The following is a 57671-nucleotide window of genomic DNA, read 5'->3' as shown; positions in this document are numbered from 1 at the left end:
CGGACATTTTCGAAAACAACGGAAGAAACAACCCAATCATCCATTGTCGGGATTGGTTCAGAGCGCCAGCCCATTTCCCGGTCGACCAAGAAGCAGGTGACCCCGCCACGCCCTCCTTTGTCCTTGTCAGTGACAGCAAAAACCATGGCGAAGTCCGCTTTATGGGCCCGGGTGATAAAGATTTTCTCGCCGTTCAAGACATATTCGCTGCCATCCTTTACGGCACTCAGCTGGATTCTTCTTGCGTCAGACCCGGCTCCGGGTTCTGTTAAAGCAAAGCAAGCCGTTTTTTCCCCGCTGATAACCGGGTATAAATATTTCTTTTTTTGTTCCTCATTGCAGTGGTATAGAATATTGTCTGCATCCCCTCCGAATGTAAACGGAATGAAGGTTTTTCCCAGTTCAATGTGAATCAGGGTCGTCATTAATGGCCCAAGGTTCACCCCCCCATATTCTTCAGGCGTATTTATTCCCCAGAATCCCATGTTTCTTGCTTTGATCTGCAGTTCTCTCAGCTGCTCATCGGTAACGCCAACTCGTCCAGCCCGTTCATTGCGGATGACTTCCTGCTCCAACGGAATAAGTTCCTTTTGGACGAATTGCCGCACCGTCCTTTGCAGCATCTCTTCTTCTTCGGTTAATAAAAAATCCATCCTGTACACCACCTCTGGCTTTTATTAAGTATTTATTATTTATAAAGAGGTATGCCTGATTTCCTTAAGCGCATACCTCTTGGTTCGGTTTCTATGAATCTATGTTACAATCAACGCGTCGAGGGCTAGAACTCCTTGTCCCTTCGGATATACCATCAATGGGTTGATATCAATTTCTAGAATTCCCGGGTTGCTGACCATCAATTTACCCACTTTGGCCACCACCTTTGTCAATGCCTCCACATCCGCTGGCTGTGCACCGCGGGCTCCTCTTAATAAATCGGCTGATTTAAGGGCCAGAATTTCTTGCTCAATAAATGGTTCTGCAAGGTGCGGAGACAGGAATCGGACATCCTTTAAAACTTCTATCCATATACCGCCCAAACCTACCATAACAATTGGACCCCAATCTTGGTCCCTTCGTGCGCCAACTACCATTTCAATTCCGCGTCCGCCCATTTTTTCTACCAGCACACCATCCAAGCGAAGGTCAGGACGGGCTAACTTGATATTTTGCTCCAAGTCTGACCAAGCTTCGACCAATTCTTCCTCGGATTTAATATTGACCAGCACCCCGCCAATATCGCTTTTATGAGCCAGCAGGCTTGATTGCGCTTTCAAAGCAATTGGAAATCCGATCTGCCTTGCCGCTTGTTTGGCCTCCTCAATCGTTTTGGCCAAGATTCCCGGAGGAACAGGAATACCTACTTTTGAAAAATACTCTTTCCCCACATATTCTGGCAGCACTCCAGACATTGGAAGCGGTTGCGGCTGCTGGGCCGTGTCAACGTTTTCCTGCCCCACCCTTGTCAAGCATTTTCCATACTTCGTGACGACTGCTAGAGCTCGCATTGCCCGTTCCGGTGAGCGAAAGAAAGGAATGCCGCTTTCCTTCATCTCTGTGATTAAATCATCCGATAGCTCTGAACCTTCCCCCATGACCACATAGGCAATCGGTTTTTCCGAAGTTTTGATTAGGGGCAGAAACGCCCTCGCCTTGGCCAACGAAATGGAGGGAGACCCTGGAAGTACCACAATGATTAAGCTTCCAATCCTAGGATCATCCATTAATGGCTTAGCCGTTTGAGGATATAGTGATAAATTGCTTAATACCTGCGCAGTCACATCCAATGGATTATCAGGAGTGGAAAACTCCGGCAGGACTTTTTCTAATGATAACTTAGCAGCTTCAGATAGTTTGGGTATTTCCAGACCGACTGTATCGCAATAATCCAAGGCAAACCCCTTTAAGGCACCTGAATCCGTCAAAATGGCTGTGCCGTTTACAGGCGGTTGGTCAAAATGTGTCAAAAACCAAGCGACATCGACCAGCTCTTCCATTGTTTCCACCATAATCACTGCTTCATGTTCCAAATGTGTTTTAATGACGGTAAAATCTCCGACCAGCGAACCAGTATGGCTTTGGGCAGCTTCACGTGAGGCTTCACTTCTTCCCGGATGAAGAAGCACAATGGCTTTCCCTCTTTGGCGGGCTTGTGCCGCCAGCCTTAAGAAAAGCTTAGGACGACGGACTTGTTCCATGTACATGGCGATTATTTTTGTTTGGTTATCATCAACTAAAAAGGAAAGATAATCCTCCACCCCAACCATGGCTTCATTCCCAGTGGAGATGGCATAGGATAAAGAGATTCCACGGGCTTGGGCCGTTTCTCTAAGGTTGGACATCATTCCGCCGCTTTGCGTAAGGACACATAACGAATGATCGGTTTTCACTTCCGTTTTCTTTAATCCTGGAGCAAAAGTTAACGGAACATTTTCAACAAAGTTTGTCAGCCCCATACAATTTGGACCTGCAATCAACATGCCGTGTTCAAGGCCAATTTCGGTAATTTCCTTTTGTGCCCTCTTTCCTTCTTCTCCGGCTTCTGCGAATCCGGCCGCAAAAATCATCACCGATCTTGCTTTTCTCCGGGCGCAGGCCTTTACTGATTCGACTGCAGCTGTATAAGGAACACAAAGGACAACACAGTCAATTCCTTCAGGAAGTTCATCGATACTGGCTAGGCAAGGCCTGCCTTCGATTTCAGTTCGATTTTTATTAACTAAGTAGATGTCACCCGTATATTCGAAGTTTTCTAGATTTTTAATAATGGTATTGCCGGCAGCGCCCGGTTTTGCTGATGCCCCGACGATGGCTATCGAGCGTGGGGATAATAACTTTTCTATTGATGCTGGCTGGAGTTCCAGCTCAACCGTGTTCTGATTAGGACTCACGGTTATAGCCTCCTAAGCCGGGGCGGTAGGTTTTATCATCCAAAAACTGTTTTAAGCCCTTCTGGCGTCCACGTTCAGGATCCTGGGAGATGTTTTGCGCCTGCTTTGCAAATAAGTATTCTTCAGCGGTATCCCAATCCATTTCAAATGAATATTTGTAAGCAATTTTAGCTTGGTTCACAACATGAAGGTTTTTGCTTAAAAGAATCTGAGCTAATTCCCTTGTTCTCTCACGTAGTTGATCTTTAGGTACTGCCTCATTGACCAAGCCCATTTCGGCGGCTTTTTTACCGTTAAACGTTTCACCCGTCATGATGTAATACAAGGCATCCCTGCGGTTTAACGTGTCTGCAATCGCTTTCGTAACATTGCCGGCCGGGATAATGCCCCAGTTTACCTCTGATAAACCGAACACGGCTTCTTCTGAAGCAATCGCCAAATCACAAGAAATCATAGGAGTAAATGCGCCGCCAAAACACCATCCATTGACCATGGCAATCGTTGGCTTAGGGTAATAGTTAAGCTTTCTCCATTGCCACGCAGTAGCATTGCGGCGAATTTTCATTACTCTGGCAGGATGATCATCATCAATATCACGGAAATATTCTTTTAGGTCCATTCCGGCGCTGAAAGAGTCTCCTGCACCAGTCAGAACAACTACACCGCAGCGGTCTTCAAGTTCAAGCGCATCTAACACTTCGTGCATCTCACTGTTTAAATCCGGGCTCATGGCATTCCGCTTATTTGGACGATTGAATGATACCCATGCGATTCCATTGTCAAACTCAACTAAAACGTTTTTTCCACCGGGTATGTTTTCTCCGGTTGCAGTTTCTTTTGTTTCATTATTTACTGCCACTGTTCATCCCTCAATTCTAGTTATTTTATAAAATGAGTTGTTCAACTCATTTTCTTAAAATTAGATTATCAAATATTCTGTAAATTGTCAATTATCGAATTTTTATTTTCTTAATAAAAACATAGGTTTATATAACTATATTTAAATAGTGAGTTGTAAAACTCATAATAGTGTATTACACTAGGTTTAAAACTAGCATTAATAAAATTCAGATTATTCTGAAGGAGGAACTTATGAGAGATATTAACATGACTTCGATTCGAACCATTGACCGGGCCATTGATGTGCTGCAAGCCTTTACTCTTGAAACTCCCGCATTAACCATTGAAGAAATTTCCGAAAAAGTGGACATCCCTAAAAACACCGTTTATCGCATCTTGTATACACTAGAAAGACGCGGTCTGGTAAAATTCGATCAAGATACGCTTAAATATCAGCCTGGTCTCAGATTAATAGAATTCGGCTATTTGCAGCAGGCTGTTTTAGATGTTAGCCGCGAGGCCGAAGACCTGCTCAACGAACTTCATGAAAAAACAAAGCAGACGGTATTAATGGCGCTTAAAGAGGATGATGATCAACTATTTTATATTTTTAAACGGGAAAGCAGTGAGGGCCTAAAAGTATCCACGATCGTCGGCTTGCGCCGCAATATCTTCTTTGGCGTTTTGGGAATTTCTATCCTCGCTTTTTTACCTGCCCAAAAAATCGAACATTTATTGGAGAACATTAAACCACACTCCCCCCACTCCGTGACAGACAAAAACATCATTCGCCAACGCATAGAAAAAATTCAGCAGGAATATGTTTACTCGCAGGCAGACGAAACAACCCTTGGAGTAAGAGGGATTTCCACCCCTATTTTTAACATGAATGGCGATCCCATTGCTGCAATTGGCGTAATTGGACCTTCCATCCATTTTGATGAGGATCAAGTACAGAAAGTGAAATTGCTTGTAAGAGATTGTGGTGAGCAAATCTCTCGTAGAATGGGTTACAAGCATAAGTACGGCAATTGAAAGGAATAGAAAGAAAAAATCTCCCCCGTCAACGTCAATGGGGGAGATTTTTTCTTCTACTATCCTATTTTACATCCCAATCCTGGACATTTAACAACATGCCGATATCCTTTGGTTCTCCAACCACCACCCGTTTGTTAACCGCACGGAGGCGTTTATCCAAGTAAAGAGTGATCTGTGGGAGTTCTTCGGCAAATATCTCCTGGAACTCATAATAATATTTTTTCCTCTCTTTAGGGTCCGTTGTTGCCAAGCCATTTGCCAAAGCCTTATCCGCATCCGGATTGCTAAACTTGGTAAGGTTAATGGAAGCACCCGTGCCAAAGAGCTGTGTGACATCCGGGTCGAGCTTAAAGCGATTGTTCCAAATACAAATATCATAATCACCAGATCGAAGCTTCTGGACAGCGGAAGCCGTATCTAGTTTTTGAATCTCTGCCTTCACGCCAATTTCACCAAGGTTTTCTGTTATGATATTCGCTGCTTGTTCCATTAAGGCGTCTCCTGTCGGAACAATAAAGTTTAACACTTTATTCTTATCCCAGCCTGCATCCTTTAATAATTCTTTTGCTTTAGCGGCATCATACGGATATTTATTTTCCAAAGCTTTGTTATAATACGGATGCACGGGTGCATAAGGGACATTTCCTACTTGCCCGGCACCTTTTAACAAATTATCGACCATCAATTTACGGTTAATTCCATAGGCAAAGGCCTGCCTTACCCGTGTATCAGAGACTTTACTATTATTAATGGCGATAAATTTATCATTTAACGGAATCCCTTCTTTGGTTGTCACGTTTTTCAGGGATTTAACCTTCTCAAAATCTTGGACCGCAATGGCACCAATTTCCGGGTAATTCATATCAATTTCCCCGCTTTGCAATTGAGCCACAAGATTGGCTGCTGGCATAATCTTGAAGAAGAGCTGATCCAGTTTGGGTGTGCCCCTAAAGTAATCCTTGTTTGCTGCTAACTCTACATACTGATTTTTTTGATAGCTGACGAATTTAAACGCACCATAGGATACAGTTGGATTTTGCATAAACTCATTTTGTTGCAATTTCTCCGGGTCGACATCTTTTAGAATATGCTTCGGCATGGCTTTCAGATTAAAGGAGATTTTTTCGTGAAAAGCCATCATATCCACAGGGTTTTTTGTCTTAAAAACAATCGTATGGTCATCGACTGCCTTGGCTCCTGGGAGATCCGCAAAACTGCCGGATTCAAGCTTACCGGTATTGCTTAAGCCTTGAAGGATAGAAAAATTGGAAGCAAATAACGAACTTACCTTTGGATGAGAAATCATCTCGAGAGTAAACATGACATCTTCACTGGTAACAGGGTTTCCATCCGTCCATTTGGCCTTTGGATTAAGCTTAACGGTAAAGGTTTGATTGTCGGTTGTTTCAATGCTTTCTGCAAGCAGCGGCACATAGTTAAAATTTTCATCTAAATCCATCAATGGATTGAATAGCAAGTTGGTAATATTTAATGTGGCAAAATCATTGCGGTCAATTGGATTAAATGATCCCGGAGCAACCGTAATTCCAATGCTGACGGACTTTTTTTCTCCCTTTGAACTGGTTTCATTGTTGGAATTACTCTTGGAGGTAGTGGTGGAAGAAGAATCCTGACAGGCTGCCATAAATAAGACGATACAAAAACTTAATAGTGACAAAAACAACCTCTTAGTTTTAACCATCCTCTTTTCTCCTTACCTTGTTAGATTTTAATAAAATGGGCGTGCTAAATGTAATCCCCCCAGATAATGGGGGGATTTCCTATTGAACTATTAAACTGGGGGTACAATATTTATTTAACATCCCATTCATGAACATTAATCAACATGCCTATATCCTTTGGCCCGCCAACGGTGACACGCTTGTTGACAGCACGAAGTCGATAGTCCGCATAAAGGCCGATTTCTGGAACTTCTTCAATATGCAGCTCTTGGAATTTATCATAAATTTCTTTTCGAACCTTCGTATCTGTCTCACGGACCCCTTTTGTCAACAGCGCATCCACTTCAGGATTGCTCCAGTGATGGAAATTGTTGCTGGCTCCCGTTTGATATACGAAAGAAACATCAGGGTCGAGCACGAAGGACATGGTGATGGAATACATATCAAAGTCATCTTTCTTAAGTCTTTGAATCATTCCTGGAATATCAGACTTTTCTACCTTCACATTCAGCCCAATCTCTTTTAAGTTGGCTGCTACAAGGTCTCCTGCCTTCTCAAGCTCCTGATTACCGATGGGCACAATGTACGTTAGCGACTTACTTGAATCCCATCCAGCCTCTTTCAATAATTGTTTGGCTTTATTCGGGTCATACGGGTAGCTGTCCTTAATTTTGTCATTATAATATGGATGGACGGGTGCATATGGTCCCTTTTGAACTTCCCCATTGCCTTTTAGCAGGTCTTTGACAATCCCATCCCGATTGATTCCATAGGCAATGGCCTGTCTTACTTTTTGATCCAGCTTTTTGGTGTTAAATCCAATTAATTTGTAGTTTACAGGCTTTCCTTCCACCGTTTTGATTTGGTCGATTTTTTTAACAGTTTCATAGTCTTGCAGTGAAAGTGAGCCGATTTCAGGAAAATTCATGTCAATATCGCCACTTTGCAACTGGGCAACAAGGTTGGCTACAGGCATAATCTTAAAAAACAGTTTGTCAATTTTAGGTGAACCTTTAAAATAGTCTTTATTCGCTTCCATGGCTACAAATTGATTATTTTGATAGTCAACAAATTTGAAAGCACCATAAGTTACGGTAGGTTTTTGCATAAATGGATTTTGCGCTAGACTTTCAGGACTGACATTTCCCAGAATATGCTTTGGCAGAGCTTTTAGATTAGCGGCAATCTTTTCATTAAATACATTTGGATCAACCGGTGTCTGGGTTTTAAAAGTAACCGTATGGTCATCGACCTTTTTTGCACCAGGAAAATCTGCAAAATTCCCGCCATCATATTTCCCGCCAGGCTTAAGCCCGTCTAGGATTTGAAACTGAGACGAAAGCAAAGAACTAAATTTTGGGTTAGTTATCATCTCAAGACTGAAAAGCACATCATCCGCTGTTACCGGTTTCCCGTCTGTCCATTTGGCTTTAGGGTTTAAATGGGCCGTAAACGTTTGGTTATCTGACGTTTCAATACTGTCTGCCAGTCTCGGAACGAAGTGGAAATTTTCATCCAGTTCCATTAATGGATTAAACATCACACTGGAAATATAAAATTGCGCCCAGTCTGCCCGATCGAGAGGATTAAACGAAACCGGTGATCGGGTGATTCCAATACTAATCGATTTGCTTTCCTTGCTTGCTGCCTCTTCTTTTTTTCCATTGGAACTCGTTTCAGACGAGGAACAGCCTGCGATAATCATCATGACCGCCAGACAGACTGCAAACAAGGAGAACTTCCCCCGCAAAACCTTCATACAAATTTCCCCCATTTTTTTTTATTAATAGCTTGATAATCACTTACTTGATACTTTTAGGGTCTAAGGCATCCCGCAGTCCGTCCCCAATAAAGTTGACTGACAATACGGTAATCATGATTAACAATCCTGGAGGGACCCAAACCCATGGTTGTGAGGAAAGCACTGTTAAAGATTGGGCATCTGTCAGCATGTTTCCCCAGCTTGCAATAGGTGGCTGAACGCCCAAGCCTAAAAAGCTTAACGATGCTTCTATGATAATCGCTGCTGCAATACCAAATGTGCCATTTACCAAAATGGGCGCCATCACATTTGGCAATATATGTTGAAAAAGAATTCTAGGGGTTTTTAAGCCAAGGACGACACTGGCTTTCACGTAATCAAGCTGTTTTACCTGCAAAACACTTCCCCTGACTAACCGTGCTACGCCAGTCCAATAAAGGATCCCAATGACGATAATAATGTTTATCAGGCTTGGACCCACCACACTAACAACCACTAGAATGAGCATTAAATGCGGAAAGGACATAAACACATCGGTAAGCCTCATTATCACCATATCCACCTTACCGCCGTAATAGCCGGCAAGAAGACCCAAAACAGTTCCGACTGACACACTAATAGCAACGGCACCAACTCCCACCATTAGTGATACACGAGCTGCATATATTAAACGACTTAAAATATCCCGGCCCACTTGGTCCGTTCCAAGCCAATGTGCAGATGAAGGTGGTGCCGAAAAAACGTCATTTACCTTATAAGGACTATAAGGAGCTATTAGCGGAGCAAAAATAGCCATGAGTGCGAGCACGACCATGACAACAAGGCCAATTACCGCCAGCTTGTGCTTTTTAAATCGCCTGACAACCATTTGCAAATAGCTTTCTTCCGCCATTGCCGATTCCTGTTCTACAACGTAGGGTGCATTTGAAACTTCTGATTGTGATTGCTGTTTAAGGTTTGCGAGTGACATATTCCCCCTCCCTTCACTATTCGTATTTGATTCTTGGATCGACGATTGAATAAACAATATCCGTCAGTAAATTGGCTGCCACAACAATCACAGCTGCAAGTAGATTCAATCCCATTAAAGTGGGATAATCCCGAGACATGATTGAGGAAATCGTCAGCTGGCCAATCCCCGGCCAAGAAAAAATTTGTTCAATTACAACGGCACCGCCGAGAAGCAGTGGTATTTCCAATCCAACTACTGTAATAATTGGAATTAATGCATTCCGAAGTCCATGTTTATTGACAACAACAAATTCCCTCAGCCCCTTCGCTCTCGCTGTGCGCAAATAATCTTGGCCCAATGTCTCGAGGATGCTTGAACGGACATACCGAATTTTTTTTCCTGCAATCCCTATTCCTAAAACAACCGCTGGCAGAATCAGATGCAGGAGCCTGTCTCCGATGCCATTATCGCCTCCCAGGGTGATCATGCCGCCGGTTGGAACTAAGTTAAGCTTGAGAGAAAAAATATAAATCAATCCTAATCCTAAAAAGAAATTGGGGATGGAAATTCCTAAAAAAGCGCCGCCAGTAAAAAAATAATCCAGTTTGGAATATTGCTTTGTTGCACTTATAATACCGAGAGGAATAGCAATGATGAGTCCTATTAACAGGGCAGTTCCCATTAATAGAATAGTAGGTCCTAAACGTTCCGAGATGATATGGGTGACTGGCTCGAATGTGGACATCGAGTAGCCCAGGTCCCCTTTTAGGAGGTTCATAAGCCAGTGAAAATATTGGATATAAAGAGGGTCGTTCAATCCAAGGGCCTCTTTGCGCGCATCAATGGCTGCCTGGGACTGGTTAGGATCAATCATCATCTCTACCGGATTTCCAGGGGCCATATTAATGATAAGAAAATTGATAATGGTTACTCCAAAAATAATGGGGATGGTTATCAGGAGCCGCCGAATAAGATAGGAAAACACGAAAACACCTCCTCACTTCATCCTTGGGCCGCAAAACATGCAGCCGCATGATCATTTCCGGTTAATGGTGGAACCTCTTTTCGGCATATATCCATGGCAATGGGGCACCTTGTATGGAAACGGCAGCCGGATGGAGGGTTTGCAGGGCTTGGCACATCCCCTTGCAAGACAATTCGTTCCTTATCCCGAAGATTAGGATTCGGTACAGGATAGGCATTCAATAAAGCTTTTGTATACGGATGCTTTGGGTTTCGGAAGATTTCTTCTGTTTTCGCAATCTCCACTACCCTGCCGAGATACATGACCGCAATCCGGTTACTGATATATTTGACAGCGCCTAGTCCATGAGCAATAAACAGATAGGTAAGGTTTAATTCCTTTTGTAAATCTGACAATAAATTTAATACTTGTGCTTGGATGGAAACATCCAATGCCGAGACAGGCTCATCACAAACAATAAGTTTTGGATTCAATGACAAAGCCCTTGCAATACCGATACGCTGCCGCTGGCCACCTGAAAATTCATGGGGATAGCGGTTTTTATAGTGCTTTGGCAAGCCAACCATCTCCAGCAAATCGTCAACTCTCTTTTGGACTTGTGCCGGTTCAACCATATTGTGAACCTTTAAAGGCTCTGCAATAATATCCTTGACCCGTTTACGGGGATTCAAGGAAGAAAACGGATCCTGAAAAATGATCTGCAAATCCGATCGATAATCGCTTAACTGTTTATTTGAAAATTGAGAAATATTATTCCCCTTAAAAATGATTTCTCCTTCAGTAGGTGTTTCCAAACGGACAATCGAACGGCCAATCGTCGATTTTCCACATCCGGACTCTCCGACTAATCCAAGAGTCTCCCCTTCATAAATAGAAAAGCTAACTCCGTCTACCGCCTTTACATGACCAACCGTCCTTGATAGGATACCTTTTTTTATAGGATAATAAGTCTTTAGCTCATTCACCTGAATCAAAGGTTCGCGTGTCTCCAATACGGCTTTATTCATACGCCACCTCCAAAGGTCGACTTGCATCGATAGCCAGCCAGCAACGTGCCAGGTGCCCTTCCCCAGAAGGAGTTAGTGGAGGTGCATCTGTCACACAGCGTTCTTCTGCATAGGGGCATCTTGTATGAAAACGGCATCCCCTAGGCATGTGCTCCAGCGATGGGACTGTTCCAGGGATTGATTCCAGTCTCTCTTGACTGTCTTCATCAATATGAGGTATGGAATTAATTAAACCTATCGTATAAGGATGCTTCGGATTATTAAATAAAGTATAGACATCTGTTTCTTCCACAACCTGCCCAGCATACATGACAATCACACGGTCCGCCATTTCGGCGATGACACCTAAGTCATGGGTGATCAGCATAATCGATGTCTTATATTCTTGACGTAATCCTTTCATCAGTTCCAAAATCTGTGCTTGTATGGTTACATCCAATGCTGTGGTCGGTTCGTCGGCAATTAATAGCTTTGGTTCACAGGAAAGAGCCATCGCAATCATAACCCTTTGCCGCATTCCACCTGATAGGGCATGGGGATATTCATTCATTATTTCTTCCGCTCTTGGGATTCCCACTTTTTTTAACATTTCAACCGCCATTTTCCATGCTGCCTTTTTCTTTAGCTTTCGATGCAATTTAATTCCTTCCATTAACTGATGACCAATCGTAAAAACGGGATTGAGCGAGGTCATGGGTTCTTGAAAGATCATCGAAATATCATTTCCGCGGATTTTCCTCATGTCAAACTCACTGCATTTAACAAGGTCTTGACCGTCAAATTGGATGCTGCCCTTGCTGACTCTGCCTTTTTCACCAAGTAATCTCATGATTGAGAGGGAGGTGACACTTTTTCCGCATCCTGATTCCCCTACTATTCCAATTGTTTCTCCTTGCTTCACATCAAAACTGACATCTTCGATTGAGACAACCTCTCCGTGGTCAGTTTTAAAAGTCACTTGTAACTGTTGTATGTCCAACAGCGGCTTTCCCAACCATCTCACCCCTTTTTCTGTTCCCTGCTCCGGCTTGACGGAGCAGGGAAAATTCCTAACATAAGGTGTAATTGTTTATTTAACAGGTTCGGATTTTTTCTCTTCCCACATTTTCCCAGTAACTGGGTGTGGATAGTGGAACGGTCTTACTGCCGTATCCGGCCATAAAACTGGCTTTGGATCGGTTACTAATTCATCAGGACCAATCGGATCTTCAGGGAATAACACAGATGAGAATGGATATTTATTTGGCGGAGTGTGAGCCCAGCCTGTTTCAAAATCGGCATGCCATAAACCGCGATAATCCAATTTACTGAATTTCCAAATACCGTCCTCTTTTACATATTCATTTTCATAGATTCCGCCTTCCCACCACTGTCTTGTGTCCCCACCAGCACTTTCATGCAGGCCGGCTTGCATCATGCTGCGGAATCTGCCTTTTGCTGTCTTTCCATCCGGGGAAACAGTCACAATATCTTGAATTTGTGGATGGTCAAGCAAGAAACCATAAATAGGGCCATTATGTCCTTTAGTAAATTTTTGGCGGAATCTATCAATATATAAGCGGGCCACACCTGCTTTTCCTTTATATTTGCCGCCCATGAACCATACTTCTCCTTCCTCGGAAAAAAGGTCCACCACTTCCTCATACAAACATTGGTCCAGATAATAGCCGTACTTGTGCTGCAACTTTCTGATTTCCTGAGTATCTTCCAAGATGCCTACTTTTGCCGTTAATTGTTCCAACTTTTCTTCTAAACTGCGGATGTAGTTTTCCATTAATTGATAACCTCCATTTTTTAATAGATTTATATATTAATGCTTAGCACCCATTAGCTGCGCTTCCGTTACCCAGCTGCCATGCAATCCTTGACGCAAGCGGATTGGCAGCTTAACACGGGCGACAGGCCCATCATTTAAGTGCTGAGCATCTAATACCACCAAATCTGAACGCATTTCATCATATCGATTTACTAGCGCAACTAAATATCCCTCTCCTTCTGCCGCATTGTCTGATTTAGGGATAAATGTTGGTTCCTGCAAGGTGGACTCCGGTCCGCAGAAATAGATCTGTTCTTTTCCTGTTGCTAGATCCACGTGACCTAAACAATTTATGAACATTCCTGTTATGCTTCCCATTACTTGTGTATTTCTTGGCCGGGAAAAATCAGTGACACATAAGAAGCCGTGACGGTAATGCTCCATTGCATAGCGCTCATCAATTCTTGGGAACTCCCCAACCGTATCAGAAAGCTGCCGGTGAGTGAATGTACTCGTTGCGGATTCCATATCCATAATCCAACGTGTCAAGTGGGAGGCTGCTTTTTCGCGGCTAAATTCCGCTCCATGAATGTCCGGGAAAAACGGGAACATATTGCCTTCTGCAACTGGCATATCCAGATAAATTTTCGTGCCTTCATTAAATGCATTCATAACATGAGAAGCAAATTGCGTAGGTCCTCTAAACCAGCGGACATCGCGTGCTTCGCCTTTTCTAGGTAGAACACCAAGGAATACTTCCTTCGTTCCATCCCAACCAAAGGTTGGCTTTCCTTCCCTTGCCCGGTCTATGCTGCTTGTCATCGGAATGACCGGGAATATTACATAATCTCGTGTCACGGCAAAGTCATGGATCATAGCTGGATAGGGGGATAGAAATTCTACTTCACGGGTGATTTCTCCTGATGGGCTGATAGCATAGTAGGTAATATCTGGGGTGCCGATTCCTTTCGTTCCATAACCAAAAGCAATCATTTCTCCTGTTTGCGGGTCAATTTTTGGATGTGCGGTAAATGTTTGGCTGGTCAGTTTTCCATGATAATCCCAATAGCCCTTTGTTTCGAGTGTGAGAGGATCCATTGCTACTGGGGGGCTATCCTCTTTAAGTGCAAATAATTCTCCATTATGAAAGATGACATGGGTGTTGGCAGTTCCGCGAATTTCCCCTTTTACACTAGGGTCATCGAAAAACGGGTTGCGGTAAGCACCAAATAGTGCACGTCCAGCCTGTCGTTCAAGGTTGAATTTGTCCGTTTTAACATAGCGGCACTTAAAATCCACATGGCCATTTTTAAAGTGGAACATACTGACCATTCCATCACCATTAAAGTAAATATCTTCTCCAAGTAATGGCGGGTATTGGGGATCCGGGCCAACTCGATAGTATGCACCATTAATTTCCGTTGGCAAATTCCCTTCGACTTCAACATCGTGTATATCTACTTCAGCCCGAAATGGCATGTTGAAGCCGGTATAAATCGGTGAATCAGGAAACTTAGTCACTCTACCTCTTCCTTTCTCCTTTTTTTATCTGGACTGCTGGGTCCGAAAATTTTATTTATGATAATTTATGGCATGGTATTCAATGAACTCGGATAAGCCGATGGTCGAATTTTCCCTGCCGATGCCGCTCTGCTTCACACCGCCAAATGGCATTACTTCATAGCCTAAATGGGATTGGCCAGCTCCATTAATAAACGTCATTCCCGCTTCTATCTGGCGTGCAATTCGCAGCCCTCTATCAAAGTTTGAAGTCCATACGGATGAGCCCAGGCCATATTCAGTATCGTTCGCCATTTTGACCACTTCTTCTTCTGTCCGGTACGATACTAGTGGGATGATCGGACCAAATTGCTCACATGTGACGATTTCTTGGTTAGGGTCTAAGTCCCGTACCACCGCTGGCTGGATGTAGTAGCCATTGTTCCAGTTTTCTGGCTCTAGTATTTCTCCCAGCTGGACGAGCTTTGCATCGCTTTGTTTAATCCTTTCGATCAATTGATTTACTTGATCGTATTGATTTTTATTATTCACTGGAGCAAATGTCGCTCTTTCATCAAGCCCGTGGCCGATTTTATATTGTTCAACAAACTCACACACTTTGTCATAGAAGCTATCATAGCGGTGTTCAGGGACATATACCCTCTTAATTGCAAAACATACTTGACCGGATCTTCTAAAAGCGCTCCCTACAATTTTAGGGATAATGTCATCGAAATCAGCATCATCAAGTACGATGGCAGGATCGTTTCCACCTAATTCAAAGTGGATATTTTTTAAAGAATCTGCTGCGTCCTTCATGATATATTTGGCAATTTGACCGCCGCCAGTAAAAGATATTTTGCGAACCAAGCGATGTTTATTAAGTGCGGCACCTACTTGTGCATCGCCATGAATGACATTAATGACACCTGGCGGTAAAAGAGAGGCAATCTTCTTCAAAATAATACTTACACCCATTGGCGAGTTAGGCGATGGCTTCATCACCAGGGTGTTACCGGTTACAATGGCGGGGGCTACCTTTTGAATCGTAAGCACTAATGGCGCATTCCAAGGAACAATCCCTGCAATCACCCCGATTGGCCTTTTCTCGATACTTACCCAGCTGTCCCCATCTTCCTGGATTTGCGGTTCAAAGAAATTCTTGGCATTTTTCATTGTTGCCTGCACGGCCCACACAGCCAAATTAACTTCACCTAGAGAAGTCGAGTAAAGAACCCCATTTTCTCTAGAGAGGATTTCAGCTATTTCAGTTGCTTCCTCAAGCAGCAATTTTTCAATTTTGGCAAGTACATCCATTCGTTCCTCTATGGATGAATGACGCCAAGTTAAAAATGCTTTATGCGCTGCTTCTACAGCCTGATCCACATGGTCGACAGTGGCTTGTGCGATTTTGCCAACAACCTCTGTAAGCCTTCCCGGATCTCTAACCTCTGCATAGGTGTTAGTGGGGACTTCTTGGTTGTTAATCAGCAATTGAATATCCCTCACCTGTGTCTTTTGTCTACTCATTTTCCCATCCCTTTCTCAATCTCCCGTAAAGTAAACGGTTACATTTAAACGCTACTTTACTGAAAACTACTTGATTCGCAACTAGTGAAATCTCATTACGAATCAACTTACCTTACTAGGATTCTAGAAGATTTGTATCTCATAGTGCGAGTTAGAAAACTCATTATTTCTAATCTGATAGTATTGGTAATCGAGATAGTTGTCAATATATTATGAATATTTTTTAAATTATTTTTTCCGCATGTTTCGACAACATCTTTAGAAAAATACGCCAACTAAACCACTATATACTTCTATCTGACATTTTTTATTGCATGACAGCTGGCGGTTCTCCAATCCCCTGTTCCCTTACACTGGCAATCATGGCTGAACCGAGAAGCCACTTTTTGGCCCGCACAGGGTCGCTCGCGAGTTGCCCCATTTCTTTTTGGAGTTGGATGCGATATTCTTCATTCTTTTCTTTCACGACACGTGTATTCTTTTCGCTAATTTCCTTCACATGTTCAATAGCCACTTTTCTCCGCACTTCACTATATTTTTCTAACTCCGCCACCGCATTGGCTCCATCCAAAATGCGCATTATCCTTTTGCTTAAATCCGTCGCATCATGGATGCCGCTGTTTAATCCTAATCCACCCATTGGACTGTTCAGATGGGCTGCATCACCTGCTAATATGACACGTCCCTTGTAGAATTTTTCCGCTACGCGCTGATGAATACGGTAGATTGTATTTTCAACAATAGGGAAACGATCGCTGGTTTTCAAAGCTTTTTGCATTGTTCTCTGGATACGTTCGGGATCCAATGCCACTTCATCCGGAGTATCTGGTGAAACTGGATACAAAAATCTCCAAGCCTCAGGCACCCGCAGAATGAATAAAAACTCATCAGGGTCTGATATATAATTTACATACGCTAAATCCGGGAGATAGCGGTCAAATGGGACAGGCGTGCCTACTAACAGCCAGCGCTCTTCATGGGTATAACCATCAAAAGCGACTCCCAGTTTCTTGCGGACCGTACTTCTTCCGCCATCCGTCCCTATCAAATACGGGGTACGGATTCTCTCTATGCCGTCCGTTGTTTGAACTATGACCGTCACACCGTTTTCATCCTGTTCATAATCAAGGACCTCAGATTGAAAGCGGACTTCCACTTCTGGCCGGGCTTTAATTCGTTCATAAACCACCTGGACATAGGCAGCCTGGGATAACTGAAGACGATAAGGGTATTTTGTTTCATCTTTCAACATGGTAAAATCAAATTCCGCATAAAGCCCCGTCTTCCGGTCCCGATATTGCACTTTTTCTGCTTTCAACCCCCGGGCAACGAGCTCCTCTGTGATGCCCGTCTCTTCTAGCAGCTCCAATGTGCCCGCGTGAAAGGTTGAAGCTCTCCATTCTTTATTTGGCGCCGCTCCTTTTTCTAAAACGATCACAGGGACACCATGAAAGCTTAATTTATCAGCTAATGTAATCCCTACGGGTCCAGCCCCTGCAATAACAATTGGGTGATTCGTCATTGTTAACTCCCTCCTTATGGCAATAATGGCTGAAATACTTCAGTCACAGTTTGATGGCCATTATTCTTCTGGTACTCTTCCACTCTTTCAAAATTAAACGCTTCCATAATTGGCAAATCATTTGTCGAGAATAGGTAGGCGTCATTTTCATCTGATAGATTGACATGTTCATGCCAAGTCCAGGCAGGAACGACAAAGAAATCTCCTTTTGACCAATCATATCGTACGCCATTCATAATGGTATAACCTTCACCGCGAAATACATGGTAGACATTGCTATGCACATGGCGGTGTGCCTTGCCATGGAAATTAGGCGGCAGCTTCTGCATTCTTGCTCCAATCCGGTCATTAGCATCCTTCCCATTGGTAGGATTGATGTACTCAACGGCGTAGCCATCTACCGGATCCGGGTCATACTGGCTCAACCCATCAAGGCCTTGCTTGGTTAAATGCCACTGATACCGGCCGAGAGGAGCGAGCTCTTCATTCCGATTGGCAATAGGTCGGGTCAGGCCGCCTTGGAAGCGATTTGTATTGTAATCATTGGGCACAATTAATTCTTGCTGCTTATTCGGTAAGAATTCTGTAAAACAAACGTTCAGGTATTTCGTGAATGGAGAATCCAGGCAGTCCATCCAAAGGACTTCCTCATCCCCTTCGTTCGCATGGTCATGCCAGGACATGGTTGGGGTGATTAAGTAGTCTCCCTCTTGGAAATCCAATTTTTCCCCGTTTACCGTACCCTTCCCGCCTTTTCCGCTAAGAACAAACCTCACGGCAGTGGTAGTATGGCGGTGCGCAGGGGCAATTTCCCCCGGCTTGACAGCTTGGACTGCTGCATATAATGTTTGCGTGGCTCCGCCCCAGCCATATGGGCCGATATCTTTCATTCCAGGATTAATCAGGAAAACGGCTCTTCGGTCGGCTCCATCCCCAACCGTTAAAATCTCTTGGGCTTTTTTCAAGTTACTTTCTATCAACTCACGTTTCCACAAGTAAGGAATGGGTTTTGCTTGTGGCTCAATTGTATTTAATTCATGGATGGCCGCCCACAATGGACCAAGGTTTTCTCTTTCTAGTTTCTCATGCAGTTCTTCAAGTTCAGGTTTAACCTTTTGTGTACTCATCAAAGTTCCCCCCTATTTATCATCCACATTTACTGAGAATTCACCAATACGGTCGATTTGAATCCGCACCTTGTCACCCTTCGTAATACTTCCTACCCCTTCTGGTGTACCCGTCGTCAAAATATCACCAGGCTCCAGCGTCATGGTTGCCGATGCAACTTCAAAGAATTTATAGCAATCATAGATTAAATCTTTCGTATTCGCCGATTGGCGCAATTCATTATTAACCCACAGACGGAAACCGAGTTCGTTCGGGTTTTCGATTTCATCTGCTGTCACCAGCCAAGGCCCAATTGGCGTAAAAGTGTCAAAGGATTTTCTCCATGGACGGTCTTCCTTTCCTCTGACCGTTATGTCCATTAAGGCAAAATAAGCGAAAATATAGTTATGCGCTTCAGATGCTGGAACATCTTTTGCCCTTTTTCCTACAACAAAGGCCAATTCGGCTTCATGGTCCGTTCTCCTGTCTTTAAACGGGAGCTTAACTGTATCATTGGGACCGATGATCGAGGATGGCGCTTTTAAGAAAAAGCCTAAATTCTCAATCGTGTATTCTGCGTTATTAAACTGCTGGTTCATTTCATCCTGGTGAAGGTAGTAATTAACTGGTGCTGCAACAATTTTTCCCGGTTTCGGCACTGGAGGACAAAGACTAACGTCTGATAAAGGATAGACTTCACATTTTGACAGTTCAGCTTCCACCTTCTCGCGGATTTCAGGGAAGTTCTTCATCAACTGTTCCAACGATTCTTGGGGCTTTTCTTCATTCCAGTCCGTTACGGAAGTAATATCATAGATATTTTCCTCCTTTACCAAGCCTAATTTACATTTATTAAACAAAGCTAGTTTCAATAAGTACCACCCTTTCATCTCATATAGTGAGTTGTTCAACTCATTTATTCTAAAAATAGATTAACAGAAAGGGTGCGTAATCGTCAATATTTTTTGAAAATTCAATTTTAAAAAAATACAGATGAATTGGAAGAATATTTTTACTATTTATTCCTGAATGACATAAATACTGGTATTATCAACTCATACTAGTTTTGATATATGGAGGAAAGACATGAGAGACGTGAATATGCCTTCGATCCGTTCGATTGAGCGGTCGATTGATGTAATGGAATCATTTTCGCTAAAAAATCAGCCTTTGACCATTGAGGAAATTGCAGCCATTACAAAGTTACCCAAATCAACTGTTTACCGGATCCTTTGCACCTTAGAAAAAAGAGAGTTAATATTATTTAACGAAAAAACATTGCAGTACCAGCCCGGCGTCAGACTGTTGGAGCTCGGGCTTCGGTATGGGTCATTTTTTGATGTGAAACGACAAGGGGAAGATATTTTAAGTGAATTATATTTAAAGACGAAACAAACTGTTTTAATGGCTGTACATGCCGGGGAGAGAATTTCTTATATCTATCGGCGGGAAAATGAGGAAGGTCTTAAGGTTTCGTCTGGCGTGGGGGAGCGCCATTACTTATATGGCGTTCTTGGTCCGATTCTGCTCGCGTATCTTCCTGAAAGGCAAATCGACCAAATACTCAGCCAGCCAATCCCAAAGCGCACCCCCTTCACTCTATTAGATCCTGAAAATATAAAAGCAAGACTTGAAACCATCCGCAAGGACGCATTTTTCTTTGAAAAAGATGAAACCCACGTTGGTGCCACTGGTTTCGGGGTGCCAATCTTTAACTCTGTAGGTGAAGTGATTGCCGCAGCCGGAATCATCATGCCAACCTTTCACTTTACGGAAGAAAAATTAGTCCAATACAGGGAATTACTATTAGAGGCTTCAAAGCAAATATCTGAACGAATGGGTTATAAGCCAAAATTGTAGGTCCCATGCTATTCTGCTTGCAGGGGCCGCTTTTGGCCCCTCTTGCCATGTTGATTTGATAGAATGCAAAAAATATCTTTGATGTTTCATATACAGCAACAACACGCTATACGATAAAAAAACGAGTTGATATACTCATCTTAATCTGAAATGGGATGGTATGTATGAAAAAAGTCCCAGGTGTATTTGCCTGATTGAAAGCGTTGCCATTATGAATTTTTAGGAGGAGATGAAGTATGCAATCGATTCTCGTATTAAACAAAAACTATATTAATGGGGAATGGACAGAAGGAAAAAGCGACCGGACTTATGACATTTTAAATCCATATGACCGGTCTGTGGTGGCATCCGTTCGTTTAGCAACGAAAGAACAGCTTGAAGAAACCTTTCTCATCGCAAAAAAAGCCCAAAAGGAATGGGCAAAATCAACAGTCGAAGAAAGAAGGGCCGTTTTACAAAAGGCTGCAGAATACTTAACTGCTAACCGTGAAGAGATTGTCGATACCATTGTCCGCGAAACTGGCGGGACGATTTTAAAAGGAAATGTCGAACACCATTTGGCTATGGAGTTTTTAGAGGAAGCCATTAAATATGCAGACGAAATTTATAAACTTCGGGAAATCCCAGGCTCCCCGGATAAATTAAATCATGTGTACCGCCTGCCATTGGGAGTTATTTCATCCATCTCGCCGTTCAATTTCCCTTTGAATCTATCAATGCGGACGATCGCACCGGCGATTGCATTAGGGAATAGTGTTGTTCATAAGCCAGATGTTCAGGTTGGTCTATCGGGCGGTTCGATCATTGCCAAGGCCTTCGAATATGCAGGTCTGCCAAAAGGAGTCCTGAATGTCATCCTGACAGATATTCAAGAAATTGGTGATGGCATGTTGACCAACCCTAACTTAGAACTTATCAGTTTTACAGGTTCCTCTGCGGTTGGCAGGCATATCGGGGGAATTGCTGGACAAAACTTAAAGCGCGTCGCCCTTGAACTGGGAGGAAACAGCCCATTTGTTGTGCTTTCCGATGCTGATGTGGACCAGGCTGTAAATGCCGCTATTTTCGGTAAGTTTATCCACCAAGGACAAATTTGTATGATTATTAACCGAATTATCGTCCATCAAGACAAATACGATGAATTCGTTGAAAAGTTCGTTGCCAGGGCAAAAAACCTTCCATATGGTGACCCTAGCGATCCAAAAACTGTGATAGGACCGCTGGTAAACGATCGTCAATTGGAAAAAGCACTCCAATATATTGAAGATGCAAAACGTGACGGCGCTACCGTGGCACTAGAAGGAAAACGTGTCGGCAACATTCTTACTCCGTATGTGTTCACGGACGTTGACAATTCCAGCAAATTGGCACAAACGGAATTATTTGCGCCGATTGCCACCATCATTAAAGCTCAAACGGACAGCGAAGCGATTGAACTCGCGAACGGGACGGATTACGGTTTAAGTTCTTCCATTTTTACCGGCGACCTAGCACGGGGAGAAGAATTGGCTCTGCAATTAGAGGCCGGAATGACGCATCTAAATGACCAAACTGTAAACGATGCGCCAAACATCCCCTTCGGCGGCAATAAATCAAGCGGCCTTGGCCGATTTGGAAATCCATGGGTGGTAGAAGAATTCACCATTACTAAATGGATCTCTGTTCAAACAACCAACAGGCAGTTTCCTTTTTAATAGAAGAAACACGTTAACAAAAGAAACAAGGCAGTGGATTCACTGCCTTGTTTCTTTTGGGTTTTCAACCGAAAAACTATCGCCGGTATTATTCTGGGTTTTTCAATTCTTTTATCGTTTTATCCCAGCGCCTTATTACTTCCTCAGGTTCCTTTAATTTGAACTTAATACCTGTGGTTATGACAGCATATTTAGCGATATCCTCTTTGACAGACATAACCGCCGCTGCGTATTTTTCACGACTAGTATCATGACTCTCGAGCTTTGAAAACATCATCTTCAAATAATAGGCTTTACCTTCCAAAATAACGACCAAAGTAGCCTTTCCAGTCCGGAGAAGATTCTCCGCGGTTCTTGTCCCCTTCCACAACGACAAGCGAAGCAGCTGTTCGTTAATGGCTGCGATTTCCCCCACACTAATCATGGCTGCATGGGGCCACCCCTCTTCGCTGACTGTGATAAGGAGCATTGCATCATTCTGTTTTTGCTCCAAGTCCATTCCATTTAATAGATTAACAATCTTTACGGGCAGTACCACCGTCTCCACCATTACTTCACCTTCATTTTTTCTTCCTGCCATCTTTTCGTAAAAGAGTTATCGATATCAAATTGATCCAATGTCCGTGCCACAATATGGTTGACAATATCATCAATTGTCACTGGATTGATGTAAAAAGCCGGGACCGGCGGGACAATCACGGCTCCCATTCTCGACAATGCTAACATGTTTTCCAAGTGGATATCGTTCAAAGGCGTCTCCCTTGTTAATAAAACCAGTTTTTTTCTTTCTTTTAACACCACATCTGCAGCTCTCCCCATTAGTCCATCCGCGATGCCGGTGCGAATGGTTGCGAGTGTTTTCATACTGCAAGGGGCAATAATCATCCCATCCACCCGAAAAGACCCGCTTGAAATCGCGGCAGCTTGGTTTTTGGAGTCATGGACAAAGGAAGCTAACTCCTTCACTTGGCTGATGGTATAGTTTGTTTCTAATCGGATCGTTGTCTCGGCCCATTTTGAAATGATTAAATGCGTTTCGACACCGCAATACCTCAAAGATTCAAGCATTTTAATCCCAAAGATGGCACCAGATGCTCCCGATATGCCGACAATAATTCTCATGGAACCACACACTCCGTTCGTTTCAGCCCTACAGGCTACTTATTGGCTTGTTCTTTCTCGGCTCCATCCTTGGCTGAAAATTCACTTGTGCAGAATGGACAGATCAAGTTAACGTCCATATGGAGAAGGTCGTGCTCACAATAAAACCGGCCTGAACAAGAAACACAACTGACCCATAAAATTTGATCTCCTAAATTACCGCCTTTTCCCATATTCGGTTCCCCCCTTACCCTTTTTGCAGTACAGGCTTATGACTTGTTACATAGTTTTCCAGTTTAATGGAATTCATAACATCTGGCGGAACCCTGAAACGTGCCGGTGATGGGACTACTGTTTGCCTAGTTGCATCAATCATGACCTTCCATCCGGCCCCTTCATTGTAAAAGTGGTTGCGGGCCCGAATTCTTTGAATATCTTTTTCAGGATTCACGTAACTAACAGCCGCAAAACGGACATCCAACTCATTAAACGGGTCGATATCTTCGTCCACAACGGTAATCCATTGTAACTGGGAATCAAAACCAAATGCCGCCATGGCAACATTAAACGGCTCCCCCTCAGTCCGTTTTTTAATGGAGATATGACATTCCAAGCGGCAACAGCCGGAATATGGCATCTTTACAGCCCGGATATTACCGAACTGCTTTTGCAGCATATTGTAGAGACCTCCCTCTTTTGCTATGCCGCCAAGCAGCCAATGCTCGGGGTGTCCCGAAAAGATATCTTGTAATATTGCCTTTTTTCTTCTGGTAATCGCCTTAATATTGGCTAACTGACGCAGGCATTGCGGCTGATAATCACGAGTCACTTCGCCAAATGGGTCGACAATCGTCCGGGCTCCCGGCTGGATTTCTCCTTCAATTAGGATTTCGGCATCAGCAGGCACAAGAAAATCGGAGCCCCATGTTTCACTGGGAACAAGCCGAACCGATTCCTGCAAAAACGCACCAATGGTTGCATAGTCATCATTGCCAAAGGGGACACGTGCAGCTGCTCCTAGAGTAAATGCAGGATGATGGCCAATAATGCTGACAATCGGGGCTGCTTGCCCTCTTTCCTCATACTTTGTAAGGATCCGTTCCAAATGCGGGGAATGGATAGAGACACCCGCTAGATCGGCTCCTTTTGGAAAAACCTTTGTAAACGACACGTCATAAAATCCTTCATCCGGATCCTTCATTACAAGCATCATGGTTAATACTTGACTCAGATCCATTTCATAATGCCTGACAATCGGCAGCTGTAATAAGTCAATTTCCGCGCCCTTTTGAATAACTTCTTTCACAGGCGCTTCATACGGTGAAAGAATGACGGGCTGTATCTGTTCCTTTTCCCGCTTGGCGTAGGCCATGCTAACCGCCATGCCTCCTTTTGCCGCCTCAGCATCCCCTATTTGGGCACCGATTCTCTCTCTTGTGCCAAAAAGGTTGGAAACAACTGACATAGCTGTTTTTTCTCCATGATTGTCTACCACTTGGTTGAACCAAGGAATTCTCGTATCACCTTGTTGATCCATTTTTTCCAAAATAGCTGTAACCTCAAAGTTATGAGGAATGACCATCTTTTCAATCTCAACAAGCTCTGGTGAGCCTTTTATTTTTAATTCCTCCAAATAGCTTCCTAGACTTTTTGCCATTAGGCACCTCTCCTTCTATATCTTCTTATGATGATCTGTTATATACTTACTGAATATTCCGGCTAATACAATTATGGCATATCCGCTATATACTCACAAATTCATTATTTTAATTGAGGTTATAGAGAAAATTAATAGGTAAAAAAAAAGCCCGAAAACTGGGCTTATTTATTATATAATTTCCATGTTATATCGGTCATTCTTGCTTTTATTTTCTCTTGTAAATCAGAGCGAAAGATCAATACGATACTGGTCATGGGCGGTGCTGCTTCCAATGGCACTTCTACTAAACTTCCGGTCTCTATTTCCTTTTTAACCATGATTTGCTGAAGAAAGGACACTCCAAATCCCTTTTCCACCAGCCTTTTAATCCAAGCCAAATGATTGATCTCTTCCTTTCGGTATGTCGGGAGGTGATGTTTTTTAAAAAAATCATCAATCATTCTGCTGGATAATAAATGTCTGTCATAGATGTATATTCGCTCGTTCCGTAAAGAACTAATCGAAACATTGTTCCTTTTTGCAAGTGGGTGGTCAGGGCTTGCCACCAAAACGTTTCGTTGATCTGAAATATGTACAGTATTAAAATCCTTGAATTGTTCCACCTTTTCAGGGGCCATATACATAAAACCAATATCCACCTCATGGTTTCGAATTCCACTAATGATATTATGAAACATGTTATTCATGTGAATATTAATAGAAAAATCAATACCAGGAAAGTCCGTATAAAGGGCACTCAATATTTCAGGCATGATTTCAGCCCCCATGTGATTCGGACAGGATATAATGACTCTCTTTCTTTCCAATTCCTCATCTTGTATGGTTTCACACCCTTTTTCAATCAAGCTATACGCTTCTTCAAGATAAGGCAATAGCTTCTCCCCATAAGGTGTTAATTTTACCTTTTTTCCCTCTATTCGGTTAAATAATGGCCGATTTAATTCCTTTTCAAGTTGCTGGATTCTCACACTGATGGTAGGTTGGGAAATATAAAGCTTTTCAGATGCGGAGGAAAAACTGCCGGTTTCGACGATTTTTAAAAATGCCTCAATATATTTTAACTCCATAATTGGACTTCTCCTACTCTCCTTTTCTACTATTTTGCCTTTTTCTTTAAGAAAAATAAACTAATTGTTTTATTACAGAAATAATATTTTAGGCATTTTTAAAAAGCCTATCCATAATCACAAAGTTTTTTGGTAGATAAATAAAGCCCATAAATGTCCCCCCTCACTCCTCTAAGGCATATACTAACATACCGAAATTACCTAAAGGAGTGATGTGAGATATGGGATTATATATCAATAACAGCAAAAATATTAAAATCTATAAAAATAACCGTCCGATCCAGGAGCCGAATCAGGCATATGCCAGACGGGATTTTATGACGGAGCTAATAAACGAACAGTTAAATGCCAATGAGACACTCAGGCAATCCTTGAACGAACTGCAGGTACGGACGGCCGATCAGGAAAACTCCCAAAGAACAAGATGGAGCCAAATCGATACCCATCTCAGTGACCTGCGCCAAAATGACCAAATCCAAAAGGATGTTGACCAACAAATCATTCAATCATTACAATCCATTCAAGTAAAAAATGAGAATTTCCAAACAAAGTTAGAGTCCGAAGAACAGTTGAACAGAGATTTGCTCGACAAGGTTAACAGTCTATCGCAAACGATAGAAGCATTGTCGACAAGGCTTGCCAACTATGAAGAAAGCACCCAATATTTATCCCAGCAGATGAACGAACAGCTGGTTTTACAAAAGGAAGTCTCAGAGAAAATTACTGAACAAGAGGGATTCCAAGGTGAGGTATTAACCCGGCTTGATGCCCAGGAGGCCTTGGTCGATAAAATCACCCACCAGCTAAATCATATCCGATCGATTATTTTTGAACGGACGAATTATCTTGCAGCTAGAATCGAGGAAGGCTATAAAGTGACCTCTTCTTACGTTTACAAATTAATGACTGGTTCAGACAAACCATTAACCTTTTTCTTATTAAATCAGAAAAAGGAAGAGAATCACAGCCAATCTAACCAAGAAAACTAAAAAACCGTTCATGTCTCTCATTAGGCATGAACGGTTTTTTGCTTATACGCCCTTGTTAAAGGTATCAGTTAACACAGGAACGATTTGTTTTTTACGGGATACTACACCTTTTAGGGTAGCCGTATTGTTTTCAAGCGTTACATTATAGGCCTTTTCAACGGCATTTGCTTTGCTTCCCAGGGCCAATCCAACAGAGTCGTTGGTTAAAATGTCAGTTACCACAAACAAGAATAAATCGAGGTTCTGCTCAGAAATTTTTGCAGAAATTGCATTCTCTATCTCATCTTGGCGGGCAAGAACGTCATTGACATCGACCACGTTTACTTGGGCAATGGTTACTTTACTTCCGCCCATTTCAAAGCCTTTGGCATCAAGGCTAAGCAATTCTTCAATGGATTTATCACGGACATCCGCTCCGGCCTTCAACATTTCAAGACCATATTGGTCAGCATCCACGCCGGCAATGGCAGCCAGTTCCCGTGCAGCCGCCACATCTTGGTCTGTGCACGTCGGCGATTTGAACAATAAAGAATCAGAAATAATCGCTGACAACATCAGCCCTGCAATTTCCGGTTTGATTTCTTTGCCGTTTTCTTTATACATTTTATTTAAAATTGTGGCAGTACAGCCCACCGGCTCACAACGGTAATACAACGGATCACTGGTTTCAAAGTTGGCGATACGGTGGTGGTCAATGACTTCCAATACGCGGACATCAGCAATATCATCGGCGCTTTGCTGGCGCTCATTATGGTCCACCAAAATAACGGCGTTTACTTCATTGGCCACAGTTTCCACCAAACGTGGTGCCTCTGCTTTAAATTGATTTAATGCATATTGGGTTTCTCCGTTTACTTGACCTAGGCGGACTGGCTCCACATCAAAACCAAGCTGTTTTTTCAAATCCGCATAAGCAATTGCAGAACAAATCGTATCTGTGTCTGGGTTTTTATGCCCAAAAATAAGGACTTTTTCCATTTACTACTTCTCCTAACCATTTATATTATGTAGTATTGCTTATTCTTAAAAAGAATAGCCCTAAAGCAAATTATATATGAATCCAAGTAAGGATTCAAAAAAAAATTAATAGTTTATTTCCGAATCCAACTAAAAGCTGCCTACTTTGATTTCATTAAGTATCAAGAACAATCAACTTGTTTTCCTTATACACCAAAAAGGTACAACACACCCTTTGGGCAGTTGTACCTTTTTTTATACAAATCTTTCAATTTTCTATTGATTATTGCGGGATATGCGGCATATCTAAGAATTTTGGTATGTTTATCACATGTGTTTCAACATAGGCTAAAATACCTTCTTCACCATATTCACGGCCGATACCTGACTGTTTAACTCCGCCGAATGGGAATCTTACATCAAGTCCCATAATCGCTGCCGTATTAATCATCGTCGTACCGGCTTCGATACGGCGGGCAACCTGGATGGCATGTTCCGTTTCTCCCCAGACGGAGCTGGTTAGTCCATAAATGCTATCGTTAACGAAAGAGAGGACTTGTTCTTCATCATCGTAAGGAAGGATTGGCACCGCTGGTCCAAATTGTTCTTCCGCTACGATTCGGTCCTGATGATCCACATTTAAAACTAATGCAGGTTGAATAAAGTAACCCTTCTCAAAAACTTCCGGTTCGAGTATCTGTCCGAGTGATATCACCTCGCCACCATGGCTCTTGGCATCCTCTAGTAATCCTTTCACGAAGTTAAGCTGTGCCAGATTATTTACCGGGCCCATTGTCGTCTCTTCGTTTAACGGGTTACCGATTCGAATCCACTTATTTGCCGCCTCAATATATTTTTCCACAAACTGATCATAGATTGACCGATGGACATATACCCTCTTTGCGATCATACAAATTTGGCCGTTATTGAGAAAGTTAGCAATAACCATTCTGCGCATGGCTTGTTCATCGTTCACATCAAATTCGGGAAGTACAATGGCCGCATCGTTGCCGCCCAGTTCTAGAGTAATATTTTTCAGCGTATCGGCCGCTGATCTCATAATGTGCTTTCCTGTTTCAGTACCGCCAGTGAACGCAATTTTGGCCACTTTTGGATTAGATGTCATTTCCATTCCCACATCTGTTTCACCATGTACCAGATTAATCACCCCTGGCGGAAACTCTTCAGCCATTAACTCAATTGCCTTACTGACAGCGAGGGGAGCAAACGGGCTGGGCTTTAACACCACCGTATTTCCGGTAAGTAATGCCGGGGCAATTTTAATAGTCGATAGAGAAATCGGATAATTCCAAGGGAATATCGCGGAAACAACCCCCATCGGGTCATACGTGGTGATTGTTTTTCCTTGTTCATGTTCTTGCACTTTTTCCTGTAGAACCTGCTTAACGGTACTGCAAGCATATTCCATCCACAAGTTCGAAACGAATATTTCGCCATGAGCGTCATAAAGTGGTTTACCATGTTCACGCGAGAGAAGCTCAGAAAGTTCTACTTCAGCGTCCTTTAGCTTCTGGATCGCCCGCTGCATAAGAACAATCCGTTCATCTAGCGGGGTTTTCGACCAGGATTGGAATGCTCCAGAGGCAGCTTCTATGGCAGCTTTCGCATCTTCCCGTGTATTGATGGGGCCATAACCGACTATCTCTGCAGGGTTCGTGGGATTTTCACGAGAATATTGTTTTTCGGTTTTTACTTTTTCTCCGTTAATAATCGAGTGAACAACAAGTGGCTGATTTTCCATAGAATCTTTCCTCTCCATCATTTTATGGATCTCAATAAACTATTAAACGCTTTCATTTTAAGCGAAACTGCGACCAGTTGGACGTGTGACCACAAACTGCCCACAATCCCAATTCGGTGCTGTGGAATCTGTAACAGTAAATGTCTTCCTGATGACGGTATTTTAGCAGACAAAATTGATTAACAATTTTGTCTATTTAAATTATAAGCCCTCTCTGTTTACCGGTCAATAATATATTGGAAAATTTTGAATTTTGCAACCCCCATTTTTACTATAAAACGCTCAAATTTATAGGTGTTTGGTTGTATTCACTAACTTGATTGAAATAGTACCGACAGTTTTACGTTTTTCCATTTTGACGTCTTGAGTTCTTTAATCCAAAGTATGCTCTGCTGCTTCAACAAATGGCCAAGCTGGCAGCATACTAGAGAGCGGCTTGTCCTGACGGTAGCCAAGGACATATTCACCTTGCATGACAGTATGGATTTCCCGGGTTCCTTCATAAATAACCGGCGCTTTGGCATTCCGTAAATAACGCTCAACAGGGTATTCATTAGAGAATCCGTAAGCTCCATGAATCTGAACAGCATCGTTAGCTGCTTCAAGGGCATAATCACATGCTTGCCATTTGGCTAATGATGTTTCGCGGGTATTGCGTTTACCTTGGTTCTTCAGCCATCCCGACCGATACACTAATAACCTGGATTGCTGCAACCCTGCCTCCATTTTGGCAATCATCTGCTGGACAAGCTGATGTTTGCCGATTTCTTTACCGAACGTGGCCCGTTCATGGCAGTATTTGACGCTCGCCTCCAAGCAGGCCATGATTGTGCCGCATGCTCCTGCTGCAACGGTAAACCGCCCATTATCCAGGGCGGACATGGCAATCTTAAAGCCCTCACCTTCCTCACCAAGCAGGTTCTCCTTTGGTACTTTTACGTTTTCAAAAAATAATTCCCCTGTGTTGCCGGCGCGAATGCCCAATTTGCCTTTAATTGCCTTGGAAGAGAAGCCTTCCCATTGTCTTTCCACGATGAACGCGGAAATTCCGTGATGCTTTATGGATTTTTCCGTATAGGCAAACACTAAAAAGTGGTCTGCCACATCACAAAGTGAAATCCAGGTTTTGGAGCCATTGAGTATGTAATAGTCACCTTGTCTAACTGCGGTCGTTTGCATGGCCGCGACATCGGACCCGGCATTCGGTTCGGTCAGCCCGAAAGCGCCGACCTTATCACCTTTTGCTTGAGGAACAAGATATTTTTGTTTTTGCTGCTCGTTGCCCCATTGCAGTAAGGTCATACTGTTCAGGCCGGTATGAACGGAAACCGCCGTGCGGAAAGCTGTGTCGCCTCGCTCTAACTCTTCACAGACAATTGCCAGTGAGTTGTAATCCATCCCGCTGCCACCGTAGCTTTCCGGAATGCAAACCCCCATCAGGCCTATTTCCGCAAGACGTTTTAGTATGCTTTTCTCAAAATGCTGCTGCTCATCCCATTCTTTTATGTACGGCATGATTTCTTTATCGACAAACTGGCGTACCGTTTTTCGCAGTAATTCTTGTTCTTCTGAAAAAGAAAAGTCTATCATAAGTAGGTCCTCCCCCAAGTATACTAGCAAGCAAGTATCGATTACTTCTTGATAAGTAGAAATTGTTTCACTTATTGCGGCCATGTGTTCTGATTTTTCACTTTAACATAGTCTTTAACTGGTTCAAATCACTTTTATTTGCGAATGATCTCAGTTTATTTGCGATTTTTGCCTTCATATTTTCGAATCGTTAAAAACGCCATCTTCAATCGCTGAGACGAACATTATTTATAATAGAACCGCCCAGCCAGTACCATGAAGTACCGACTGGGCAACTAAAAAACTATTTAACTGTCAAAGGCACCACTTTTTGTCCAATCGCCGCAATCAATTCCGCCGGCATTGGGTAACTTACGGAAGCCGGGTCCTTCATGACAGCCGGAATCGTTTGCTGAAGCTGTTCTTCACTGATAGTAAACTCCTTAAAGTCTTCAGGCAGACCCACTTTGCGCTGTAGCAAGCGTATTTTTTCAATGACCTTTGCAAGTGCGGTTTCAGCCGTATCATCCTTCGCATCGACATTCAACGCTTCTGCCAATTCAGATGCTCTCGGCAAGTAAAGCTGGGGAACAAGCTCCATGACAACCGGCAGGAAGACCGCATTGGCCAAACCATGAGGAATCCGGAATAACGCTCCATAGGCGTGTGCCATATTATGCACCGGAATCGCATTAAGGGCAAAGCTGAACGCAGTGATTCCCATCAAGCTAGCCTGCAGTAAATCCATCCGGGCATCCAGATTGCCTCCAGCGGCAACCGCCACAGGCAGCTGCTTCTCAATCAGCCGAATGGCATGCAAGGCATACGCATCTGTCAGTCCGGTCGCTGTTGGCGAAGCAAGTGCCTCAATCGCATGTGTTAGTGCGTCAAACCCGGTGAAGGCGGTAATCCGCGGCGGCAGGCCAACCGTCAAGTCTGGATCCAAAATGGCCATATCCGCATTAATAAATGGATTGATAATATTTGTCTTCATCTGAATTTCTTCATTAAAAATAACAGCGATTGGAGAAACCTCGGACCCTGTTCCGGCAGTTGTCGGAATCGCAATATGAGGAATCGGCATAAAGTTTGCCTGCGGGAATTGCTCATATAAAAGCCCGCCTGGAATTGCCTCCTTGATATCTGACAGACCCTTGTGAAGAGCATATTTAACCCCTTTTACAGTGTCGAGCACGCTTCCGCCTCCAACCGCCAGCAAGCTGTCCGCGCCGACCTCGCGAGCGTACCTGACCGCATCATTGATACAATGGCTTTCTGCATCTTGAGCAATGTCAAGATAGGTCCCTGCTAATTGAGGGCCACTTCCATGACCCGTCAATTCAAAAATAGAAGCCACTTTCTCGACTACTCCTGCCTGCTCCAAGCCCCTGTCACTCAATAACAATACCCGCTTGGCTCCGAGGCCCGCAAATAGGCTTGGCACCATGGCCCGGGAATTGGAACCGCTATAAATTCCTGTACGTAACATGAACTGCGATAAGGTTGTTTTCATTCTTTTCATCCCTTCCTGATTAGTTTTGGCCAAATAAAATTCCGTACCAGTTCCTTCTCTCAAGCTCCGGAGTCATGGAGGTATGAACATGCTTCACCTGGGTGTAAGCATCAAGTGAATGGACACCCATTTCACGGCCGATGCCGCTTTGCTTATAGCCGCCGAACGGGGCATCACTGCGGAGCATATGCCAGTCATTAATCCAAACGACGCCAGCTTGAAGCTTGCGTGCCACATCATAGGCTTTATTGACATCGCGTGTCCAAACGCCCGCAGCCAAACCGTAAATCGTATCATTGGCCATCCGGATCGCTTCGTCGACATCAGAATAACGGATCACCGACAAGACTGGTCCAAAAATTTCCTCTTGGGCAATTTTCATATCATTCGTTACATTGGTAAAAATTGTTGGCTCAACGAAATGTCCTCCTTCACAGCCAGGAACAGTCACTGCATTGCCGCCGCAAACCAAGGTGGCCCCTTCCGCTTTTCCTGCTTCAATATAGGAGAGGATGGTTTCTTTTTGTTTTTTCGAAATAATCGGACCCACATCAGTGGCTGGGTCAAGCGGATTTCCGAGCTTAATTTTGCTGGCAAGTGCCTTAAGGCCTTCCACTACCCGATCATGCAGATGGTCAGGGACAAACAAGCGAGTGCCGGATTCACACAGCTGGCCGGAGTGCAAGAACACACCGAACAAGCTGCCTGGCAGGGCAATTTCCAGGTCGGCATCCTCTAACAGGATGTTCGGTGACTTGCCGCCAAGCTCCAATGTTGTCTTTTTAATCGTGCCTGCTGCAAGCTCCATAATTCTGCGTCCCACATCCGTAGAACCGGTAAACGCCACTTTATCCACCATCGGATGAGTAACGAGGGCTTCGCCCACTTCCGCACCTGGACCAGCCACCACGTTTATCACACCCGGTGGAACAACGGCAGAAATCAGTTCTGCCAATTTTAAAGTGGACAACGGGGTATAGCTGGCCGGTTTGATGACCATCGTGTTCCCCATCGCCAATGCCGGGGCAATTTTCCAAGTGGCAATCAACATTGGCAGGTTCCATGGTGTCACCGCTGCACAGACTCCGATTGGCTCGCGCCAAATAAAGTTGTGGGCCGGTCCCGGGAACGGCGGAACGGGCAATGTTTCTGAGTATGGATAGTCAAGAACAAATTTGGCCATCGTTTGGAACAAATCGACCATTTGCAGAATATCGCTGGCACCAATCCGCCGGACCGTACCTCCCGAGCTTATCGCCTCCAAGTATGCAAGCTCTTGGGCATTGGCTGCAATCTGGTGGGCAATCCTATTCAGGACATTGGCCCGGTCCTTTGGCTTCATGGTTTTCCAATCCCCTTGATCAAAGGCGCCCCGCGCTGCCTTCACGGCACGGTCAACGTCCTCAGCCGTCCCTTTTGCTACCTTTGCGACAAGCTCACCTGTGGCCGGGTTCACGACATCAAAGGTTGCCCCGCTTGCTGCCGGTTCCCACTTTCCATTGATAAAATGGGGAAATGTTTGTACCTCTACATTTACTGCCATGTCTAATTCCTCCTTCAAAGTAATGATGATTGCTGCATTCAAAATTACAATAAACAACGATTTTTTATAGAACCCCAATCTCGCTATCTGTTACTTTATAAATCTCCTCGATTTTCTTGCCTCTCGCACGGCCTAGTATTTCCATTCGAACCGCCAGCTGCTTCATGGTAAAATTCATGACTTCATCCGGGTCGCCGCCAAAGGAAGTGACGTCTTTCCCATCAAGCCCCTCCTGATTGATTTGAAGCGCAAGAGGTGCCAATTCGCCCATTTTCGCCGTCACAAGGTCATAGATAGAAGGATGTTCACAGATTAACCGCTGCAAAAGGAATGTGCCGTAACCGATGTGGCGGGACTCATCCCGTTTTAAATTTCCAATTCCCTCTAACAGTCCTGGCATAATCCCGGCTTTCTCTAGTGAATTATAGAAGGAGAAATATCCGGTCTCTGCCATAACCCCTTCGACAAACATGTTATAAACAACGGATGCTTCCGCAATTGCCTCTGGAGACTGGTCTGTTACCAATCTTTCCATTGTTTCCGGCAGAATCTCGTAAAATATCTTTTTATAAGTATCGGAGTGGAAATGAGATAAATCGCCTTTTTCTCCGATCGCATTCAATACCAATCGGAAGAATTCGGTATGCTTGGCTTCCTCAAATAAGAAGGTTGTAAGAAACATTTCTTCTTCAAGGCGTCCTTCCTTGGCAATCGCCATAATCAGCGGCAACAGGTCTAATGTCACCGCTTCTTCTCCAGCTTGAAACATGGCGATTAGCTTTAAAATGTCTTCCTTCTGTTCTGTATTCAATGTCTGCCAATCTTTTTGATCCTGTGAAAAGTCAATGTAAGCAGGATTCCAGGTTCCTACCCGCTTGGCTTTTTGATAGAGGCGGTACGGAAACGAATCTTCCAGCAATCCACGGGTGCTTGTAGTTAAAATCGTCCTTTTCTCCATTCATCATTCCCCTTTCTTTTTTTTAAATTATTTTATAGAGAGATCGGCTGCTGTTTGGCGGAGATGGGTTTTTAAAATTTTGCCGACCCCGTTTCTAGGTAGTGCCTCAAGAAATACGATCCTTCTTGGCGTTTTATTTTTCGCCAAATGCTCCTGGCAATAGCGGATTAATTCTTCTTCCGTGATGGTGGTCTCCGGTTTTTTCACGACACAGGCAATCACTTCCTCACCCATTCGCGCATCCGGTATTCCCACTACCGCCGCTTCTAAAACGTCCTCATGGCCGTTTAACAGTTCTTCCACATCCCGCGGATAAATATTAAAGCCACCCCGGATAATTAAGTCTTTTTTCCGGTCCACGATATAGAGATAGCCTTCGTCATCCAACCGGGCCATGTCGCCTGTATATAACCAGCCGTCTTTAAGGACTCGCTTGGTTTCCTCCACGTTTTGATAATAGCCAGGTGTGATATTGTCACCTCGGACAATCAATTCGCCTACTTCACCGACAGGAACTTCTTTGCCGGAATCATCCACGATTTTTACCTCGACACCTGGAATCGGTATTCCCACAGAGCCCGGCTTAATCTCTATTCCTTTTCGGTGGGCCGTTACGATCGGAGCCGCTTCAGACAGCCCATAGCCTTCATACACTTGTGCACCAAACTTCTTCTCAAATGCATGCAAAAGTGCAACGGGCAGCGGGGCTGAACCCGAACCAATCGATTCCAGACTGGAGGTATTAAAACGATCGGCATTTGGGTAAGAAACAAGAGCATAAATCATCGCTGGTACAGCTGAAAAGGATCGAACTTGATAGTTTTCAATGGCGCTCAATACTTCTTCCACATCAAATTTGGAAAAAACAACGATTGAACTGCCGGTTAAAAATAATACATTGGAAACAGTTAGCCCATATACATGGGCGAGCGGAAGCACACCGATGGTCGTTACCCGCTCAGAATCATTATCCTTGGCAGAATTATCTGCATTGGAGAATAAATTTTTGTGGGTTAACATAACGCCTTTGGGATTGCCCGTTGTTCCGGATGTATAAAGAACCACGGCGGTGTCGTCTGCCTTTACATCGTCAGTCCCCCCGTTGTCTTGTGCCTCCAACACATCATAAAAGTTAGTAACTTTATCATTTGTTGGCTGGTCGGTGACAATGACCAGCGGGCGCGCAGGCAGCCCTTCTAAGGCGGTTTCTACATTTTGCAGCACAAAAGAGGAGGTAATGACCGCTTTGGCACCGGAATTTAAAGCGATAAAGTGAAGCTCTTTGGGATGAAGCAAAAACATGACCGGCACAATGATTGCACCAGCTCTTGTAATTCCTTGGTAAGCGAACAGGACTTCTGGACAATTGGGCATGCAGACCATGACCCGGTCGCCTTTTTTGATCCCAAGCTTCCGCAGGCCATTCGCCAATTGTTCGGCATGCTGCTTCGTTTCCACATTGGTGTAGGTTTTGTCCTTAAAATACAATAAAGGATATTCACCAAATTCCCTGATATTGGTTTCTAGCAGGTCTTTTAGCTTCACCAAATCCACTCCTTTTCAAATGGCTCTTTTCTAAAGGATTGTTGCTTTTTCTACATTAAAAGACTGCCGGGAAGACGTAATAGCGATAAAGAACCGTTTGCTTGGAAAAATGACCGGTCCGGTCGTTAATAGCCTTTATTAGCGACTGTCCGCTCGAAAAAATCACCAGATCGGTCGTTAATAGCCCTTATTAACGACCGGTCTCTCAGAAAAAGCTCCTGAACGGTCGCTTATACCTCTTAAAGAATCCCAATTATTAATAGGTACGCTTTATCTTTCAATGCGAATTATTCTTGGATAAACATGAGTAGGAAAACAACAATATCTACGAAAACAGCTTTTCAAATTCAAAAATATTCGAGGAGGTCTTGTTTAAATGGCGTAATAATACACAATCGGTCCTTGTTTTTCAAAACGTACTTGGTGTCTTTGTTCTAATAAATCCAAGTGGCCCTGAATTTGCGATAATCCCAAAAACACGGCTCTATCATGTAAATGGGGATACATTTGCCTGCTGATTTCGAAAACGGTTTTTGCACCACCTGCCAGGATATGTAATATTGCGTTGCACCGTTTTTCCTGTTCCTGCAATCGTTTGTCAACCAAGGCAACGTGATTGGAAAAAACCTCTCCATGCCCAGGGTAGATGGTGGTGAGCGGCAATTGTCTAACCTTTTTAAGGGAGTCCCGATATTGCAGCAGTGGTTTTGGCCGATGCTCTTCCCCTGGATCGGGCGGCTCGATGAATGCATTAACCGAAAAGGCTTTTATCAGATGGTCGCCAGCAAAGGCAATGCCTGATTCCCGATTCCACAGTAAAATGTCTGTTTGACTGTGACCCGGAACATGAACGGTTTCAAATTCAGCCCCGCCAAGCCGGACTGTATCCCCTTCTGTCAGATAGACAACGTTGTTCCAATGTTCCTTACGATAACGGCGCCGGACAATATGCTCGTTGAAATCAGCACCGCATCCGGCAATAAACTCATGAAAAAATTGCTGTGCCTTCTCAAAATCGTCCCTACCTGCATTTAATGGGCCTTGTGCCCACTCATGTACATAAATGGGTACATCGATTTCTTGCTGAATATAGGGAATTCCCCCCGCATGATCAACGTGAATATGTGTCAACACAATCTGATCAATATCACTTAATTGGACTCCATGCTCCTGGAGCTTGTTCTTGAACTGTTCGTAGGATTCCTTCCCGGGGTTACCGGTGTCCACAAGGCTAATGGTATCACCCATAACTAAAAAGGCATTGACCGTTCCTTCGGCAAAAGTGGTTTCCAATTCAATGGGAACAACGTTGACCAATTCTTGTCCCTCCCTCTCTATTATTCTTGAACCTGTATACTGTTTTGGAGGCACACGGTCTGTTATATGATTCAATTGACTAATCCAATAGTCTTATCTACTTGGTCTTGGACGGTAACAAAACTATCCTATTAGCGATTGACCAATATAATGAAGACTTTTCCAAAATTTATTTTTACTCAGGGAGAGGCCGGCCAAAACGGGTTAGCCCCTCGGTGGATTGCTTACTGTACTCCTGTCTTTTTCTTTTCTTCGTCTTGGAGTGTCCGCCAGAGGATTTTTCCGCTGGAGGTCATTGGAAACTCTTTTCTGAACTCTATCATTCTAGGATATTTATAAGCGGCCATATGCTGTTTTGACCACTCGATAATTTCTTCCTCCGTTACTTTTCCTTCATAATCTTGGTTGAGAATTACAAACGCCTTAACGGTTTCGCCCCGTCTTGGATCTGGAACGCCAACAACACAGGCCTGCTGGATGGCCGGATGCTTGTAAAGGTATGATTCCACCTCTGTTGGCCAAACCTTGAAACCGGAAGCATTGATCATCCGTTTCACTCGGTCGACGATAAAGAAGTAACCTTCTTCGTCATAACGGCCAATATCCCCTGTACGGAAGAACCTTTTCCCGTCGATGTCAATAAACGCATTCCGGTTTTCATCATCACGATTATAATAACCGACCATTACCTGCGGCCCGTTTACAATAATTTCGCCAACCTCTTCAATCCCCAGTTCTCTTCCTGTTGACGGCTCAATTATTCTAGCGTCCACATCAAAAGATGGAATCCCCAAGCATTGCATTTTGGGACGATCAGGCGGATTGAAGTGGGTCTGGGCAATCGTTTCAGACAGCCCGTAGCCTTCCACAAATCGTAAACCTGTCAGCTTAAACAGTTTTTCCCCAACGGCTTCCGGCAGTGCCGCACCTCCTCCGGAAATAGAAACCAGGGATGCAATATCCTCGGCCTTCAGATTGGGATTGGCAAGGAAATCGACAATCATTGTGGCAATCGCTACCCAATGCGTGCAGCCTAAATTTTTTATAAGCTGTACCGCGGCCTCGCGATTCCATCTCGTCATGATCACCATCGTCCCGCCGCTAAAGATTGGCATATGCATGCTGTGAACCATGCCCGTTACATGGAAAAGCGGTAGCGTCATCAGGTGCATAGCATTTGGTGTAGATGAAGACCAGTGATTGGCGCCGACCGTATTGGCATTAATCGTTCGGTTCGTGTGCATACAGCCTTTTGGCAATCCAGTCGTGCCTGAGGTATACGGCATACAGGCTAGGTCGTCTCCTTTTGAAGTATGCTCTGTTGGCGTCATGTTCGCGGAAATGGCCCCACTCCAGAGGTAATAGTTCGGTTCGAAAAAGACTGCCCTTTCCGCCTCGACCTCTTTTGGCAGCAGTGCTTCAAACCCTTCTCCTTTATAATCGGAATAGGCCGCAATCATCAAATTTTCGAGAGTTGTTTTTCCCACAAGTGGATGAACACGATCGTATAATTCCTGTCCCAGTAAGGCCGTCTTGATTTCACAATCCCGTACATAGAATTCCAATTCATCGGCCACCAGCATCGGATTAATGGGAACCACTACGGCATTGGCCCTTAATATCGCATAGTAACCAATCACAAACTGCGGTGAATTTTGCATAAATAACAAGACTTTTTCTCCGGTTTGGACTCCGAGTTTATGCTGCAAATAACCTGCCAGGGCATTCACTTCGTCATCTAATTGCTGGTAGGTTAGCGTGTTCCCATAGTAAAAGATAGCCGTCTGGTCCGGATACCGTCTGGCACTGACCTTAAGGTTGTCGTATAACGATGTGGCAGGAACTTTAAGTGATTTTGAGATTTTTGGCCAATGTTCAAAATGAAGAGTTAACATATTCCTTCTCTCCTCTACTAGTTTGTTAGTTTTTTATGGAAACGCTGTCATTTTTCGTAATACCTTTTAGAATAAGCTCCAAAAAGATGTCTACGACTTTTTCTTCCGGAACTTCCCCGTACGGGTTATACCAGTAATAACTCCAATTGGTAATTCCCAAAATGCCCATGGTCAAGATGTCCGCTCGCATCCCTGTTTTAATCTCACCATGTTCAATTCCCTGTTCAATTAATTTTTGGATATGTTTCCGGAATTCATTCCGTTTTTCCTTCAGTTCCTTAATGTTTGCTTCACTTAAGTGCCTCATTTCCCTTGTAAAAATCCGTGCACTTGGTCTCTTTGTTTTAATATTGCAGATTAGCATAAAAATAATTTCATAAAGCTTCTGAGCAAAATCATAGGATGGTTCTTTTAGGATTTCATCCTGCTGCTGAATCAAGCCTTCAATATACTGCAAGTGGATTTCCTTTAGCAGTTCTTCTTTACTGTTAAAATAGTAATAAAATGTCCCCTTCGTTACCCCCAGCTCTTGGACGATATCCTGAATAGAAGTAGACTTAAATCCATTTTGGTCGAACAACAGGATTCCTGTTTCCATAATTTTATCCTTCATAGGATGATTTCCTTTCGGCTGCAAGCTGCAGTGGCAGGCATCATAACCAGTTTTTTCTTTATTTTTGTCTCTGTTAAATCGGCTGTTGATTTCCGCTCCAGTCGCTAAGCAAACCCGCGGGCATACCTGGGAGCCTCCTCGGCCCCGTACTCCCGCAGGGGGCGGGCTTTTCCGCTCCAATCATCATAGCATTTAAAAAAATCTACAATATCGTATAACAGAACCTTATTTTTAAAATGAAGGCTTTTGATGCCTGACATCTCCCTACCCTATTTCTATTTTAATAGAATGAATTAGCCGGTATTTTAACCATGAGTAACAACTCTAAATTGTATTAAAATTCTCGTTCAATGATAGTGGCAATTCCTTGACCGCCGCCAATACAAGCGGTGATCAGGGCATATCGGCCCCCTGTCCGTTTCAATTCATAGCAGGCTTTGGTTGCTAAAATGGCTCCTGTTGCCCCAAGCGGGTGCCCATGGGCGATGGCTCCGCCATTGACGTTGACTTTTTCCATATCCATTTTCAGTTCACGGTTACAAGCAAGTACTTGGGCGGAAAAAGCTTCATTGATTTCAATGAGGTCAAAATCCTCTAAAGATAACCCTGATTTTTCTAGTACCTTGCGCACTGCCGGAACCGGGCCGATTCCCATGATATTGGGATCCACACCTGCGACCGCATACTCACGGATGACAGCTAACGGGGTTAATTGTAATTCCTCCGCTTTTTCGCGGGACATGATGACTAAGGCCGAGGCCGCATCATTTAATCCCGAACTGTTGCCGGCAGTGACCGTTCCGCCCTGAAGGAAGGCTGCGGGCAGTTTTGCCAGAGTTTCAAGGGTAGTTTGCGGCCTTGGGTGTTCATCGGTTTTGAAAACAATCGGCTCGCCTTTTCTGACCGGAATCATAATCGGAACAATCTGCTCATCAAAGCGGCCCTCTTCCATGGCAGTCGCCATTCGCTGCTGGCTCCTTAAGGCAAATGCATCTTGTTCCTCACGGGAAATCTGGTATTTCTTTACGAGATTTTCAGCCGTAATGCCCATTGGCGGGTCCCCGATTTCTTTAGTTGAAAGCTGGGCCTTTTTAAAGCTTGGCGGAGCGGAGTTAAAAGCTTTTTCTGGCCGCTCCATTAAGTACGGCGCCCTCGACATGCTCTCCGTGCCGCCGGCTACAAATATATCGCCGTCACCAGCACGGATGGCCTGTGCCGCCAGATTGATGGCATTAATTCCGGAGCCGCATTGGCGGTCCACTGTTAAACCTGGTATATCAATGGAAAGACCCGTCTGCAAAGCTGTTAATCTAGCAATATTCCCACCGCCGGATAACACATTGCCAAAAATCACATCATCTATCAGATCAGGCGCAATGTTCGCTCGCTTAACCGCCTCTTTAATCACTTCAGCACCCAGCACATGCGCAGGGACTGTTGCCAAAGCACTCCCCTGCCTGCCGATTGCCGTCCTGACCGCCGAAACAATGACTGCATCCCGTTTCATCCAAAACTCCCCCTTGTTTTTTTATTTCAAGGTAATTCAATGGAGCCAGACCCCCACTACATTCATTTGTTGCTTTGCTGGGGGACTGGGCCCCTCCCCTTCTACGTTACACTTATTCCACTTTATCTTGGTTTTCGGTCACGTAGAGCCTTTCTACGTTACCCTCAGTCCTCTTTTTCTTCGGTTTCGGTCGCGTAGAGCCCTTCTACGTTACCCTCATTCTATTTTTTCTTTGTCTTCGGTCGCATAGAGCCTAATTTACTTTACGTGGGCACCACCGTCGACGACGAGAATGTCGCCGGTGACGAAATCTGATGCAGGGGCTGCGAGGAATAGGGCGACTCCTTTTAGGTCGGAGTCGGATCCGAATTTCCGTAATGGGGTTCCTTGTAGGATGGCGTCCCCACCCCGTTCTAGCAGTATTTTTGACATTTTGGTCGGGAAAAATCCAGGTGCGATGGCATTGACATAGATGCCATGCGGTCCCCATTTGACGGCTAAATCCTTTGTGAAGGAAACGACTGCCCCTTTGCTGGAGTTATAGCCGATGGCATCCATAATTCTTGGGTCGCCTCCCTTTAGTGCAGCAGTCGAAGCGATGTTAATAATTTTTCCGGATTTTTGCTTCAGCATCACTTTTCCGACTTCTTGGGACATCAGGAAAGTTCCGGTTGCGTTGACATTCATGACTTTTTGCCAAGCCTCTAGGGGCATTTCCTCTACGGGTGCCCCCCAGGAAGCTCCACTGTTATTGACCAATATATCAATTCGCCCAAAATTCTCCATCGTTTTGGCGACCACATTTTTTACATCCTCAGGGTCCGAAACATCACATTTCAACGCTAGGCTCTCAACCCCAAGCGTCTTCAATTCTTCGCTTACTTCCTGACAGGCCTCGAGCTTTCGTGAGCACACCACCACATGGGCACCAGCTTCAGCATAACCCTCGGCGATTTGCTGGCCCAGGCCTCGTCCGCCGCCCGTTACAATGGCAACCTTCCCTGTTAAATCAAATAACTCTTTTACATGCACCTTGGTCTCCCCCTCTGACGATGTCATCGGTATTTTTTTAATTCGTATCTGGCAATTGCCCGCTTGTGAACCTCATCCGGACCATCCGCCAACCTGAGCGTGCGGATATTGGCCCAGCTGGCAGCAAGTGGCGTATCTTCACTGACGCCTGCGGCTCCAAAGGCTTGGATGGCTCGGTCGATGATTTTTAAAGCCATATTAGGGGCAATCACTTTAATCATCGCAATTTCAGCTTTTGCTTCCTTATTGCCTGCGGTATCCATCATATAAGCAGCTTTAAGGGTCAGTAACCGTGCCTGTTCAATGTCAATTCGAGCTTCGGCAATCCAGTCTTGGATGACGCCTTGGTCGGAAAGCCTCTTGCCGAAGGCGACTCGGCTTTGAACGCGCTTGCACATTTCTTCAAGTGCCCGCTCTGCTGCACCGATAGTCCGCATGCAATGATGAATCCGGCCTGGCCCCAACCGTCCCTGTGCGATTGCGAAACCTTTTCCTTCACCCCATAACATATTGGAGGCTGGCACACGCACATTGTTATACTCAATTTCTGCATGGCCATGCGGTGCATGATCATAGCCGAACACAGGGAGCAGCCGCTTAATTTTAACCCCAGGGGCATCGAGCGGCACCAAAATCATCGATTGCTGCTCATGCGTCGGGGCATTTGGATCGTTTTTCCCCATGACAATCGCGATTTGACAGCGTGGGTCCCCGGCACCAGAAGACCACCATTTCGTTCCATTAATGACGTACTCATCTCCATCGCGGATAATACTTGCCTGAATGTTGGTTGCGTCAGATGAAGCAACCTCTGGTTCGGTCATCGAAAAACAAGACCTGATTTCCCCGTCCAGGAGCGGCTTCAACCATTTTTCTTTATGTTCTTCCGTTCCATACCGGACCAGAACCTCCATATTGCCGGTATCCGGTGCGGCGCAGTTAAACACTTCCGGTGCAATGGCCGAACGGCCCATGATTTCGCAAAGCGGAGCATACTCTAAATTGGTCAATCCAGCCCCGTACTCGCTTTCCGGTAAAAATAAATTCCAAAGATCCGCTTGCTTGGCTTTTTCTTTAAGTTCTTCCATGATGGGAGGAATCTTTGAAAATGGATCGTTCTTGTCGAGTTGTTCGTGGTAAACTTGCTCATTAGGGTAAACGTTTTCTTCCATGAACTCATTCAGTTTCTTCTGTAATTGTTTCACTTTATCCGAGTAATCAAAATTCATTTGGTTTCACTCCTCATATCGGCTCGACATACTAACTAGTTAGTATGCGAATAACCATATAATATTAGAAATTTTTCGAATATTCAACGTCCATCCTTCGTCAATTTTCTCCATCAACCTCAGAGTCTCTCCAACATCATCGCCATTCCCTGTCCCCCGCCCACGCAAAGGGTGGCGATGCCTCGCTGTCCCCCTCTTCTCTCCAACTCATACAATAGAGTCGTCAGGATTTTGGCCCCCGTTGCTCCAAGCGGGTGTCCAAATGCAATGGCGCCGCCATTCACATTCACCTTTTCAATATCGAGCTTGAGTTCGCGAACGACGGCCAATGCTTGGGAGGCAAAAGCTTCATTCAATTCAAGCAAGTCGATGTCATCAAGGGTAAGATTCGTGCGTTCCAGCAGCTTCCGCACGGCGGGCACCGGTCCAATCCCCATTATTTCCGGCGATACCCCCACCGTTGCCCAATCGACAATTCTCGCCATCGGTTTGAGTCCCAGCGCTTCGGCTTGACGGGCAGATGCGAGGACCAGAGCGCATGCCCCATCATTCCGACCACAGGCATTTCCGGCCGTAACCGTGCCATCTGTTTTAAAGGCCGGTTTTAGTTTTCCCAAGGCTTCAAGGGTGGTTTCCGGTCTTGGGTGTTCGTCCTCCGAAACGATAACGGAAGCTTTTTTTCCTTTTACCTCTATCGGGACGATTTCTTCTTGGAATCGCCCTTCACGGATGGCTGCTGCCGCACGCTGTTGGCTCATGAGGGCAAATCGATCTTGATCCTCCCGAGAAATAGCAAATCGCTCTGCCACATTCTCTGCCGTCTTCCCCATGCCAAGCTCACTGCTGTATAGTTCCTGCGGCTGCTGGCCTGCTTCTGTATTGGAATCGACGAGTTTGGGATTATCCCCGCCAAACCGGGAATTGCGCAGATAAAGGGGAGCATTACTCATGCTTTCCGTTCCACCGGCGACCACTATATCCGCCTGGCCAAAAGCGATTTGTTGGGCGGCGGAGGCAATTGCCTGCATCCCCGAAGCACACAAACGGTTAATGGTAAACGCGGGTACAGTTTCCGGAACCCCGGCCCGTAAGGCCGCCACCCTTGCCACATTCGATGACTCAGTGGACTGCCGGACTTCCCCAAGAATCACTTCATCGATATCGTCTGGAAGAATACCGGCCCGCTTTACCGCTTCTTTTATCACGATGGAAGCCAGATGGCCTGAATTCAGGCTTTTTAGTGAGCCACCGTACCTGCCGACGGGTGTCCGTACAGCACTGACAATCACAATATCCTCTGCCAACTTTCATCCCCCCCTCTTTTTAAAACTGGTTTTAGCTATATTCTTTTTCAAGCTGAGCGGCAATGATGTTCTTTTGAATTTCTGATGTTCCTTCATAAATCCTTGTAATCCGTGCATCCCGGTAAAAACGCTCAATCGGATAGTCGGCGATGTAGCCCAATCCCCCATGGATTTGCACCGCCTTGTCAGCTGCCCGATTATAAACCTCCGAGCCGTAAAGCTTCAGCATCGCGGCTTCTTTAATCACTTTCATTCCCTGGTCGACCATCCAGGCGACCCGGTATGTGAACGAACGAAGTGATTCGATTTCCACGGCCATTTCCGCCAGCATATGGCTGACCGCCTGGTTTTTGATAATCGGTTTGCCGAATTGAATCCGTTCCAGCGCATATTTTGTGGACATGTCGAGCAGTTTCTGGCATGATCCTAGATTCCTTGATGCAAGGCCGGCCCGGCCATTCGCCAATATTTTCAACGCATTGACATAGCCCTGGCCTTCAACACCCAGAACATTTTCCACAGGAACCTCACAATCTTCAAAAATTAATTCGGCAGAGTGAGAGCCCCGCAGCCCCATCTTCTTTTCCACGGCTCCCACGCGAAAACCAGGGAAATCCTTTTCCACAATAAACGAAGTGATGCCTTTGGCACCTTTATCGGGGTCGGTTACGGCCATTACTGTAAATACATTGGCCTCAGTGGCATTTGTGATATAATGCTTCAGCCCGTTTAAAATGTATTTGCCGCCTCTTTTTACAGCAGTTGTTTTTAAATTAGCCGCATTGGAGCCCGCCTCTGGTTCCGTCAAGGCAAACGCCCCGATCCGCTCACCGCTTGCCATTTCGGGCAAATACTTTTTCTTCTGCCGTTCATTTCCCATTTCCACAATTCCCACAGTCCCAATGCCGGTATGGGCTCCAATTAACGTGGTGTAGCCATTGTGGGTCTGGCCGATTTCCTCATATAACGCGCACTTGCCAACCATGCCAATCCCCAGTCCGCCGTATGCTTCCGGAATGCTTAAGCCAAATAACCCCATTTCCTTTGATTGCTCGATAATCCGCTCCGGTATTTGGTTGTCTTCTTCAATCTGCTGGGCAACAGCTTCCACTTCTGTTTGTATAAATTCGCGGACATTCTTTTTTAATAAAAGGATATCGTCATCCAATGCAAAATTCATGGTTTATCCTCTCCATATAAGTCAATCGTTTCTCTTTTAATCGGATAGTCTGGCTCACCACTTCCCGGTTTCGGGACATCAGCCTGAATATAAGCTGCTGCTGCGGATAAGATTATCTCGCTGACCAAAAGTATGTAAAAGGCTGAAAGGAAGTGCGTACTTCCTTCAGGCAATATGCCTAATCCAATAAATCAGGCTGCTCCTTCACGATGCGGTTCCATAATGGCTGGAACTGAAACCAGCCTGCACCCGGGGTACCGACAGTGTTATAGGTGGCCCTTGCGTTTTCATCATCAATCAACACGGGACTTCCGGCGGATTCAGCCAGCAGCTGAGCCTGGCAGGAACGCTCCATCGTAATAAACCACCAGGCCGCTTCGTCCACTGATTTGCCAACTGTGAGCAAACCATGGTTTCTAAGAATGCACGCCTTTTTGGCCCCGAGCGCTTTTCCAATCCGCCTGCCTTCCTCAATGTCCAATACAACACCGGTAAAATCATCAAATAAGGAATGATCCTCAAAAAAAGCACAAGAGTCCTGTGTTATGGGGTCGAGAAGGCGGCCAAGCGACGACCAGGACTTTCCGTAAACCGAATGGGCATGCGCTGCCGCAATAACATCGGGACGGGCCGCATGGACTTGGGAGTGGATTACAAATGCTGCCCGATTGACAGGGTAATCTCCTTCCACGACTTCGCCGTCATGGTTACAAAGAATCAAATCGGATGCCTTAATTTGGCTGAAATGCATGCCATATGGGTTTACCCAGAAATGGTCTCGGCGCTCGGGGTCCCTTGCTGTAATATGCCCTGCTACCCCTTCATCAAAGCCAAATTTGGAAAACAGACGGAACGCCGCCGCCAGTTTTTGTTTCAAATGCAGCCTTTCTTCTTCCACGGTTGCGAAAACGGGAGGTTTATAGTTTACTTTCATCTGTACCGTCATATCATCACCCCTTTTAAAGCTGCAGTTAACGTTTTGCAAATGCTAAATAACAGTGAACCCAGCATTAAGAGAGTTGCCAATCTTCGTGCTGGGTCATGTTTTCTGTCTTATTTGATTTCTGATTTAGTAGAGCTGGTAAACCGCTTCACCCTTTAATACCTCTTTACCGTTCTGATTGACCGCTAGAACCGCAAAGCGCAGCTGATTTTCCTGTTTTTCCTTTACTTCTGCTTTTAAAGTGATCACATCATCCAAAAATACCATGTTTCTAAACCGGATGGAGTAGTCTTTTAAAAAGCCTTCCTGGTAAAATTCTGTAAACAACTTGGCCAGATTTCCCATCGTCCACATACCGTGGGCAATGATGCCTGGCAGTCCCGCTTTTTTCGCCTCATCATCAATGGTATGGATAGGATTAAAATCACCAGAGGCACCGGCATACTTAATCAGAGCAATTCTTGAAACAGGATTAAGCTGAATCTCCTTTAGGGACTCACCCACATTCAACTGTGAAATGGTACTCATTGGGTCAACACCTTCCTTACTGCTTCCGAAATAACGATTGTTGAGGTGGAACTGAAGATTAGATTCCCTTGGGCGTCCTCCCCATTGTTGGCGAGTACCATGAATCCCATTTCTCCAAAGCTGCCCTTTTTCTCAAAATAATTTTTTACTGTTGAGTAACAGTAAACATCTTCGCCAACCAGTAATGGCCGGACATAGTGAAAAGCCTGTTCCCCATGGATTAATCCTTTATTGGGAAGTTTCAACCCTTCAATGACCCCATAATCGAATACGCGCGGAAATGTTGGAGGGGCAATATTGGCCTGAAAACGAGAATTTTTTCCGGTTTCTTCATCCACATATATCGGATGAAGGTCGCCGATGGATTCGGCAAATTTTTTCACGGCGCCTCTTTCCACCGTATTCTTTACCTTATTTGACTGTTTGCCAATTTGATCATGGAACAATTTCAATCACCTCTCTATTATACTTTTGGTCCGCCGGCCACATAGATGACTTGGCCATTCACAAACGATGATTTCTCATCCGCAAAGAACGCTACCGCGTTGGCAATGTCAGCAGGCTTTCCGCTTCTGCCGACAGGAATTTGAGAAACACTGGCTTCAATCATTTTTTCAAATGGAACGCCAATTCTTTCGGCGGTCGCCTTGGTCATGTCGGTTTCAATAAATCCAGGCGCTACTGAGTTAGCGGTTATTCCATATCTGCCCAATTCGATTGCCAGCGTCTTGGTAAAGCCCTGCAAGCCGGCTTTCGCTGCCGCATAGTTGGCCTGGCCCCGGTTTCCGAGGGCAGAGGTGGAGGAAATATTGATGATTCGGCCATACTTCTTTTCCACCATGTACTTTTGAACAGCACGTGCCGCATTGAAGGAACCTTTTAAATGGACATCCATGACCGTCTGCCAGTCAGAATCGGTCATTTTAAATAATAGATTGTCACGAATGACCCCGGCATTGTTCACTAGAATATCAACAGAACCAAAGGTGTCATTGACTTCTTTCAATACATCTTCTACCTGCTGGGCATCTACTACGTTCGCTACTTTTGAATAGACTTGATAGCCTTTTTCCCGTAATTCGTTGGTCGTTTCAGCTAATGCTTCCTCATTTAAATCGATGAAAGCGACTTTTGCTCCTTCTTGTGCAAAAAGCTCGACAATGCCTTTGCCAATCCCCCGGCTTCCCCCTGTTACAAAGGCTACTCTTCCTTCAAATCTACCTGCCATTTTAATTCCTCCCGTGTATAAGATCCTTAAAGATAACGCTTACAAAATAAATTTAAATATATTGGCCGATTTTTACATGACCTTTAATCAGATTTCGTGAAATAATCATGCGCTGAATTTCGTCAGTGCCATCGTAAATTCTCCAAAGTCTTGCTTCACGGTACCAGCGCTCTATCGGCAATTCTTTTGTATACCCCATACCGCCATGAATTTGTAAAACTTTATCGACTACACGGTTGCCCATGTTGGATCCATAAAGCTTTGCCATCGATGCGAGATGACGGTTATCCTCGCCCTCGTCCAGGGTCCAGGCAGCGTTTATTGCTAACCATCTGGCAGCCTCAATATCTACCGCGCAATCAGCAATCATCCATTGAATCGCCTGGCGTTCAGCTATCGGTTTGCCAAAAGTAACCCGTTCTTTTGCATAATCAATCGCCATTTGCAGCAATCTTTCCGCAGTCCCAACCGCTCTCGCACCAACTACCCAGCGGGCAAATCCAATCCATTCCAGTCCAAGATTGTATCCTTTATGCAATTCACCCAGGATATTTTCCTCAGGAACCCGGACATTATCAAACACTAAACCGGCTGGACCCCATTCTCCCATGGTATGTATATACTCCGATTTCCAGCCCATATCACGGTCGACAATAAAGCATGTTACCCCTTCACGGCCTCTTGATGTCTTATGGAGTTCTTTATCGGTAATGGCCATTGCCATAACAAAGTCAGCTTCATTTCCTCCAGTAATAAAGGTCTTTTCACCATTTAATACATAATGGTCCCCATCTTTTACTGCCGACATTTTAATATTTTGTGTATCCGACCCAGCGCCAGGCTCTGTCATCGCAAAGCACGATTTCTTTTCGCCATTAATCGTCGGAATCAGGTATTTTTTCTTTTGCTCTTCATTACCATAATAGAGGATATTGTCTGCAGAACCGCCAAATGAGAATGGAACGAAGGTCTTGGACACTTCCATGTAAACGATGGCCATCATCATCTGGCCGAGGTTGGCACCGCCATATTCTTCAGGAGTATTGATTCCCCAGAAACCTGCTTCCTTCGCCTTCAGTTGTAATTCCTGCAGCTTGCCAGGTGAAAGGCCTGGCCTGCCCTCCCGCTCATTTCTTAGCACTTCATTTTCAAGGGGCATTAGTTCTTTTTCTACGAATTTCCTGATCGTTTGCTGAACCATTTTTTGCTCATCCGTCAATCGTAAATGCATCGTCTTCCCTCCATTCTTATTCTTGCAACCTAGTATTTTTGCAGATATAACATCTTATGCATCATCTTCTAAAACATACCTACCGGTTGGTATGTTACCCTTATTTTATTGCGAAATTTCAGAAAATACAAGTGATATTTTCCAATAAAAAATTTTTTTGTTTAATTATGGAAAAAATATCTATTCTCTTTGCTTGTAGGCTGCTAACACAGAATTCCCTCGTGCTAAGAATTCCCTTTATCCACACGTTTTCAGCTAATTTAACTAACTTTCTTTTGGTATTTGCAAGGAAATGGTTTATTTTTGATGTTTTTTACAAAAGATAGTACTGATATTCTTCACGGGATATCGTCGTTTCAAAATCCTTTGATGAGGTGATTTGGATGACCTACCGGGAGCGTTTGGATTCACATTCAGAGATGTTTCACCAAACTTGGACGAGGCCTAAGCGCCAAAAATCGCAGGTAAATGGTCAGACGCAAATGACGCAAAATACAATCATCTTAAGGAGCAATGCCAAAGCACACCATTGGTAAGCAATTGGCTCGTTGAAACGATTTAATGAGTAGCCTATACTCGACAAGAGGCCTTTTCTCGGTTCCATCAATCGAGGAAAGGTCTTCTTGATTGATGAATTGCCACCGCGCCAACTAGTTGTGTCTCTTGATTTTAATGGATTCAAAGTTTAAGATAGTTACTAGCTTCTACCAATACTTTTGAGGTGTCCTAACGTGATAGATCAACTTACAATCAGAGACGCAGAATTAAATGATTTACCTGCTATTGTCGAAATTTATAATACGACGATCCCCGGCGGGATGGTAACCGCTGATTTGGAACCCGTTTCGGTGGAAACACGGCTGCCATGGTTTAACGAACACTCGGCTGGTTATCGCCCGTTATGGGTAGTCGAAGACGGGGAAACGATTTGTGCATGGATAAGCTTCCAATCTTTCTATGGCAGGCCTGCTTATAACCACACAGCCGAAATCAGTATTTATATTCATGAGCAATATCGGGGAAAAAAACTCGGCCGGTTCCTGATGGAAAAGGCGATAAGTGAATCTCCGGAATTGAATATCAAAACAATACTTGGTTTTATTTTTGCCCATAATGAACCAAGTATGCGGCTGTTTGCCGGCTTTGGCTTTGAAAAATGGGCCCATCTTCCAAAGGTGGCCGAATTGGACGGGATTGAACGGGATCTGATTATTATGGGAAAAAGGATCGTCGATTAATATCATAATCAAAAACTGCCCTTCTCTTGTGGGAAAGGGCAGTTTTTTATAGGTCCTTATTGTATTCTTTTGAAGGGTGGCGGTTCTTCGTCCTGTTCCGGAAAAAGGCAATGACCAGCAAAATGGAAGGGATGATGATTTGGAACGGCCAGTGAAGATAAAGGGGAGCCACTTCAAGACCTTCCTTGATATGCTCCGCATAGTTCGATGCAATGGTAACCGAAGCGAAAAGCACCAAAGCCCCGATTGGGAATCCAAGTTTCTCGTGGGACTTTAATTTAAAAATATCCCCTGCCCCTGATACCGCTGCATAAAAATAGAGTGTGATTTTAAAGAAGCCGCCAATCACTAAATACAGCATAAATAACACATCAAGCCGTTCAATAAAATTGGCCAATTGAATTCGGCTAATGGTCGACAATAAAGGAAAATTTGCCCTGACAAAAATATTGGTGCCCATCGCGGCAATATTAATGACAGTCGTAATGACAATATTGGTTCCGCTTAAAACCAACCCTGTAATACCGATGAGTTTCACCTTCTTTGATTCATTCAGGTGGGGAAGGATCATGGTAAAGACCACCATCTCGCCGAATGGGAAGTTCAAGGTTTCACCAAAAGTAGTCTTTAATACGGGCATCCAACCGTTTTCCAAAACTGGTCTGAGGTTTTCCAAATGGATCAATCCGGAAGCGATGATTAATACGAAACCTATTAGGGCCATAACATATACAACCAGAAGATAAAACTCCCCTACTCTCGCAATAACCTCAATACCCTTATATAACGCATAAATAACGGTCAGAATCATTAAGCAGTTAATTACGATTAGCGGAGTGGAGTTATAGATGGTCGAAACGAGAAGTTCCCCAAAATCTCGCAATACCCGTGAAGCACAGTACATAAAGTATAAAACATACAAAAACCCAATCAGGCGACCAATCCACTTCCCGGTTATTTTCTGGACATAACTTGTTAAAATCAAATCAGGATAGTAACGAAATAACCGGTAATAAATGAGAAAGACTAAAATCCCCCCGGCTAACCCAAGTAAAACCGCAATCCAGGCATCTTGTTTGGCCGTGGTGCCCAGACCGACTAAAATCGCACTCCCCATTTCAAATAATATAACTAGGACGAATAGCTGTGAAGCATTAATCTTGGTTCGTTCCATTGGAGTCCCCACTCCCTAGATTATTTATTGTAATCGCTCCAGAACGGTTTTGTTCGAATCCCTTCCCTTCGGATATAGGACTCCACCTCAACATTGACTTGTAGTTTGGAAAACTCCTCATCCCAATGACTCTGAAGGTTCTTCCACCGTTTAGGATCCGCTATGTGGACTTTTTCTCCAAAACCGAAGATATCAACCTTTAATCCCTGCACTTTTTTAACGGATGCCTGCAGTTGCTTTTTCGTTTCCTTTTCAAGGCTTTTATCAATTTTCTCTATCACCTTTGGGTCCGTTAAATCAATGGCTGCATTGGCTTCACTGACCCAGCCTTCGTTTTCTACCTTTATGTTGATGACGGGTTTACCTTTCTTAAATTGAGCGGAGACTTTGGTTTTTGAACGGATAAGAGCAATGGACAACGCCTTTTTTTGACCCTCCCAATCGAGATTGATATCAGTGCTTTGGACTTTATTCGAGATCCAAACAACGCCCCGTGCATCTGGTCCGTCAATCCACGCATGCAACTTTCCTTTTTTAAAAACAGCCAAGCCGGCAGCCGCTAAAAACGCATCGGTGGTGGTTTTTTTTAGGTTTTCCTCTTTATTCACCATGTTTTTTTTACCGATTACCTTATACCCGTTTAAAAACGGCTCTTTTCCATTGCTGACCAAATTTGTCAGAAAGTCATCAATTGTCACTCGCATATTTTCTCCCAGCATTTTTTCTGTTGTTTCAATTTCCTTGGTAATCTTATTCACTGGGAGTTTATCCAAGATGGTCAGGCCAGAGACCAATTGTTCTGCCGTTGTATCGCCCCTTGCTATAATCATTTCGGTGGATGTCCGAAATTCCGGGTCCCGGTCCATCCCGTCTAACAACATCAGTAAATCTTCTTTTGCCACATCATCGCTGACAATTACTAAATTGGTGTGGGCATAGTAAAGGCGTCTGGATACCTTTTTGGTGGCATCTCTTGCCGCTTCCGTTATGGTATCACCCGTACTTTTATACACCGCAATTGGGAGGCCTTGGCCGCCGCCCAATTGTCCTGGAGCGACGTTACCTGGATTCACAATTTGATAGGACAATTTAAACTTCTTATCCTTCCCTTTATCAATTCCCAAAGCCATCACAAAGGCTAAATCCGTCAATTCTTTTTGATTCCAGCAAGCACTTAAAACTGGTATGATCATGAAAATAACCGAAATAATCAATGTGCATTTTCTCATGACTTCTCACCCTTTGTCCCCTCGTCATGCGGATCAGGCGGTCCTGGCTTTATGTTTTGCCCAGTCCTGGCAACGTTCCCTTTACTGATAAACGGAGGCCGGTTGGTAAACGCCCAAAGCGGGAAACGGACAAATACGTCCTGCTGGTTTCGAAAGTTAAATGGTGCAATAGGCATCATATATGGTACTCCAAAGGACCGAATTGAGCATAAATGGATAGTTAGAAACATGATTCCTAACATCATTCCATAAAACCCCAGCATGGCGGCCAATATCATTAAGGCAAACCTCAAAAGCCTTGCAGCAATGGCCATTGAGAAAACTGGTGTCGAAAAGTTGGCGATTGCCGTAATCGACACCACGATAACCATAATCGGTGACACGATTCCTGCTTGTACGGCAGCCTGGCCGATTACTAGTGCCCCCACAATCGAGACAGCCTGGCCGACGGCCCTTGGGAGCCTAAGCCCTGCTTCACGAAGAATCTCAAATGTGACCTCCATGACCAAAGCCTCCACAAAGGCCGGAAAGGGTACATTTTCCCTTTGGGCTGCAATCGCAATAACTAAAGTGGTTGGAATCATTTCCTGATGAAAGGTCGTTGCTGCGATGTAAGTCGATGGCCCAATCAGTGCAATAAGAAAAGCCAATATTCGCAGTAGCCTGATACCGGTTGAAATATCGAACCTGGTATAATAATCGTCGGGCGCCTGAAAAAACTGGATGAAAATCGCAGGGGCCGTAAGGACAAATGGACTGCCATCGACTACAATTGCTACTCTTCCTTCCATCAATTGGGAAACGACCACGTCGGGACGTTCTGTATGATAGGTGGTTGGGAATGTGGTCCAGGTCTGATCCTCAATTAATTGCTCGATGTACCCGGAGTCGAGAATGTCATCAATATTAATCCGATTTAACCTTTTTCGCACTTCTTCCACAATTTTTTCATTGGCGATTCCTTTTATATACATCATGCTTATATCTGTTTGTGACACTTTCCCCAATTTCATGGATTCAATCCATAAATTCGGGCTTTTAATCCGCCTTCTAATTAATGCGGTATTGGTCCGGAGTGTTTCAGTAAAAGCATCCTGAGGTCCCTTGATTGACAACTGCGTTTGAGGGCTTGATATGGACCGTTTTTCCCATCCCTTCGTCTCCGCGCTGATTGCTTTAGTGTATCCGTCTATAAAAACTACTGTATTTCCTGATAGCAAATTGTCAAAGACTTGATTCCAGTTTTGAATTGTAGTAATACTGCCAATGGCAATTAAATGATCTTTGACGTACTGAAAACTGTCGGTTGTTTCAGAATTGGAAGATGTATCGATTAGATGCTCCAACAGGAAATCTTGAACGATCTTGATATCCACCAATCCGTCAATATACACAAGTGCCCCTTTATAATTGTGGCCCTTAAACTCCCGGATCCCCACATCCGAACTTTTCCCAAACTCTTCTTGTATGCGGGTTATATTTTTATGGGTACTTCTCTCAATCGGCAAATCTTTGGGCTGAAAGGGATCCAGTTTTTGTCTAATATTATCGTCTTGTCTTTTTTTGCGTTTGGTTTTAAAAATCTTAGACAAAATAGACACTAATTCCGCCTCACTCAAAGAAACATAAATATTTGTTATTGGTTAGATTAACCAACCTTTGCTTGTTTATCCATTCTTCTTATGTATAAGGAAAAGCCAGCCATCAGAAAATATTTAGAACAACACAGGAAGGTGACGCCCATGAAAATCTTGTTGGTTTCCGTAATTCTCGCAGGAGGATTACTCAGTTTTATTATGTATTTAGATATATTAATGGGTGTCGAACCATCCAAGCTCGTTCTAAAAGCCCTTGATCCATTTCGGGTCATTGAGCCAGCTGAATTGGTCATAATCTTTATTTTTACAGGTTCTTTCCTCATGGAGAGCCTTTATACTTTTATAAAAAAGAGAAAGCGCAAGTCAGCGAATAAGAATTAACAAATCTTTTATTAGACATAAGAGTGAGAGTGTAGTATTTTTATTTTGTATTACGAAACTTTTTAAGAGGAGAATGCACATGGAATATCGTCGTCTAGGCAACACAGGCTTAAAGGTCAGCGAAATCAGCTTAGGAAGCTGGCTTACATATGGCGGTTATGTAGAGGAACAAAATGCAACCGCTTCAATCGATAAAGCATATGACCTCGGCATTAACTTTTTCGATACTGCCAACGTTTACATGCGCGGTGAGGCAGAAATTGTTGTGGGGAAAGCTCTTCAAAAATATCAGCGCGATTCCTATGTTTTAGCAACAAAAGTATTCTGGCCAATGGGAGACGGCCCGAATGACCGCGGCTTATCACGCAAACATATCATGGAACAGGCGCATGCAAGCCTGAAGCGCTTAAACACGGATTATGTGGATATTTATTATTGCCACCGCTTTGATAAAGAAACCCCACTGGAGGAAACACTGCGGGCAATGGACGATTTAGTTCGTCAGGGGAAGGTCCTTTATTTGGGTGTCAGTGAGTGGACGGCCGAACAGATTACCGAAGCCGTACATCTTGCCGATAAGAAGCTGCTTGACCGGATTGTCGTAAACCAGCCGCAATACAGCATGCTGCAGCGATACATCGAAAAAGAAGTGATTCCGGTAAGCGAAAAGCATGGAATTGGCCAAGTGGTTTGGTCTCCATTAGCCCAAGGCGTGTTAACCGGCAAATACAAAAAAGGTGCGACAGCTCCTGCAGGAAGCCGTGCCGCACAAGAGAATTTCAAAGCTCTTGGCGGATTGTTATCAGATGCCAACTTAGACCGTGTCGAATCGCTTAAGGAAGTTGCTGCTGATAATAGCATCAGTCTGCCGACTTTGGCATTGGCTTGGATTCTTAGACAGAAAAACGTTGCCAGCGCACTAGTGGGTGCCAGCCGTCCGGAACAAGTCGAAGAAAACGTAAAAGCCGCTGGTGTCAAGTTGAGCGATGACACATTAGCAAGAATCGAAGAAATTTTAAAATAATAAAATAAAAATGCCTCTGGGTTTGGTCCCGGAGGCATTTTCATTTAAGTTGCCTTCCCTTCACTTAAGGATTGGCTGCGCATGAAGGTTCGGTTCCCCGTCGCAAAAAAGACAACGCTGAACAGGGCAACGAAGGAAATGGTCCAGAACATCGCGTGTCCGCCAAAATGACTTAACAACGAACCGCCAATAATGGGTCCGGCAAAATTGCCAATCTTCCGGAACTGTCCCGC

General features: G+C 44.3%; 53 protein-coding genes (2 of these 53 only partly in view). 8 read left to right on the top strand and 45 right to left on the bottom strand.

From position 1 onward, the window contains the following. The 3 genes from ACY8D0_RS07035 to ACY8D0_RS07025 all read right to left on the bottom strand — a co-directional run. Positions 1–653, bottom strand: the 5' portion of a protein-coding gene (locus ACY8D0_RS07035) for an acyl-CoA dehydrogenase family protein (RefSeq protein WP_462409761.1). Its footprint begins 517 nt before the window's first position; the window shows 653 of its 1170 coding nt (coding positions 1–653); it begins with the start codon at positions 651–653; its stop codon lies beyond the left edge, outside the window. 99 nt (positions 654–752) lie between these two features. Continuing rightward, on the bottom strand, positions 753–2888 hold the full coding sequence (locus ACY8D0_RS07030) for an acetate--CoA ligase family protein (protein ID WP_462409760.1): 2136 nt from the start codon (positions 2886–2888) through the stop codon (positions 753–755). Beyond that, a complete protein-coding gene (locus ACY8D0_RS07025; protein ID WP_462409759.1) occupies positions 2878–3747 on the bottom strand; it encodes a p-hydroxycinnamoyl CoA hydratase/lyase in 870 nt (289 codons plus the stop codon). Before ACY8D0_RS07025 ends, ACY8D0_RS07030 begins: the two co-directional genes overlap by 11 nt. 233 nt (positions 3748–3980) lie before the next feature. On the opposite strand from ACY8D0_RS07025, the gene ACY8D0_RS07020 reads away from it, so the two are divergent. Further along, positions 3981–4763 (top strand): IclR family transcriptional regulator, encoded by a 783-nt coding sequence (locus tag ACY8D0_RS07020; RefSeq protein ID WP_462409758.1) that lies wholly within the window; start codon positions 3981–3983, stop codon positions 4761–4763. Positions 4764–4827: 64 nt separating this feature from the next. On the opposite strand, the gene ACY8D0_RS07015 is transcribed toward ACY8D0_RS07020, so the two are convergent. From ACY8D0_RS07015 to ACY8D0_RS06960, 12 genes are all read right to left on the bottom strand, one after another. Continuing rightward, entirely contained in the window at positions 4828–6468 is a 1641-nt protein-coding gene (locus ACY8D0_RS07015; protein WP_462409757.1) for an ABC transporter substrate-binding protein, read from the bottom strand. Between the two features lie 110 nt (positions 6469–6578). Then, positions 6579–8207 carry an ABC transporter substrate-binding protein gene (locus ACY8D0_RS07010; protein WP_462409756.1) on the bottom strand — a complete coding sequence of 543 codons (1629 nt, stop codon included), beginning with the start codon at positions 8205–8207 and terminating at the stop codon, positions 6579–6581. A gap of 43 nt (positions 8208–8250) precedes the next feature. Continuing rightward, positions 8251–9180, bottom strand: a complete 930-nt coding sequence (opp4C, locus tag ACY8D0_RS07005; protein WP_462409755.1) for an oligopeptide ABC transporter permease — start codon at positions 9178–9180, stop codon at positions 8251–8253. 16 nt (positions 9181–9196) lie between these two features. Beyond that, a complete protein-coding gene (locus ACY8D0_RS07000; protein ID WP_462409754.1) occupies positions 9197–10147 on the bottom strand; it encodes an ABC transporter permease in 951 nt (316 codons plus the stop codon). A 17-nt stretch (positions 10148–10164) separates the two neighbouring features. Next, positions 10165–11154, bottom strand: coding sequence for an ABC transporter ATP-binding protein (locus tag ACY8D0_RS06995; RefSeq protein ID WP_462409753.1), 990 nt, complete (start codon positions 11152–11154; stop codon positions 10165–10167). After that, positions 11147–12148, bottom strand: a complete 1002-nt coding sequence (locus ACY8D0_RS06990) for an ABC transporter ATP-binding protein (protein ID WP_462409752.1) — start codon at positions 12146–12148, stop codon at positions 11147–11149. Before ACY8D0_RS06990 ends, ACY8D0_RS06995 begins: the two co-directional genes overlap by 8 nt. Positions 12149–12223: 75 nt before the next feature. After that, a complete protein-coding gene (locus tag ACY8D0_RS06985; protein ID WP_462409751.1) occupies positions 12224–12928 on the bottom strand; it encodes a nuclear transport factor 2 family protein in 705 nt (234 codons plus the stop codon). A gap of 36 nt (positions 12929–12964) precedes the next feature. Continuing rightward, the gene (locus ACY8D0_RS06980; RefSeq protein WP_462409750.1) at positions 12965–14431 is read right to left on the bottom strand and encodes a carotenoid oxygenase family protein; all 1467 of its coding nucleotides are present in this window, start codon (positions 14429–14431) and stop codon (positions 12965–12967) included. Positions 14432–14482: 51 nt separating this feature from the next. Then, positions 14483–15940, bottom strand: a complete 1458-nt coding sequence (locus tag ACY8D0_RS06975; RefSeq protein WP_462409749.1) for an aldehyde dehydrogenase family protein — start codon at positions 15938–15940, stop codon at positions 14483–14485. A 307-nt stretch (positions 15941–16247) separates the two neighbouring features. Then, positions 16248–17462 (bottom strand): FAD-dependent monooxygenase, encoded by a 1215-nt coding sequence (locus tag ACY8D0_RS06970; protein WP_462409748.1) that lies wholly within the window; start codon positions 17460–17462, stop codon positions 16248–16250. Between the two features lie 14 nt (positions 17463–17476). After that, complete coding sequence (locus ACY8D0_RS06965; protein ID WP_462409747.1) at positions 17477–18589, bottom strand: cupin domain-containing protein; 1113 nt, start codon at positions 18587–18589, stop codon at positions 17477–17479. Between the two features lie 12 nt (positions 18590–18601). Continuing rightward, the gene (locus tag ACY8D0_RS06960) at positions 18602–19441 is read right to left on the bottom strand and encodes a fumarylacetoacetate hydrolase family protein (protein WP_462409746.1); all 840 of its coding nucleotides are present in this window, start codon (positions 19439–19441) and stop codon (positions 18602–18604) included. 214 nt (positions 19442–19655) lie between these two features. On the opposite strand from ACY8D0_RS06960, the gene ACY8D0_RS06955 reads away from it, so the two are divergent. After that, positions 19656–20429 (top strand): IclR family transcriptional regulator, encoded by a 774-nt coding sequence (locus ACY8D0_RS06955; protein ID WP_462409745.1) that lies wholly within the window; start codon positions 19656–19658, stop codon positions 20427–20429. A 236-nt stretch (positions 20430–20665) separates the two neighbouring features. Next, positions 20666–22123, top strand: a complete 1458-nt coding sequence (locus ACY8D0_RS06950; RefSeq protein ID WP_462409744.1) for an aldehyde dehydrogenase family protein — start codon at positions 20666–20668, stop codon at positions 22121–22123. Between the two features lie 88 nt (positions 22124–22211). Here ACY8D0_RS06950 and ACY8D0_RS06945 read toward each other — a convergent pair whose 3' ends face one another. The 5 genes from ACY8D0_RS06945 to ACY8D0_RS06925 all read right to left on the bottom strand — a co-directional run bounded on the left by ACY8D0_RS06945 (position 22212) and on the right by ACY8D0_RS06925 (position 25951). After that, positions 22212–22673: a pyridoxamine 5'-phosphate oxidase family protein gene (locus ACY8D0_RS06945; protein ID WP_462409743.1), complete on the bottom strand. Its 462-nt coding sequence runs from the start codon at positions 22671–22673 to the stop codon at positions 22212–22214. Then, positions 22673–23245 (bottom strand): UbiX family flavin prenyltransferase, encoded by a 573-nt coding sequence (locus tag ACY8D0_RS06940; protein ID WP_462409742.1) that lies wholly within the window; start codon positions 23243–23245, stop codon positions 22673–22675. Before ACY8D0_RS06940 ends, ACY8D0_RS06945 begins: the two co-directional genes overlap by 1 nt. 35 nt (positions 23246–23280) lie before the next feature. Beyond that, positions 23281–23457 carry a hypothetical protein gene (locus tag ACY8D0_RS06935; protein ID WP_462409741.1) on the bottom strand — a complete coding sequence of 59 codons (177 nt, stop codon included), beginning with the start codon at positions 23455–23457 and terminating at the stop codon, positions 23281–23283. A gap of 14 nt (positions 23458–23471) precedes the next feature. After that, a complete protein-coding gene (locus ACY8D0_RS06930) occupies positions 23472–24881 on the bottom strand; it encodes a UbiD family decarboxylase domain-containing protein (protein ID WP_462409740.1) in 1410 nt (469 codons plus the stop codon). Between the two features lie 164 nt (positions 24882–25045). Next, complete coding sequence (locus ACY8D0_RS06925; RefSeq protein ID WP_462409739.1) at positions 25046–25951, bottom strand: LysR family transcriptional regulator; 906 nt, start codon at positions 25949–25951, stop codon at positions 25046–25048. A 221-nt stretch (positions 25952–26172) separates the two neighbouring features. Here ACY8D0_RS06925 and ACY8D0_RS06920 point away from each other — a divergent pair, with 221 nt between their 5' ends. Beyond that, complete coding sequence (locus ACY8D0_RS06920; RefSeq protein ID WP_462409738.1) at positions 26173–26940, top strand: hypothetical protein; 768 nt, start codon at positions 26173–26175, stop codon at positions 26938–26940. Positions 26941–26982: 42 nt separating this feature from the next. Here ACY8D0_RS06920 and ACY8D0_RS06915 read toward each other — a convergent pair whose 3' ends face one another. From ACY8D0_RS06915 to ACY8D0_RS06815, 21 genes are all read right to left on the bottom strand, one after another. Next, entirely contained in the window at positions 26983–27918 is a 936-nt protein-coding gene (locus tag ACY8D0_RS06915) for a manganese-dependent inorganic pyrophosphatase (RefSeq protein ID WP_462409737.1), read from the bottom strand. Positions 27919–28180: 262 nt separating this feature from the next. Then, positions 28181–29659, bottom strand: a complete 1479-nt coding sequence (locus ACY8D0_RS06910) for an aldehyde dehydrogenase family protein (protein WP_462409736.1) — start codon at positions 29657–29659, stop codon at positions 28181–28183. 372 nt (positions 29660–30031) lie between these two features. Then, the gene (locus ACY8D0_RS06905) at positions 30032–31249 is read right to left on the bottom strand and encodes an acyl-CoA dehydrogenase family protein (protein WP_462409735.1); all 1218 of its coding nucleotides are present in this window, start codon (positions 31247–31249) and stop codon (positions 30032–30034) included. 283 nt (positions 31250–31532) lie between these two features. Next, positions 31533–32741 carry an iron-containing alcohol dehydrogenase gene (locus ACY8D0_RS06900; protein ID WP_462409734.1) on the bottom strand — a complete coding sequence of 403 codons (1209 nt, stop codon included), beginning with the start codon at positions 32739–32741 and terminating at the stop codon, positions 31533–31535. A gap of 19 nt (positions 32742–32760) precedes the next feature. Then, entirely contained in the window at positions 32761–34284 is a 1524-nt protein-coding gene (locus ACY8D0_RS06895) for an aldehyde dehydrogenase family protein (RefSeq protein ID WP_462409733.1), read from the bottom strand. Positions 34285–34348: 64 nt separating this feature from the next. Continuing rightward, complete coding sequence (locus tag ACY8D0_RS06890) at positions 34349–35242, bottom strand: R2-like ligand-binding oxidase (RefSeq protein WP_462409732.1); 894 nt, start codon at positions 35240–35242, stop codon at positions 34349–34351. A 27-nt stretch (positions 35243–35269) separates the two neighbouring features. Beyond that, positions 35270–36787, bottom strand: a complete 1518-nt coding sequence (locus ACY8D0_RS06885) for a class I adenylate-forming enzyme family protein (protein WP_462409731.1) — start codon at positions 36785–36787, stop codon at positions 35270–35272. Between the two features lie 372 nt (positions 36788–37159). Next, positions 37160–38104 carry an MBL fold metallo-hydrolase gene (locus ACY8D0_RS06880; RefSeq protein ID WP_462409730.1) on the bottom strand — a complete coding sequence of 315 codons (945 nt, stop codon included), beginning with the start codon at positions 38102–38104 and terminating at the stop codon, positions 37160–37162. Positions 38105–38328: 224 nt separating this feature from the next. Further along, the gene (locus ACY8D0_RS06875) at positions 38329–39999 is read right to left on the bottom strand and encodes a long-chain fatty acid--CoA ligase (RefSeq protein WP_462409729.1); all 1671 of its coding nucleotides are present in this window, start codon (positions 39997–39999) and stop codon (positions 38329–38331) included. A 25-nt stretch (positions 40000–40024) separates the two neighbouring features. Then, the gene (locus tag ACY8D0_RS06870; protein ID WP_462409728.1) at positions 40025–40612 is read right to left on the bottom strand and encodes a TetR/AcrR family transcriptional regulator; all 588 of its coding nucleotides are present in this window, start codon (positions 40610–40612) and stop codon (positions 40025–40027) included. Positions 40613–40946: 334 nt separating this feature from the next. Continuing rightward, positions 40947–42119, bottom strand: coding sequence for a thiolase family protein (locus ACY8D0_RS06865; protein WP_462409727.1), 1173 nt, complete (start codon positions 42117–42119; stop codon positions 40947–40949). 258 nt (positions 42120–42377) lie between these two features. After that, on the bottom strand, positions 42378–43151 hold the full coding sequence (locus ACY8D0_RS06860) for an SDR family oxidoreductase (protein WP_462409726.1): 774 nt from the start codon (positions 43149–43151) through the stop codon (positions 42378–42380). Between the two features lie 23 nt (positions 43152–43174). Next, a complete protein-coding gene (locus ACY8D0_RS06855; RefSeq protein ID WP_462409725.1) occupies positions 43175–44380 on the bottom strand; it encodes an acyl-CoA dehydrogenase family protein in 1206 nt (401 codons plus the stop codon). 119 nt (positions 44381–44499) lie between these two features. Continuing rightward, positions 44500–45684 (bottom strand): thiolase family protein, encoded by a 1185-nt coding sequence (locus ACY8D0_RS06850; protein WP_462409724.1) that lies wholly within the window; start codon positions 45682–45684, stop codon positions 44500–44502. Between the two features lie 31 nt (positions 45685–45715). Further along, positions 45716–46864 (bottom strand): acyl-CoA dehydrogenase family protein, encoded by a 1149-nt coding sequence (locus ACY8D0_RS06845; RefSeq protein WP_462409723.1) that lies wholly within the window; start codon positions 46862–46864, stop codon positions 45716–45718. Then, on the bottom strand, positions 46861–47037 hold the full coding sequence (locus ACY8D0_RS06840) for a hypothetical protein (RefSeq protein WP_462409722.1): 177 nt from the start codon (positions 47035–47037) through the stop codon (positions 46861–46863). Before ACY8D0_RS06840 ends, ACY8D0_RS06845 begins: the two co-directional genes overlap by 4 nt. Positions 47038–47042: 5 nt before the next feature. After that, on the bottom strand, positions 47043–47810 hold the full coding sequence (locus ACY8D0_RS06835; RefSeq protein ID WP_462409721.1) for a class II aldolase/adducin family protein: 768 nt from the start codon (positions 47808–47810) through the stop codon (positions 47043–47045). Between the two features lie 123 nt (positions 47811–47933). Further along, entirely contained in the window at positions 47934–48335 is a 402-nt protein-coding gene (locus ACY8D0_RS06830) for a MaoC/PaaZ C-terminal domain-containing protein (RefSeq protein WP_462409720.1), read from the bottom strand. Beyond that, complete coding sequence (locus ACY8D0_RS06825) at positions 48332–48781, bottom strand: MaoC family dehydratase N-terminal domain-containing protein (protein ID WP_462409719.1); 450 nt, start codon at positions 48779–48781, stop codon at positions 48332–48334. The genes ACY8D0_RS06830 and ACY8D0_RS06825 overlap by 4 nt, the downstream gene beginning before the upstream one ends. A 17-nt stretch (positions 48782–48798) precedes the next feature. Beyond that, positions 48799–49563 (bottom strand): 3-oxoacyl-ACP reductase FabG, encoded by a 765-nt coding sequence (gene fabG / locus ACY8D0_RS06820; protein ID WP_462409718.1) that lies wholly within the window; start codon positions 49561–49563, stop codon positions 48799–48801. A gap of 52 nt (positions 49564–49615) precedes the next feature. After that, entirely contained in the window at positions 49616–50794 is a 1179-nt protein-coding gene (locus ACY8D0_RS06815) for an acyl-CoA dehydrogenase family protein (protein ID WP_462409717.1), read from the bottom strand. 383 nt (positions 50795–51177) lie between these two features. Here ACY8D0_RS06815 and ACY8D0_RS06810 point away from each other — a divergent pair, with 383 nt between their 5' ends. Together ACY8D0_RS06810 and ACY8D0_RS06805 are read left to right on the top strand one after the other, a co-directional pair. Further along, on the top strand, positions 51178–51330 hold the full coding sequence (locus ACY8D0_RS06810; RefSeq protein ID WP_462409716.1) for a YpzG family protein: 153 nt from the start codon (positions 51178–51180) through the stop codon (positions 51328–51330). Between the two features lie 198 nt (positions 51331–51528). Continuing rightward, entirely contained in the window at positions 51529–52032 is a 504-nt protein-coding gene (locus tag ACY8D0_RS06805) for a GNAT family N-acetyltransferase (RefSeq protein ID WP_462409968.1), read from the top strand. A 46-nt stretch (positions 52033–52078) separates the two neighbouring features. Here the strand turns inward: ACY8D0_RS06805 and ACY8D0_RS06800 are convergent, their stop codons facing one another. The 3 genes from ACY8D0_RS06800 to ACY8D0_RS06790 are packed head-to-tail and all read right to left on the bottom strand — an operon-like array spanning position 52079 to position 56030. Continuing rightward, complete coding sequence (locus ACY8D0_RS06800; RefSeq protein ID WP_462409715.1) at positions 52079–53206, bottom strand: GerAB/ArcD/ProY family transporter; 1128 nt, start codon at positions 53204–53206, stop codon at positions 52079–52081. Positions 53207–53226: 20 nt separating this feature from the next. After that, on the bottom strand, positions 53227–54435 hold the full coding sequence (locus tag ACY8D0_RS06795) for a Ger(x)C family spore germination protein (RefSeq protein ID WP_462409714.1): 1209 nt from the start codon (positions 54433–54435) through the stop codon (positions 53227–53229). Next, positions 54432–56030, bottom strand: coding sequence for a spore germination protein (locus tag ACY8D0_RS06790; protein ID WP_462409967.1), 1599 nt, complete (start codon positions 56028–56030; stop codon positions 54432–54434). Before ACY8D0_RS06790 ends, ACY8D0_RS06795 begins: the two co-directional genes overlap by 4 nt. A gap of 147 nt (positions 56031–56177) precedes the next feature. On the opposite strand from ACY8D0_RS06790, the gene ACY8D0_RS06785 reads away from it, so the two are divergent. Next, positions 56178–56414 carry a YczF family membrane protein gene (locus ACY8D0_RS06785; RefSeq protein ID WP_462409713.1) on the top strand — a complete coding sequence of 79 codons (237 nt, stop codon included), beginning with the start codon at positions 56178–56180 and terminating at the stop codon, positions 56412–56414. Between the two features lie 79 nt (positions 56415–56493). Then, complete coding sequence (locus ACY8D0_RS06780; protein WP_462409712.1) at positions 56494–57438, top strand: aldo/keto reductase family protein; 945 nt, start codon at positions 56494–56496, stop codon at positions 57436–57438. A gap of 44 nt (positions 57439–57482) precedes the next feature. Here ACY8D0_RS06780 and ACY8D0_RS06775 read toward each other — a convergent pair whose 3' ends face one another. Continuing rightward, on the bottom strand, positions 57483–57671 hold the 3' end of the coding sequence (locus ACY8D0_RS06775) for an MDR family MFS transporter (RefSeq protein WP_462409711.1). The gene runs 1032 nt beyond the window's last position; the window shows 189 of its 1221 coding nt (coding positions 1033–1221); its start codon lies off the right edge, out of view; it ends in the stop codon at positions 57483–57485.

Source organism: Neobacillus camarae (genome assembly GCF_054950115.1).
This window is presented reverse-complemented; position numbering and strand designations above follow the sequence as displayed.

Bases quoted from the DNA above. Each gene is read 5' to 3' on its own strand.
- ACY8D0_RS07020 (WP_462409758.1), top strand. From the start codon at position 3,981: ATGAGAGATATTAACATGACTTCGATTCGAACCATTGACCGGGCCATT.
- ACY8D0_RS07015 (WP_462409757.1), bottom strand. From the start codon at position 6,468: ATGGTTAAAACTAAGAGGTTGTTTTTGTCACTATTAAGTTTTTGTATC.
- ACY8D0_RS07010 (WP_462409756.1), bottom strand. From the start codon at position 8,207: ATGAAGGTTTTGCGGGGGAAGTTCTCCTTGTTTGCAGTCTGTCTGGCG.
- opp4C (WP_462409755.1), bottom strand. From the start codon at position 9,180: ATGTCACTCGCAAACCTTAAACAGCAATCACAATCAGAAGTTTCAAAT.
- ACY8D0_RS06995 (WP_462409753.1), bottom strand. From the start codon at position 11,154: ATGAATAAAGCCGTATTGGAGACACGCGAACCTTTGATTCAGGTGAAT.
- ACY8D0_RS06985 (WP_462409751.1), bottom strand. From the start codon at position 12,928: ATGGAAAACTACATCCGCAGTTTAGAAGAAAAGTTGGAACAATTAACG.
- ACY8D0_RS06975 (WP_462409749.1), bottom strand. From the start codon at position 15,940: ATGAGTAGACAAAAGACACAGGTGAGGGATATTCAATTGCTGATTAAC.
- ACY8D0_RS06970 (WP_462409748.1), bottom strand. From the start codon at position 17,462: ATGACGAATCACCCAATTGTTATTGCAGGGGCTGGACCCGTAGGGATT.
- ACY8D0_RS06965 (WP_462409747.1), bottom strand. From the start codon at position 18,589: ATGAGTACACAAAAGGTTAAACCTGAACTTGAAGAACTGCATGAGAAA.
- ACY8D0_RS06955 (WP_462409745.1), top strand. From the start codon at position 19,656: ATGAGAGACGTGAATATGCCTTCGATCCGTTCGATTGAGCGGTCGATT.
- ACY8D0_RS06950 (WP_462409744.1), top strand. From the start codon at position 20,666: ATGCAATCGATTCTCGTATTAAACAAAAACTATATTAATGGGGAATGG.
- ACY8D0_RS06945 (WP_462409743.1), bottom strand. From the start codon at position 22,673: ATGGTGGAGACGGTGGTACTGCCCGTAAAGATTGTTAATCTATTAAAT.
- ACY8D0_RS06940 (WP_462409742.1), bottom strand. From the start codon at position 23,245: ATGAGAATTATTGTCGGCATATCGGGAGCATCTGGTGCCATCTTTGGG.
- ACY8D0_RS06935 (WP_462409741.1), bottom strand. From the start codon at position 23,457: ATGGGAAAAGGCGGTAATTTAGGAGATCAAATTTTATGGGTCAGTTGT.
- ACY8D0_RS06930 (WP_462409740.1), bottom strand. From the start codon at position 24,881: ATGGCAAAAAGTCTAGGAAGCTATTTGGAGGAATTAAAAATAAAAGGC.
- ACY8D0_RS06925 (WP_462409739.1), bottom strand. From the start codon at position 25,951: ATGGAGTTAAAATATATTGAGGCATTTTTAAAAATCGTCGAAACCGGC.
- ACY8D0_RS06920 (WP_462409738.1), top strand. From the start codon at position 26,173: ATGGGATTATATATCAATAACAGCAAAAATATTAAAATCTATAAAAAT.
- ACY8D0_RS06915 (WP_462409737.1), bottom strand. From the start codon at position 27,918: ATGGAAAAAGTCCTTATTTTTGGGCATAAAAACCCAGACACAGATACG.
- ACY8D0_RS06910 (WP_462409736.1), bottom strand. From the start codon at position 29,659: ATGGAAAATCAGCCACTTGTTGTTCACTCGATTATTAACGGAGAAAAA.
- ACY8D0_RS06905 (WP_462409735.1), bottom strand. From the start codon at position 31,249: ATGATAGACTTTTCTTTTTCAGAAGAACAAGAATTACTGCGAAAAACG.
- ACY8D0_RS06900 (WP_462409734.1), bottom strand. From the start codon at position 32,741: ATGAAAACAACCTTATCGCAGTTCATGTTACGTACAGGAATTTATAGC.
- ACY8D0_RS06895 (WP_462409733.1), bottom strand. From the start codon at position 34,284: ATGGCAGTAAATGTAGAGGTACAAACATTTCCCCATTTTATCAATGGA.
- ACY8D0_RS06890 (WP_462409732.1), bottom strand. From the start codon at position 35,242: ATGGAGAAAAGGACGATTTTAACTACAAGCACCCGTGGATTGCTGGAA.
- ACY8D0_RS06875 (WP_462409729.1), bottom strand. From the start codon at position 39,999: ATGTTAACTCTTCATTTTGAACATTGGCCAAAAATCTCAAAATCACTT.
- ACY8D0_RS06870 (WP_462409728.1), bottom strand. From the start codon at position 40,612: ATGAAGGATAAAATTATGGAAACAGGAATCCTGTTGTTCGACCAAAAT.
- ACY8D0_RS06865 (WP_462409727.1), bottom strand. From the start codon at position 42,119: ATGAAACGGGATGCAGTCATTGTTTCGGCGGTCAGGACGGCAATCGGC.
- ACY8D0_RS06855 (WP_462409725.1), bottom strand. From the start codon at position 44,380: ATGAATTTTGATTACTCGGATAAAGTGAAACAATTACAGAAGAAACTG.
- ACY8D0_RS06845 (WP_462409723.1), bottom strand. From the start codon at position 46,864: ATGAATTTTGCATTGGATGACGATATCCTTTTATTAAAAAAGAATGTC.
- ACY8D0_RS06835 (WP_462409721.1), bottom strand. From the start codon at position 47,810: ATGACGGTACAGATGAAAGTAAACTATAAACCTCCCGTTTTCGCAACC.
- ACY8D0_RS06830 (WP_462409720.1), bottom strand. From the start codon at position 48,335: ATGAGTACCATTTCACAGTTGAATGTGGGTGAGTCCCTAAAGGAGATT.
- fabG (WP_462409718.1), bottom strand. From the start codon at position 49,563: ATGGCAGGTAGATTTGAAGGAAGAGTAGCCTTTGTAACAGGGGGAAGC.
- ACY8D0_RS06815 (WP_462409717.1), bottom strand. From the start codon at position 50,794: ATGCATTTACGATTGACGGATGAGCAAAAAATGGTTCAGCAAACGATC.
- ACY8D0_RS06810 (WP_462409716.1), top strand. From the start codon at position 51,178: ATGACCTACCGGGAGCGTTTGGATTCACATTCAGAGATGTTTCACCAA.
- ACY8D0_RS06800 (WP_462409715.1), bottom strand. From the start codon at position 53,206: ATGGAACGAACCAAGATTAATGCTTCACAGCTATTCGTCCTAGTTATA.
- ACY8D0_RS06795 (WP_462409714.1), bottom strand. From the start codon at position 54,435: ATGAGAAAATGCACATTGATTATTTCGGTTATTTTCATGATCATACCA.
- ACY8D0_RS06785 (WP_462409713.1), top strand. From the start codon at position 56,178: ATGAAAATCTTGTTGGTTTCCGTAATTCTCGCAGGAGGATTACTCAGT.
- ACY8D0_RS06780 (WP_462409712.1), top strand. From the start codon at position 56,494: ATGGAATATCGTCGTCTAGGCAACACAGGCTTAAAGGTCAGCGAAATC.